The 55,745-nt window shown below is 67.0% G+C and carries 53 protein-coding genes (2 of these 53 cut by a window edge); 20 read left to right on the top strand and 33 right to left on the bottom strand.

Features of this window, described 5'->3' with window-relative positions:
- Window positions 1–790, top strand: partial view of a 2-amino-3,7-dideoxy-D-threo-hept-6-ulosonate synthase gene (locus BLR57_RS03950; RefSeq protein ID WP_089694346.1) — the 3' portion only. The gene continues 5 nt to the left of window position 1, outside the view; 790 of the gene's 795 nt are visible here — the last part of the coding sequence; its start codon lies beyond the left edge, outside the window; its stop codon occupies window positions 788–790.
- A 165-nt stretch (window positions 791–955) separates the two neighbouring features.
- Window positions 956–2,140: a 3-dehydroquinate synthase II gene (locus BLR57_RS03945; RefSeq protein WP_089694344.1), complete on the top strand. Its 1,185-nt coding sequence runs from the start codon at window positions 956–958 to the stop codon at window positions 2,138–2,140.
- 27 nt (window positions 2,141–2,167) lie between these two features.
- On the opposite strand, the gene BLR57_RS03940 is transcribed toward BLR57_RS03945, so the two are convergent.
- The 4 genes from BLR57_RS03940 to BLR57_RS03925 all read right to left on the bottom strand — a co-directional run bounded on the left by BLR57_RS03940 (window position 2,168) and on the right by BLR57_RS03925 (window position 5,635).
- Complete coding sequence (locus BLR57_RS03940; protein WP_089694343.1) at window positions 2,168–2,575, bottom strand: DUF7575 domain-containing protein; 408 nt, start codon at window positions 2,573–2,575, stop codon at window positions 2,168–2,170.
- A gap of 26 nt (window positions 2,576–2,601) precedes the next feature.
- A complete protein-coding gene (locus BLR57_RS03935) occupies window positions 2,602–3,315 on the bottom strand; it encodes a type I 3-dehydroquinate dehydratase (protein WP_089694341.1) in 714 nt (237 codons plus the stop codon).
- 113 nt (window positions 3,316–3,428) lie between these two features.
- On the bottom strand, window positions 3,429–4,550 hold the full coding sequence (locus BLR57_RS03930) for a DNA-methyltransferase (protein WP_089694339.1): 1,122 nt from the start codon (window positions 4,548–4,550) through the stop codon (window positions 3,429–3,431).
- 125 nt (window positions 4,551–4,675) lie between these two features.
- Complete coding sequence (locus tag BLR57_RS03925; protein ID WP_089694337.1) at window positions 4,676–5,635, bottom strand: transcription initiation factor IIB; 960 nt, start codon at window positions 5,633–5,635, stop codon at window positions 4,676–4,678.
- 221 nt (window positions 5,636–5,856) lie between these two features.
- Between BLR57_RS03925 and BLR57_RS03920 the strand changes: the two genes are divergently transcribed.
- From BLR57_RS03920 to BLR57_RS03910, 3 genes are all read left to right on the top strand, one after another.
- Window positions 5,857–6,627 carry a helical backbone metal receptor gene (locus BLR57_RS03920; protein WP_089694335.1) on the top strand — a complete coding sequence of 257 codons (771 nt, stop codon included), beginning with the start codon at window positions 5,857–5,859 and terminating at the stop codon, window positions 6,625–6,627.
- A gap of 4 nt (window positions 6,628–6,631) precedes the next feature.
- On the top strand, window positions 6,632–7,144 hold the full coding sequence (gene yjjX / locus BLR57_RS03915; protein WP_089694333.1) for an inosine/xanthosine triphosphatase: 513 nt from the start codon (window positions 6,632–6,634) through the stop codon (window positions 7,142–7,144).
- A gap of 75 nt (window positions 7,145–7,219) precedes the next feature.
- Window positions 7,220–7,639, top strand: coding sequence for a DUF8059 family membrane protein (locus BLR57_RS03910; protein WP_089694331.1), 420 nt, complete (start codon window positions 7,220–7,222; stop codon window positions 7,637–7,639).
- A 38-nt stretch (window positions 7,640–7,677) separates the two neighbouring features.
- Here BLR57_RS03910 and BLR57_RS03905 read toward each other — a convergent pair whose 3' ends face one another.
- Window positions 7,678–9,525, bottom strand: a complete 1,848-nt coding sequence (locus BLR57_RS03905) for a flippase-like domain-containing protein (RefSeq protein ID WP_089694328.1) — start codon at window positions 9,523–9,525, stop codon at window positions 7,678–7,680.
- Between the two features lie 246 nt (window positions 9,526–9,771).
- On the opposite strand from BLR57_RS03905, the gene BLR57_RS03900 reads away from it, so the two are divergent.
- A complete protein-coding gene (locus tag BLR57_RS03900) occupies window positions 9,772–10,008 on the top strand; it encodes a DUF7123 family protein (RefSeq protein ID WP_089694326.1) in 237 nt (78 codons plus the stop codon).
- A gap of 130 nt (window positions 10,009–10,138) precedes the next feature.
- Here the strand turns inward: BLR57_RS03900 and BLR57_RS03895 are convergent, their stop codons facing one another.
- From BLR57_RS03895 to pyk, 5 genes are all read right to left on the bottom strand, one after another.
- Entirely contained in the window at window positions 10,139–10,747 is a 609-nt protein-coding gene (locus BLR57_RS03895) for a winged helix-turn-helix transcriptional regulator (RefSeq protein ID WP_089694324.1), read from the bottom strand.
- Between the two features lie 51 nt (window positions 10,748–10,798).
- A complete protein-coding gene (locus BLR57_RS03890) occupies window positions 10,799–12,007 on the bottom strand; it encodes an SPFH domain-containing protein (RefSeq protein WP_089694322.1) in 1,209 nt (402 codons plus the stop codon).
- A 118-nt stretch (window positions 12,008–12,125) separates the two neighbouring features.
- The gene (locus BLR57_RS03885) at window positions 12,126–12,743 is read right to left on the bottom strand and encodes an NfeD family protein (RefSeq protein WP_089694320.1); all 618 of its coding nucleotides are present in this window, start codon (window positions 12,741–12,743) and stop codon (window positions 12,126–12,128) included.
- Between the two features lie 35 nt (window positions 12,744–12,778).
- Complete coding sequence (locus tag BLR57_RS03880; RefSeq protein ID WP_089694318.1) at window positions 12,779–13,015, bottom strand: DUF7312 domain-containing protein; 237 nt, start codon at window positions 13,013–13,015, stop codon at window positions 12,779–12,781.
- 91 nt (window positions 13,016–13,106) lie between these two features.
- The gene (gene pyk, locus BLR57_RS03875) at window positions 13,107–14,861 is read right to left on the bottom strand and encodes a pyruvate kinase (protein ID WP_089694316.1); all 1,755 of its coding nucleotides are present in this window, start codon (window positions 14,859–14,861) and stop codon (window positions 13,107–13,109) included.
- A 134-nt stretch (window positions 14,862–14,995) separates the two neighbouring features.
- On the opposite strand from pyk, the gene BLR57_RS03870 reads away from it, so the two are divergent.
- Window positions 14,996–15,817, top strand: a complete 822-nt coding sequence (locus BLR57_RS03870; RefSeq protein ID WP_089694315.1) for a cytochrome b family protein — start codon at window positions 14,996–14,998, stop codon at window positions 15,815–15,817.
- 11 nt (window positions 15,818–15,828) lie between these two features.
- On the opposite strand, the gene metG is transcribed toward BLR57_RS03870, so the two are convergent.
- From metG to BLR57_RS03830, 8 genes are all read right to left on the bottom strand, one after another.
- A complete protein-coding gene (gene metG / locus BLR57_RS03865; protein ID WP_089694313.1) occupies window positions 15,829–17,928 on the bottom strand; it encodes a methionine--tRNA ligase in 2,100 nt (699 codons plus the stop codon).
- Window positions 17,929–18,174: 246 nt separating this feature from the next.
- Window positions 18,175–18,852, bottom strand: a complete 678-nt coding sequence (locus BLR57_RS03860) for a LiaF transmembrane domain-containing protein (RefSeq protein WP_089694311.1) — start codon at window positions 18,850–18,852, stop codon at window positions 18,175–18,177.
- 93 nt (window positions 18,853–18,945) lie between these two features.
- The gene (locus BLR57_RS03855) at window positions 18,946–19,509 is read right to left on the bottom strand and encodes a YqaA family protein (RefSeq protein WP_089694309.1); all 564 of its coding nucleotides are present in this window, start codon (window positions 19,507–19,509) and stop codon (window positions 18,946–18,948) included.
- Between the two features lie 83 nt (window positions 19,510–19,592).
- Window positions 19,593–20,681, bottom strand: coding sequence for a tyrosine decarboxylase MfnA (gene mfnA / locus BLR57_RS03850; protein ID WP_089694307.1), 1,089 nt, complete (start codon window positions 20,679–20,681; stop codon window positions 19,593–19,595).
- 99 nt (window positions 20,682–20,780) lie between these two features.
- Window positions 20,781–21,530, bottom strand: a complete 750-nt coding sequence (locus BLR57_RS03845) for a CPBP family intramembrane glutamic endopeptidase (RefSeq protein WP_089694305.1) — start codon at window positions 21,528–21,530, stop codon at window positions 20,781–20,783.
- Window positions 21,531–21,619: 89 nt separating this feature from the next.
- Complete coding sequence (gene ppsA / locus BLR57_RS03840; RefSeq protein ID WP_089694303.1) at window positions 21,620–23,908, bottom strand: phosphoenolpyruvate synthase; 2,289 nt, start codon at window positions 23,906–23,908, stop codon at window positions 21,620–21,622.
- Between the two features lie 146 nt (window positions 23,909–24,054).
- Entirely contained in the window at window positions 24,055–24,963 is a 909-nt protein-coding gene (locus tag BLR57_RS03835) for a PhzF family phenazine biosynthesis protein (protein WP_089694301.1), read from the bottom strand.
- Between the two features lie 42 nt (window positions 24,964–25,005).
- A complete protein-coding gene (locus BLR57_RS03830) occupies window positions 25,006–25,473 on the bottom strand; it encodes a nucleoside deaminase (RefSeq protein ID WP_089694300.1) in 468 nt (155 codons plus the stop codon).
- A 180-nt stretch (window positions 25,474–25,653) separates the two neighbouring features.
- Between BLR57_RS03830 and BLR57_RS03825 the strand changes: the two genes are divergently transcribed.
- The 3 genes from BLR57_RS03825 to BLR57_RS03815 all read left to right on the top strand — a co-directional run bounded on the left by BLR57_RS03825 (window position 25,654) and on the right by BLR57_RS03815 (window position 28,853).
- The gene (locus tag BLR57_RS03825; RefSeq protein ID WP_089694298.1) at window positions 25,654–27,057 is read left to right on the top strand and encodes a S8 family peptidase; all 1,404 of its coding nucleotides are present in this window, start codon (window positions 25,654–25,656) and stop codon (window positions 27,055–27,057) included.
- Window positions 27,058–27,131: 74 nt separating this feature from the next.
- The gene (locus BLR57_RS03820) at window positions 27,132–27,845 is read left to right on the top strand and encodes a phosphoribosyltransferase (protein ID WP_089694296.1); all 714 of its coding nucleotides are present in this window, start codon (window positions 27,132–27,134) and stop codon (window positions 27,843–27,845) included.
- A gap of 51 nt (window positions 27,846–27,896) precedes the next feature.
- Entirely contained in the window at window positions 27,897–28,853 is a 957-nt protein-coding gene (locus BLR57_RS03815; RefSeq protein ID WP_089694293.1) for an AEC family transporter, read from the top strand.
- On the opposite strand, the gene BLR57_RS03810 is transcribed toward BLR57_RS03815, so the two are convergent.
- Both BLR57_RS03810 and BLR57_RS03805 read right to left on the bottom strand, forming a co-directional pair.
- Window positions 28,850–29,035, bottom strand: coding sequence for an AN1-type zinc finger domain-containing protein (locus tag BLR57_RS03810; RefSeq protein WP_089694291.1), 186 nt, complete (start codon window positions 29,033–29,035; stop codon window positions 28,850–28,852). The two genes, BLR57_RS03815 and BLR57_RS03810, sit on opposite strands and share 4 nt — an antisense overlap.
- A gap of 115 nt (window positions 29,036–29,150) precedes the next feature.
- The gene (locus BLR57_RS03805; protein WP_089694289.1) at window positions 29,151–30,518 is read right to left on the bottom strand and encodes an MATE family efflux transporter; all 1,368 of its coding nucleotides are present in this window, start codon (window positions 30,516–30,518) and stop codon (window positions 29,151–29,153) included.
- A gap of 180 nt (window positions 30,519–30,698) precedes the next feature.
- On the opposite strand from BLR57_RS03805, the gene mtnP reads away from it, so the two are divergent.
- Together mtnP and BLR57_RS03795 are read left to right on the top strand one after the other, a co-directional pair.
- Complete coding sequence (gene mtnP / locus BLR57_RS03800) at window positions 30,699–31,562, top strand: S-methyl-5'-thioadenosine phosphorylase (RefSeq protein WP_089694287.1); 864 nt, start codon at window positions 30,699–30,701, stop codon at window positions 31,560–31,562.
- 94 nt (window positions 31,563–31,656) lie between these two features.
- Entirely contained in the window at window positions 31,657–32,367 is a 711-nt protein-coding gene (locus BLR57_RS03795; protein ID WP_089694285.1) for a DUF7504 family protein, read from the top strand.
- Here BLR57_RS03795 and BLR57_RS03790 read toward each other — a convergent pair.
- From BLR57_RS03790 to BLR57_RS03770, 5 genes are all read right to left on the bottom strand, one after another.
- Window positions 32,364–33,275, bottom strand: coding sequence for a segregation/condensation protein A (locus tag BLR57_RS03790; protein WP_394327565.1), 912 nt, complete (start codon window positions 33,273–33,275; stop codon window positions 32,364–32,366). The genes BLR57_RS03795 and BLR57_RS03790 overlap by 4 nt on opposite strands.
- On the bottom strand, window positions 33,229–36,816 hold the full coding sequence (gene smc / locus BLR57_RS03785) for a chromosome segregation protein SMC (protein WP_089694280.1): 3,588 nt from the start codon (window positions 36,814–36,816) through the stop codon (window positions 33,229–33,231). Before smc ends, BLR57_RS03790 begins: the two co-directional genes overlap by 47 nt.
- Window positions 36,817–36,893: 77 nt before the next feature.
- On the bottom strand, window positions 36,894–37,187 hold the full coding sequence (locus BLR57_RS03780) for a DUF7518 family protein (RefSeq protein ID WP_089694278.1): 294 nt from the start codon (window positions 37,185–37,187) through the stop codon (window positions 36,894–36,896).
- Between the two features lie 127 nt (window positions 37,188–37,314).
- Window positions 37,315–37,920: a VIT1/CCC1 transporter family protein gene (locus tag BLR57_RS03775; protein ID WP_089694276.1), complete on the bottom strand. Its 606-nt coding sequence runs from the start codon at window positions 37,918–37,920 to the stop codon at window positions 37,315–37,317.
- Window positions 37,920–38,207, bottom strand: coding sequence for a DUF211 domain-containing protein (locus BLR57_RS03770; RefSeq protein ID WP_089694273.1), 288 nt, complete (start codon window positions 38,205–38,207; stop codon window positions 37,920–37,922). The genes BLR57_RS03775 and BLR57_RS03770 overlap by 1 nt, the downstream gene beginning before the upstream one ends.
- A 135-nt stretch (window positions 38,208–38,342) precedes the next feature.
- On the opposite strand from BLR57_RS03770, the gene gatB reads away from it, so the two are divergent.
- Complete coding sequence (gene gatB, locus BLR57_RS03765) at window positions 38,343–39,833, top strand: Asp-tRNA(Asn)/Glu-tRNA(Gln) amidotransferase subunit GatB (protein WP_089694271.1); 1,491 nt, start codon at window positions 38,343–38,345, stop codon at window positions 39,831–39,833.
- Between the two features lie 37 nt (window positions 39,834–39,870).
- On the opposite strand, the gene BLR57_RS03760 is transcribed toward gatB, so the two are convergent.
- Entirely contained in the window at window positions 39,871–40,566 is a 696-nt protein-coding gene (locus BLR57_RS03760; protein ID WP_089694269.1) for a DUF8127 domain-containing protein, read from the bottom strand.
- Between the two features lie 78 nt (window positions 40,567–40,644).
- Window positions 40,645–42,066 (bottom strand): MATE family efflux transporter, encoded by a 1,422-nt coding sequence (locus BLR57_RS03755; protein ID WP_089695498.1) that lies wholly within the window; start codon window positions 42,064–42,066, stop codon window positions 40,645–40,647.
- A gap of 257 nt (window positions 42,067–42,323) precedes the next feature.
- On the opposite strand from BLR57_RS03755, the gene BLR57_RS03750 reads away from it, so the two are divergent.
- The 6 genes from BLR57_RS03750 (at window position 42,324) to BLR57_RS03725 (ending at window position 49,787) form a co-directional block, all read left to right on the top strand.
- Entirely contained in the window at window positions 42,324–44,831 is a 2,508-nt protein-coding gene (locus BLR57_RS03750; protein WP_089694267.1) for a DNA topoisomerase I, read from the top strand.
- Between the two features lie 61 nt (window positions 44,832–44,892).
- Window positions 44,893–45,633 carry a phosphoglycerol geranylgeranyltransferase gene (locus tag BLR57_RS03745; protein ID WP_089694265.1) on the top strand — a complete coding sequence of 247 codons (741 nt, stop codon included), beginning with the start codon at window positions 44,893–44,895 and terminating at the stop codon, window positions 45,631–45,633.
- 177 nt (window positions 45,634–45,810) lie between these two features.
- Complete coding sequence (aspS, locus tag BLR57_RS03740) at window positions 45,811–47,115, top strand: aspartate--tRNA(Asn) ligase (protein WP_089694263.1); 1,305 nt, start codon at window positions 45,811–45,813, stop codon at window positions 47,113–47,115.
- Between the two features lie 409 nt (window positions 47,116–47,524).
- Complete coding sequence (locus tag BLR57_RS03735) at window positions 47,525–47,974, top strand: SHOCT domain-containing protein (RefSeq protein ID WP_089694261.1); 450 nt, start codon at window positions 47,525–47,527, stop codon at window positions 47,972–47,974.
- Window positions 47,975–48,119: 145 nt separating this feature from the next.
- Window positions 48,120–48,953, top strand: a complete 834-nt coding sequence (locus BLR57_RS03730; protein WP_089694259.1) for a pantoate kinase — start codon at window positions 48,120–48,122, stop codon at window positions 48,951–48,953.
- An 84-nt stretch (window positions 48,954–49,037) separates the two neighbouring features.
- Window positions 49,038–49,787: a 4-phosphopantoate--beta-alanine ligase gene (locus BLR57_RS03725; RefSeq protein WP_089694257.1), complete on the top strand. Its 750-nt coding sequence runs from the start codon at window positions 49,038–49,040 to the stop codon at window positions 49,785–49,787.
- 10 nt (window positions 49,788–49,797) lie between these two features.
- Here the strand turns inward: BLR57_RS03725 and BLR57_RS03720 are convergent, their stop codons facing one another.
- A complete protein-coding gene (locus BLR57_RS03720) occupies window positions 49,798–50,901 on the bottom strand; it encodes a molybdopterin-dependent oxidoreductase (RefSeq protein WP_089694255.1) in 1,104 nt (367 codons plus the stop codon).
- A 72-nt stretch (window positions 50,902–50,973) separates the two neighbouring features.
- Window positions 50,974–51,954, bottom strand: coding sequence for a glutathione S-transferase family protein (locus BLR57_RS03715; RefSeq protein ID WP_089694253.1), 981 nt, complete (start codon window positions 51,952–51,954; stop codon window positions 50,974–50,976).
- Between the two features lie 163 nt (window positions 51,955–52,117).
- On the opposite strand from BLR57_RS03715, the gene BLR57_RS03710 reads away from it, so the two are divergent.
- Window positions 52,118–53,044 (top strand): sulfide-dependent adenosine diphosphate thiazole synthase, encoded by a 927-nt coding sequence (locus BLR57_RS03710; RefSeq protein ID WP_089694251.1) that lies wholly within the window; start codon window positions 52,118–52,120, stop codon window positions 53,042–53,044.
- Here the strand turns inward: BLR57_RS03710 and BLR57_RS03705 are convergent.
- From BLR57_RS03705 to dcd, 4 genes are all read right to left on the bottom strand, one after another.
- The gene (locus tag BLR57_RS03705; protein ID WP_089694249.1) at window positions 53,041–53,925 is read right to left on the bottom strand and encodes an SDR family oxidoreductase; all 885 of its coding nucleotides are present in this window, start codon (window positions 53,923–53,925) and stop codon (window positions 53,041–53,043) included. The two genes, BLR57_RS03710 and BLR57_RS03705, sit on opposite strands and share 4 nt — an antisense overlap.
- Window positions 53,926–53,987: 62 nt before the next feature.
- A complete protein-coding gene (locus BLR57_RS03700) occupies window positions 53,988–54,704 on the bottom strand; it encodes a class I SAM-dependent methyltransferase (RefSeq protein WP_089694247.1) in 717 nt (238 codons plus the stop codon).
- Window positions 54,705–55,607, bottom strand: a complete 903-nt coding sequence (locus BLR57_RS03695) for a thiamine-phosphate synthase family protein (protein ID WP_089694245.1) — start codon at window positions 55,605–55,607, stop codon at window positions 54,705–54,707.
- Window positions 55,604–55,745, bottom strand: the final stretch of a protein-coding gene (gene dcd, locus BLR57_RS03690) for a dCTP deaminase (RefSeq protein ID WP_089694243.1). The gene runs 464 nt beyond the window's last position; only the last 142 of its 606 coding nucleotides appear in the window; its start codon lies off the right edge, out of view; its stop codon occupies window positions 55,604–55,606. The genes BLR57_RS03695 and dcd overlap by 4 nt, the downstream gene beginning before the upstream one ends.

The raw sequence follows: 55,745 nt of genomic DNA, 5'->3' as shown, positions 1-55,745 counted from the left end.
CGCAGGACTCCGCTCTCGACTCGACCGCATCTCGACAGACGACCGCTACCTCATCGTCCCGATGGACCACGGGATCACACTCGGCCCGGTCAAGGGCCTGAAAGACCTCGAATCGACCGTCGACGCCATCACGCGCGGCGGGGCCGACGCCGTCCTCACGCACAAAGGCACGGCGAAACGCGTCCATCCGCACAAGAACGGCAAGGGCTACATCGTCCACCTCAACGCGTCGACGGTCATCGGTCCCGACGAGAACGACAAGCGGCTGACCGGAAGCGTGGAAGAGGCCATCCGCGTCGGTGCCGACGCCGTCTCCTTCCACATCAACGTCGGCAGCGACTACGAGCCGAAGCAGATGACCCAGCTCGGCGAGCTGACCGAGACGGCCCACCGCTTCGGCATTCCCGTCCTCGCGATGGCCTACGCTCGCGGTCCTGGTATAGACGAACAGGACCCCGAGAGCCTCGGTCACGCCGTCCGCCTCGCCGAAGAACTCGGAGCCGACGTCGTCAAGACCGCCTACAGCGGCGACGCCGAGAGCTTCCGCCACGTCGTCGACTCGACGACGCTCCCGGTCGTCATCGCCGGCGGCAGCAAGGGAACGAACCGACACACCGTCGAGATGGTCCGCGGCACGATGGACGCCGGGGCCGCCGGAGTCTCGATGGGCCGCAGCATCTTCCAGCACGACGACCCCGAGGCCATCGCCCGCGCCGTCTCGGCGGTCATCCACGACGACCTGAGTGCCGAGGAGGCACTGGACGTCGCGGAACTCGCCCCCGACGAGTAATCCGTCGACACCACGTCGCCCGCCCCTTCCTTCGCTCGGTGGTCCCACCGATGCTCGTTTTCCATCTGACCGTCGCCTCGACAGCGCGCCGTCGGCCCGAATCACCCCCGGCGACGACTGTCCCATCCGCCACGTTCAAGCCACCGTCACGGAAAGAGTGCGGTAATGACACGCAGCGTCTGGCTGAAGGCCGACAGCACCGTCGGCGACTGGGAGACACGAAAGAAGCGAATCACGGCCGGTCTCGAATCCGGCGTCGACTGGGTCCTCGTCGACGAGGACGACGTCGGCCGCGTCCGCGACCTCGGCGACGTGAAGGTCGCCGCCTTCCTGCAGGACGCCGAGGCGTTCGTCCTCGACGCCGAAGAGCAGGCCGGTGAGGGCGAGCCGGTCGCCCGCGCGGACGCCTACATCGTCGGCAAGGACGGCGAAGGCGACGGCACGGTCGACCTCCCCTCGGACTTCTCCGGCTCTGCGGACCTGACGACGCTCCGCCGCAACGACGACCGCGCACAGGGTGCCTACGTCCGCATCTTCGACCAGGACTACGAGTCCTTCGCCGAGGAGGCCGCCCACGACGCCGAGTTCACGCTCGTCGTCGGCGAGAACTGGCAGATCATCCCGCTGGAGAACCTCATCGCCCGCATCGGCGACGAGACGGACCTCATCACTGGCGTGACGACGGCCGAGGAGGCCAAGACCGCGTTCGAGACGCTCGAACTCGGTGCCGACGGCGTCCTGCTGGACTCCGACAGCCCCGACGAGATCCGCAAGACGGTCGAGGTCCGCGACGCCGCCGAGCGCGAGACGCTAGAGCTGACGTGGGCCGAAGTGACCGCCGTCGAACGAACCGGCATGGCCGACCGCGTCTGCGTCGACACCGGGAACCTCCTCGAACACGACGAGGGGATGCTCGTCGGCTCGATGGGTCGCGGCCTCTTCTTCGTCCACGCCGAGACCGCCGAGTCGCCCTACGTCGCCTCGCGCCCGTTCCGCGTCAACGCGGGTGCCGTCCACGCCTACGTCCGGACGCCCGGCGGCGAGACGAAGTATCTCTCGGAACTCAAGAGCGGCGACGAGGTGCAGGTCGTCAACACGGACGGACAGACCCGCGAGGCCATCGTCGGCCGCGTGAAGATCGAGAAGCGGCCGATGTTCCGCGTCGAGGCCGACGTCGGCGGCGACCGCATCGAGACGCTGCTGCAGAACGCCGAGACCATCAAGGTCCCCACGAGCGAGGGTCGGAAGGCTGTCACCGACCTCCAAGAGGGCGACGAGATGCTCGTCTACTACGAGGACACGGCGCGACACTTCGGCGAGGCCGTCGAAGAGAGCATCATCGAGAAATAGCAGCAAGTCGCCGTTCGGAGGCTCTTTCTACGTGTCGACGTCGGCCGACTGCTCGGTCGCGAGCGGCTGCGTACACCAGTGACAGAAGTCGAGCGTCGGGTCGAGCGCGCCGCCGCAGTGCGGACAGGTCGGCACGTCCGCGTCCGACCCGCCGACGGCCTGTCGCTGCCCGAGCGAGTAGGCGTCGTAGACGCTCAACGAGACCAACACGAGTACCGGCAGCGTCACCGTGAGCGGCAACGACTCCGGCGTCGCGTCGAGCGGGTCGGCGAAGATCGACGTGAGGACGAGCCCGGTCCCGAGGACGAGCGCGAACCAGGCAAAAGCACGTCGCCACTCCCGCAAGTAGACGTGGCCTGCGCCCACGAGACCGACGGTCAGCCCGACGACGCTGACGAGGACCGCAACGAGTGCGCGCCGGTCGGTGGGAGCCATGCCCACAACGTCTGAGCCGCGAGGCTTTAACTCTCGGGTGCGTCGAGCGCGGCCACGAGCCCCGCGAGCGTCGCCAGGTCGTACTGCCCCGGTGCGGTCGCGTTCTCGGGGTCGACCGGCGCGTAGCCGAGTTTCGAGCCGTAGACCGGCGCGACCGCGCGGGTGTGACGGCCCGCCTCGCCCATCGCCATCGTCGCCACGCGCTCGCCCGCTGCCGTCGCCTCGTGGGTCGCCGAGAGGAGCGCGAGCGTGTCGCTGCGGTCGTGGGCCGTCACCGCGAGCTTGCCGACGTCGCCCTCGCTCGCGGCCGTGTCGAGCAGGTCGCGGAGCCGCTCGGCGGGCGGGGTCGCCTCGAAGTCGTGGACCGAGGCGACGACCGTCACGTCACGCTCGCGGGCGAGGTCACGGAGGGCCGTCGCGTGCGACGTATCCGTCACTGCGTCGGAGTCACCGGTGAGTGCTCGGAGTTCGACGTCAACGGCGGCGACGGCGTCGTACTCGGTGGCCGCCGCCAAGGTGTCGAACCGGCCGGCTTCGTCGGGTTCGGCGGCCTCCCCACCCTCCCACGTCGCGCGGTTGGTCACCAGGAGCGGTAGCTCGCCGTCGTAGGCGTCGAGTGCCGCGAGCGGGTCGCTCGCGAGGTCCATCCGGAACTCGACGATATCGGCGTGCTCGCGGGCGGCCGGTTCCTCGGCGAGGTCGGCCGTGCTCGCCGCGAGCGTGAACGAATCGAAGTCCATAGTCGACCCACCGCTCGGAGGGGTAAAACCGTGGCCGTTGGTGCAGGTCCCGCGGTGGTCTCTGGCCCGTCAACCGTCCGTGTCGCAGTCGTCTGTGTCAGTCGTCGTCTACGTCAGTCGTCGTCGGCGACGGCCGCTCCGAGGTCGACGAGATCCTCGATGGGCGTGTGCTCGACGCGGTAGCCGACGGTTCCGTCGTCGCCGTCGACCGGGTCGTCGTCAGCCGAGTCGCTGTCAGTCGAGTCGACGTCGGCGACGCCGTAGAGTCGGATCTGCCGTTCCTGTTTCGTCACGACCGGCACGTCGTAGTGGGCCGCCTCGTAACTCGTATCGCGGTCGGCGATGGCGGCGCGGTGGCGGTCGAGTCGCTCGCGCGTCCGTTGTTGTGAGACCGCTGGGAGGTCCGTCAGCCGGTCGCCGAAGCCGCGGACGAGGTCGGCGTCGAGTTCGTAGCCGACCGAGTCGCGACCGGCGTGCATCGCCGCGAGCGTCGTCGTTCCCGTGCCCGCGAAGGGGTCGAGGACCGTATCGCCGTAGGTCGAGTACATCCGAATCAGTCTGAGCGGGAGTTCCAGCGGGAACGCCGCCGACCGACCGCGGCCCTCGTCGTCGGCCGTGCGGCCACTGGCCGTGAGGCTCTGGTCCGTGCCGGTGAACGACCAGAGGTCCGAGAACCACTCGTTGCGCTCCTCCCAGAAGAAGGCACTCTCGTAGCGTTCGGGGTCGCCGCGGGGGAACTCGCGGGCGTCGCCGTTTCGGAAGACGAGAATATACTCGTGTTCGAGCGCGACGTAGGCACTCGGCGGCAACATCCCCGACCCCATGAACTTCGTCAGACGGTTGGTGGGCTTGCGCCAGAGGATGTCGGGCAGCGAGTGGAGGCCGCGCTCGGTCAAGGCGTCGATGACGCGGGCGTGGTTGGGAAACTGCTGGAAGCGGCCGGCCAGCGAGCGGACGGCGTCGCCGACGTTGATGCAGGCGATGCCGCCGGGTGCGAGGACGCGGGCGACCTCGTCCCAGACGGCGTCGAGTTGGGCGTGCATCCGCTCGAACGCCGCGTCGCCGTCGCCCGCCTCGAGGGCCTCGCGGACCTCCGAGTCACGCTCTGTGAAGAGGTCGTCCCACATTTCGATCATCGGATAGGGTGGGGAGGTGACGACCAAGTCGACCGAGCGGTCGGCGACGGCCGTCATGTCCGCCGCGTCGCTCGCTCGGAGGACGTGGGTTGAGTGCACTTCCGAACTGTTCTCCAAGCGAGAAGTTGTAGTTTGGGGTCAGCGTAGCCCCAGCGCGGCCACGGACCGGGGACGTGGTCACTCGTCGGCGGGTAAAATCGGAGAAAGTGATAGAACTCTGTCGACTACGCGACGCCGAGACCTTCCTCGGCTTCGAGCAGTTCGTGGTAGCGGTTGCGGATGGTGACCTCGCTGATGTCGGCCACGTCGCTGACGGCCGCCTGCGTCGTCTTCTCGTTGGTGAGGAGGGCAGCGGCGTAGACGGCGGCGGCGGCGAGACCGACCGGCGACTTCCCGCTGTGGACGCCCTTCTCTTTGGCGTTCCGCAGGAGTTGGCGGGCGCGCCGTTCGGTCTCCTCGGAGAGGCCGAGCGAGGAGGCGAACCGGGGGACGTAGCTCTCGGGGTCGGCGGGGCGGACTTCGAGTTTGAGTTCGCGGACGACGTAGCGGTAGGTCCGGGCGACCTCGCTCTTCTCGACGCGGGAGACGCCCGTGATCTCGTCGAGCGAGCGGGGGACACCGGCCATCCTCGCGGCGGCGTAGACACACGAGGTGGCGACGCCCTCGATGGAGCGGCCGGGGAGGAGGTCCTCGTTGAGCGCGCGGCGGTAGATGACAGACGCGGTCTCGCGGACGGCCTGCGGCAGGCCGAGCGCGCTCGCCATGCGGTCGATCTCGCCGAGTGCCTGCTTGAGGTTGCGTTCTTTGGAATCTCTCGTGCGGAAGCGTTCGTTCCACTTGCGGAGCCGTTGCATCTTCTGGCGTTGTCTGGAGCCCAGCGAGTTGCCGTAGGCGTCCTTGTTGCGCCAGTCGATGTTGGTCGACAGGCCGCGGTCGTGCATCGTGTGGGTCGTCGGCGCGCCGACGCGCGACTTCTGGTCTTTCTCCGAAGAGTTGAACGCGCGCCACTCCGGCCCGCGGTCGACGGAGTCCTCGGAGACGACGAGTCCACAGTCCGCACAGACTGTCTCACCGTGGCCCTCGTCGGTAACGACGTTACCATCACATTCGGGACATCGAAGCGTCTCGGTACCCGGTTGCGTTCGCTCCGTTGCGTGCGTCCGGGTCTGCGTCTTTTCACTCATAGATGGGACGGAAGGCACTCTCGGGGGGCGTGATGCCGGTAAAAATCCCGTGAGCTGTCCTTACCTGAACCAAGGATAGAACGTATAAGTATGTGTCGGTGTAGTGCGAGTGAATCGCCTACATTCGGCCTCAGACGGCTGTTTGGGTCGCTTATATACAAACTATTAAATACTAATATTCCAGCAGTGGATATTTGCGGGTTCGATGCCGACAGGCCACCATGTCCGACGGACCTCGCGTCGTCTCGCTCGCGCCGAGCGCGACGGCGACCCTCTCGGCGATGGGTGCGGCCGACTGCCTCGTGGGCGTCACCGCCCACTGTGATCTCGACCGCCCCGTCGTCGGCGGCTGGCTCAATCCGAACGTCGACCGACTAGCCGACCTCGACCCGGACCTTCTCTTGACCTGTGACGACCTCCAGGCCGACATCCGTGACGACCTGCGCGAGTCGGGGTTCACCGTCCACCACACCGCGCCGACGACACTGGACGACGCACTCGCGTCGTTCGAGGAGATCGGTGCGACGGTCGGCCGCCCCGAGGCAGGACGCCAACTCGCCGCGGACTGTCGTCGCCGACTCGACCGCGTCGCCGACAGGGTCGACCACATCCCCGCGGACGAGCGGCCCGTCGTCTACTGCGAGGAGTGGTCCGACCCGCCGATGGCCGCCGGAAACTGGGTCCCCGAGGCCGTCGCCGCGGCGGGTGGCCGCTATCCCTTCGTCGAGCCGGGCGACCGCTCGCGGGAGGTTTCGGAGTCTACGGTCGTCGCCGCCGACCCCGACCACGTCGTCCTCCACGTCTGCGGCCATGGCGACGGCGTCAGCCCGGAGCGCGTCGAGGGTCGCGGCTGGGACCTCGACGCGCCGGTCCACGTCCTCGACGACGCGCTGCTCAACCAACCCAGCCCCCGGCTCGTCGACGGTATCGAACGGCTCGCCGACATCATCCACGCGACTCCGACAGCCCGAAACGTCACCGCTGCGGAGTGAGCCTATGCACATCGGAGTCGGCAGCGGCAACCCCGTCAAGCGACGCGCGGTCGAACAGGTCTTTTCCGACGCAGCGGTCGAGTCCGTCGCCGTCGCCTCGGGCGTGAGCGAACAGCCGACCGGCCACGCCGAGACCGTCGCGGGCGCGGAAAACCGCGCACGGGCGGTGCTCGACGCCGGCGACTACGACTACGGCGTCGGTCTCGAAGGCGGCGTCGCGGAGTTCGAAGGAACTGACGACCTCTATCTCGTCATGTGGGCCGCCGTCACCGACGGCGAACGCGTCGGCCGCGGCTCGGGGCCGAGTCTCGCACTCCCCGGCCACGTCGCCGACCGCCTCCGTGCCGGCGAGGAACTCGGTCCCGTGATGGACGACGTGCTCGGCACTGACGACATCGCGAAACAGGAGGGTGCCGCGGGCGCGCTCTCCGGGGGTCGCATCGACCGCGCCACCGCGCTCGGCGCGGCCGTCGCGGGCGCGTTCGGCCCGTTCGTGACGGATCACTACGACCGATAGTCCCGTCGAACGTCCAGGTAACGGGGTGAGCCGAGGACCAGATTTATATCAAATAATCAATCACATTCGGGTGTCATGTCTCGCGCACTCAAGACCTCGGGCTTTCTCGGCCTGACGACGATGATGGGCGTCGGAATGTACCAGCACAGCCTCGCAGCCGCGGGCCAGCCGGTCCCGTCGTGGCTCGTCGGCGGCCACGCCCACCTCGGCGTGCTGTCGATTCTCGCGGTCGTCATGGGCTTTGCCGTCGACGCGTTCGGTCTCACCGGCACGCTCAGAAACGCCGTCTCGGGACTCTACATCGTCGGCCAGTGGCTCCTCCCGGTCTCCGTCTGGGTCGGTGTCGGCTTCGGCGTCACCATCCTCCTCCCGGCGGTGTTCCTCTGGGGGCTGTGTCTGATCGCTGCGATGCTGATCATGGCCTGGCAGGCAGCGACGACGACGACCCAGAGCTTCGGCGGCGGCGCGCGCGGCGTCTCACCGGCCGACGACTGAAGTGACCGAGGGGCTGTCGGCACGCCGTACAGTCGCCGTCAGTCCTGTGCGATCTCGGTGCTGTCGTGCTCGCGAACGTCGGCGGACTCCTCGACGGCGGTCGTCAGCGAGACGTTGAGCGACGCCATCGAGACGATGCCGCCGATGGCGGTGACGATGTTCTTCACCGCGTGGTCGAGGAAGGCCGCCCCGAGCGCCGCCGCCGCCGGAATCGGGGTCAAGGCGACGACGAGGACGGTGAACGCTGCCTCGTAGAGACCGATGCCGCCGGGAGAGAGCGGCAGGACCTTCGCGAGGTTGCCCACGCTGACCGCGAAGAAGGAGACGGCGACGAGCGAGACCATCCCGACCGCGCTCGCGCCCGAGCCGACACCCAGTGCGAGCAGCACGAGGAAGGCCGTGGCGACGTCGAGCGTCCAGATGAGGAGACTCGACAGCCCGACCGTCGCGAACGCCTTGCGCGTGCCTGCGGCGCGCTGGAGGTCGCTCACGAACCGCTCGACGACGCCCGCGACGAGGTCGGCGTAGGAGTCGTTGCTGACGCGGCCGATAGCACGGCGGATGAACTGGCTGTCCGAGCGGGCGCTGGCGACGATGGCTCCGACGGCGACGATGGCTCCGAGTCCGACGACGGCAGCGACGGCCGTCGCGATGCGGGCTGTACTCCGGTCGACGGTACCCACGGAGCCGCTGCCCGTGATTCCAGCGATCAAGTCTGCGGTTCCGCCGGTCAGCGTCAACCCGACGAGGACGCTCCCCGCGAGCACGACGAGCGACAGCAGGTCGAAGACCCGCTCGGCCGCGAGCGACGCGAAGCCGGAGGGATACGGGACGCCACGGCGGGCCTTCACGACGTACGCGCGGACCCCGTCACCGAGGCGTGCCGGGAAGACGAGGTTGCCGGTCTGGCTGATGAAGATGGCTCCAGTCAGGAACTTCCAACTGCTCGGATAGCCCAACTCGTCGAGGATGTCGCGGTAGCGGGTCCCGCGCAGTGGCCACGAGAGGAGGTAGACCGCGGCGGCCGCGCCGACGAGTACCGGGTCGGCCTGTGCCATCTGCCGCAGCACCTCCCCGAAGTCGATGTAGACGGTCATCAGAGCGATGGCGACGAGCGTCATCAGGACGCCGACGGCCATCGAGACTTTCCGGTCGATGCGCGGTTCGACCGACAGCTCCCACCACGTCCGGATGATCTGGCTGCCCATCCCGAAGACGTCGCGGACGAGGTCGACCTTCGTGTCGCCCTTCGGCGTCCAGTCGACCGGGAACTCCGCGACGCGGAGTCCGGCGCGCTGGGCGCGGACGAGCATCTCCGTGTCCCAGAACCAGTGGTTGTCCTTCACGTCGTCACGGAGCGTCTCGAACGCCTCGCGGCTGAACGCCTTGAAGCCACACTGGTGGTCCCGGAGGTCCGAGCGGAGGAAGAGCCGGACGAAGAGGTTGTAGAAGCGGCTGGGGACGCCGCGCTTGGCGGGCCGTTTCGCCACGTTCTCGCGCATCCAGCGCGAGCCGGTGGCGACGTCGTACTCGCCGGAGCGGACCCGTTCGACCAGCTCTTCGAGATGCTTCATGTCGGTCGCGAGGTCCGTGTCGAAGTAGACGAGCACGTCGCCGTCGGCGGCCTCGAACGCCCGGTTGAGCGCGCCGCCGCGACCCAGTCGTTCGTCGCTGTGGAAATGTCGGACCCGGGGGTCCTCGGCGGCCATGCGGTCTGCGATTTCGGGCGTCCGGTCGTCACAGCCGTCCTCGGCAACGAGGACCTCGTAGCTGTCGTCGGGGAGGAACGACGAGAGGGTCGACAGTGTCGTCCGGACGGTCCCCTCGATGGTGTTCGCTTCGTTGTAAGCGGGGAGGACGACGCTTACTTCGACCGACCTGTTCATTGCCGATACATCCTGTCGTGACGGGTAAGAACTTTCTGTCTTAGCGGCTGGAAAAGACTGTTTCAGCACACTATCCGGACTGTTAGCTGACTGTACCGACGGCTCGTCCGGACTGTTAGCCAACCGTACCCACGGGGACGCCGGGGGGCTGTCTTCCCCCACGTTCGACAGCGAAAACCGCACGACAGCGGCGTGTTAACCGCGTGTACCAAATCCCCTATTACCGGAACGCTCTTTGGTACTGATATGAGCGCCACTGCCGCGGGAACCGACCTCACCGACAAACAACAGCGCATCCTCCAGTATCTCCGCGAGGAGGGACAGACGAAGACCTACTTCAAATCGCGGCTCATCGCCGAGGACCTCGGCTTCACCGCGAAGGAAGTGGGGGCCAATATGCGCGCCATCCTCGGCGGCGAGTACGACGTCGCCGTCGAGAAGTGGGGCTACTCCTCGGGCACGACCTGGAAGGTCAGCGTCTGAGCGGGCCACTCGCGGGTTCTCCACCCGACCGCGCCGTCACCCTCGTTCCCCTTCTCACTCGCGGTTTGACTCCCTGAGCGACCGCGTCGCTCGCCGTGTGGAGTACGGAGACGAAACGTCGAAACGGCTCTCAGGGGTCGAACCGGATGAACCGGTCGGCGTCGGAGGCGAACGTCGCGGCGTCCTCGCCGAAGGAGTCCGCGTAGCGAAGCAAGAGCGTGATGACCGTCTCGGGCGACTCGACGCGGTAGCCGTCCTCGCGTGAGAGCAGTCCGGCGGCGTCGAGGTCCTTCGCGTAGTTGCTCACCGTCGCCCGCGACACGTCGAGCGCGGCCGCGAGGTCGCTGCCCGTCGCATCAGGATTTCGGAGCAGTTCGATGAGCATCCCGCGCGGCGTCCGGCGGCGGAGATAGCCGAGCGCGGTCTGTTCGAACTCGCCGAAGCGACCGGCGGGGAAGAACCGTCGGTAGTCGCCGTCGCGACGTGACTCGACGACGCCGTCCGAGAGTAGCCGCTTCAGATGGTGTTGGGTCTCGCCCGTCCCGAGCTTGAGGTCGTCGCGGACCTTCGAGAAGTGCGCGCCCGGCGTCGCCGCGAGATAGCCGACGATGGCGTCGCGGGCGTCGCTCGTGGACTCATGCTCGTCACCGCGAAGGCTGCCGACGAACGGCGTCGCCGCACCGAGGGCTGCGAACCGTCGGAGCGTCGCCCGCTTCTCCTCGTCGACCCTGTCTGACATCTGTTACACCGTAGGGGAGTTAAGAAATAAAACTCTTTGCTTGGCCGGGCGTTACTTCTCGAGTTCGACTTCGTCGTCGGTGGCGTCGGTATCGTCACCGTCCGCCGCCGAGTCGGCCTCGTCGACGACTTCGTCTGCACTCTTGATCGTGTCCTGCTTGTTGGCCTCTTCGATGATCTCGTCGGCCGACTTCAGGTCGACGCCTTCACCGGCCTTGATGGCCTCGGCCTCCTGTTCGAGCTGCTGGACGTCCATCTCGGCCGCGCTGTCGATCTGGCCCAGGATCTCTTCGATGTCGTCCAGCCCGATGAGTTCGCGGGTCTCCTCGTCGAAGTCCATCGAACTCAGCCCTTCGTTCTCCTGGACGTCGCTGCCGGTCAGCTGCTTGCCGTAGCGGCCGACGAGCGAGGTGAGTTCCTGCGGGAGGATGAACGTCGTCGACTCGCCCTGACCGATCTTCTCCAGGGTCTCCATCCCCTTGTCGATGATGGCGCGCTCGCCCATCGACTCGGCGGATTTGGCGCGGAGGACCGTCGAGATGGCGTCACCCTGTGCTTCGAGGATCTGCGACTGCTTCTTCCCCTGGGCGCGGATGATGTTCGACTGCTTCTCACCCTCTGCCTGCTCGACCGCAGAGCGCCGTTCACCCTGCGCTTCGAGGATCATCGCCCGGCGGCGACGCTCGGCGGAGGTCTGCTGTTCCATCGCCTGCTGGACGTCGGCACTCGGGTTGACCTCACGGACCTCGACGGACTCGACGCGAATCCCCCACTCGTCGGTGGGTTCGTCGAGTTCCCGACGGATGCGGGCGTTGATCTCCTGGCGCTTGTTCAGCGTGTCGTCGAGTTCCATGTCGCCGAGAACTGCCCGAAGCGTCGTCTGGGCGAGGTTGGAGACGGCGGTCTTGTAGTCCTCGACTTCGAGGAAGGCCTTCTTCGCGTCCATCACCTTGATGTAGACGACGGCGTCGGCGGTGACCGGCGAGTTGTCTTTCGTGATGGCCTCCTGGCGAGGCACGTCCAGCGTCTGCGTCCGCATATCGAACGCGTATGTTCGAGAGACGAACGGCGGGACGAAGTTGATACCGGGTTCGAGGAGCTTGCGGTACTCGCCGAAGACCGTCAGTGCGCGCTTCTCGTACGCGTTGACGATCTCCACCATGGAGTAAACCACGACGATGGCGAGCAGCAACAGGAGGAGGCCGACGAACAGGACGGCGGCACCTCCGAGCAAGCCCGTCTGGAGCAATACGGGGTCCATACCCCTGGCTTGGGATGTTAGTTAAATAAGACTTCCCCCGAACCCGACGACGGCGTGACAGTCTCGGCTGTCAGTATCGCCGACGGTGACGGTCGCCCGCCCGGCGACGGCCGACCGCTCAGGCCCGTTCTGTCTCCTCTTCGCGGTCAGCTTCCTCGACCTCGCTTCCGTTCCGTGCCTCACGCTCGCGACGTTCGCGGCCACGCCGGAGTTCGCGGTCGATCTCGTCCTCCTCGATGCCGTCGAGTCGCTCGACGGTGACGACGTTGCCGCCGCCGGGGTCGATGACCATCACTTCCGCCCCTTCGGGAATCTCGCCGTGGAGCGTCCGGGCGGCGTAGTAGGGGTTGAAGCCGCCACTGTCGAGTTTGATCTCACCCTCGGTCTCGGTGACGCGCGTCGTCACCCGGCCGGTCTTGCCCTTCAGTGAGTCGGAGTCGGAGGTCTGCTGCATCCCTTTCCCGCCGTAGATGTCGAGTTCGCGGTAGCCGTAGAGCGCGAGCGCGCCGAACAGGAAGACGAGGAGCGCGAGGACGATGGGGCCGGCGAAGAACGGCCCGAGGAGGAGGCCAACGAGTCCCGCCGCGAGCAGAGCCACCCCGAGGACGATGAAGTGCGCCCCCGGTGCGAGCGCCTCCGCCAGCGACAGGCCGATGCCCGCAACCACGAGTATCAGGGGGAGGAGCGCCGGGTCGAAGAGGAAGTCGAACTGCAGTGCTACGAGCGGGAATCCCATAGCGAGGCCTAGGGAACCGCCCGGATTAAACGTTCTCACACCGAGAGGAACACGAGCAACGTCCCGACGACGCCGAGGAGGACGAACAGCGCGTTCTCCAGCGAGGGGCTGCCCGGTTCGATGGGCGGGAGTTCACGCGGCTCGTCGGGGGTGACGTCGGCGGCGTCCTCGCCGACGTCGTCGACGCTGAACCGCCACTCGTCGGACTGGTCGTCGCTGTCGTCGCCGACGCTGGCGTCGTCGACGGGCGAATCGCGGGGTGAGTCGGCCATAGTCGGAGATAGGGGAGGAGGCGTAAAAGGGCTACCGCCACGGGGAGACCGCCCCCGGCGACGGGGGCGACGAGACGCCGTCGCCGACAGTCTACCGCTGGGTCTGGTGTTTGATGATGTCGCCCTCGTAGACGACACCCCGCTCGGCGTAGAGCGTCACGACCTCGCCGTCGGCCAGCGTGTCCGGCAGCGGCGCGCCCGAGATCATCGGGATGTCGAGTTCGCGGGCGACGAGCGCCGGGTAGCCCGTCATCCCGGCACGGGCGTCGATGATACCGGCGAGTTTCGTCACGTCGCCGGTGAACTCGCCCTCGAACGTCGCCGGGATGGCGAGTAGCGCACCCTTCGGCACGTCGCTGAGGTCGCCGTCCGTCGCGCGGTAGATCGGCCCGGAGACGCGGCCCGCGACGATCTTGCGGCCCGTCGCCACCGACTCGGCGGCGATGTGGACCTTGAGCATGTTCGTCGTGTTCGTCCCCTCTAACTCGGTCATCATCCCCGAGAGGACGACGACCGTGTCGCCGCTCTCGGCGGCACCCGAGTCGAGCGCGGCGGAGACACCGTTCTCGATGATGGAGTCGACGCCCTCGCTGTACTCGGTGTACTCGGCGTTGACGCCCCACGACAGGGCGAGCTGTCGGCGGACGCGGTCGTTCGGTGTCGTCGCCACGACCGGGACGCCCGGCCGGAACTTCGCGGTCTTGCGGGCGGTGTAGCCGGACTCGGAGGCCGCGACGACGGCAGCGGCGTCGATGTCGCGGGCGAGATAGCGCGCCGAGCGGGCCAACGCCTCGGTTCGGGAGTCCTCTCCCGCGGTCGGGACGCGCTGTTCCTGACTCTCTTTGTACTCGTTGCTGGATTCGACCTGTCGGACGATGCGGTCCATCGTCTCGACGACGCGGACCGGATTGTCGCCGATGGCGGTCTCCCCGGAGAGCATCACGGCGTCGGTGCCGTCGAGGACGGCGTTGGCGACGTCGGAGGCTTCCGCGCGGGTGGGCCGCCGGGAGTGAATCATCGAGTCGAGCATCTCCGTCGCCGTGATGACGGGGACGCCCGCGTCGATGCAGGTCCGGATGATACGCTTCTGGATCATCGGGACGTCCTCGAGCGGACACTCCACGCCGAGGTCGCCGCGGGCGACCATCACACCGTAGGACGCTTCGACGATCTCTTCGAGGTTGTCGACGGCACCGGCGCGTTCGATCTTCGCGACGATGGGGATGTCCGCGCCGAGTTCCTCCAGCGCGTTGCTGATGGCGTAGATGTCGTCGGCAGAGCGGACGAAGCTGGCCGCGACGAAGTCGGCGTTCTTCTCGGCGGCGACCTCCAACTCCTTGCGGTCGCCCTCGGTGATGAGGTCGATGTCCAGGTTGACGCCGGGGAGGTTGACCCCCTTGCGGCCGCCGAGTTTGCCGCCCGAGTCGATGTGGGCGGTGACGACGCCGTCGGCGACGTCGATGACGGTCGCCTCGATGCGGCCGTCGTCAAGCAGGATGGTGTCGCCCGCCTCGGCGGCGGCGATGGAGTAGGACAGGCCGACCTCCTCGGGAGTCGCCTCGTCGCCCTCGACGAAGCGGACCTCGGAGCCGGTTTCGATGGAGATGGGGTCGTCGAGCGGGGCGGTGCGCACTTCGGGACCTTGCAGGTCGACCATGGCAGCGACGGGCGTCTTCGTGGCCTCGTCGACGGCGCGGATGCGGTCGATGACCTCCGCGCGGTGTTCGGGACTTCCGTGGCTGGCGTTCAGTCGCGCCACGGACATTCCCGCGTCCACGAGGTCGCGAATCGTCGTCCGGTCGTCTGAGGCCGGGCCGAGCGTACAGACGATTTTCGCATTTCTCATGGCCTCGGCTACGACGCTCGGCTTGAAAAAGCCCGCCGAAACAACTGAATTGCGAGTAACAATCCCATCAAATCGGTACGGAGCCGTATAGAGCCGGACGCGAGGGTTATCTCCGCTCGGGCCTACCCACTAGCATGACAGCGGACGAGCAGCGGCCACCCGCGTCAGACCGGGAGGTGAACGAACCAGTGGACGGCGGCCCGTCATCCGAGACGGTTGCCGACGGCGGCCTGCCGGTCGGACCGGTCCCGCCGGACGACGAGACGCCCACGTGGTACGACCGCAAAGCGCGGTCGACGGGACTCGCACGGCTCACCTACGAGTATTTCGAGCGTGCCCGCTACGAGGACCAGACGCTTCGGCAACAGTCGGACTACGTCGAGCGCGACGTGCTCGGCTTCCCCACCTGGCCCCACGAGACGGTCCGAAACGCCTCTATCGCGTGTTTCTTCGTCGGGATGATCTTCTTCCTCTCGGCGACGATGCCGCCACACATCGGCGAACCGGCGAACCCGAGTCAGACGCCGTCCATCATCCTGCCCGACTGGTATCTCTACTGGTCGTTCGGCCTGCTGAAGCTCGAGGCACTCAACCCCGAGTTGGCCATCCTCGGTGGCGAGAAGTTGATGGCCGACCGCACCTACGGCGTGCTCGCGAACGTCGTCGTCGTGAGTGTCATCGCCATCGTGCCGTTCCTCAACAAGGGGTCGGCACGGCGGCCGGTCGAGCAGCCGTTCTGGGCCGCTGTCGGCGTCTTCGGCGTCGTCTTCGCGTTCACCATCAGCCTGCTCGCGATCAAGAACCTGATGCCGATGAACGTCGACCTGCTGTTCGACCTGACGTTCCTGCTTCCGGTCGTCGCGGGCATCCTGACCTACGCGGTGCTCAAGACGATGCGGGAGGGGTATATGTACGACCTCAACCGGCGGTACTACCGGCTCAGACCGCCGAAATAGAAGACGAGAGTTTACTGGACCTTCGTGCCCGGCTCGGCGTCGCCGTGGGTCGTCAGGATGTCCGCCTGGTCGCCCGCGGCGAGCAGCATCCCGTTGGACTCGACGCCGAACAGCTCGGCCTTCTCCAGGTTGGCGACGATGATGACACGCTTTCCGGTCAGGTCGTCGAGGTCGTGGAGCTGTTTGATGCCCGCGACGATCTGCCGTTCTTCGACGCCGATGTCGACGGTGAGCTTCGCGAGCTTGTCCGCGCCCTCGATACCTTCGGCGGCGAGAATCTCGCCGACGCGGAGGTCGAGTGCCTGGAAGTCGTCGAAGCTGATACGGTCGTCTGCGAGGGGTTCGAGTTCGGTCATGGTGTCGTCGGTGTCGGTGTCGGTGTCTGTAGAGTCGTCGTCTGCGCCCGATTCGTCGTCTGCGTCGTCAGCGGTCGCCTCGGCGACGCGCTGTTCGAGTTTCTCGTTGAGTTCTTCGACGCGCTCGTCTTCGATCTTCTCGAACAGCTCCGTCGGCTCGTCGAACGAGGCCGACGGCTCTTCGAGGGCGGCGTCGATGCCGACGTCGGCCACCTGGCCGTCCTCGTTGAGACCGCGCCAGAGCCGCTGGCACTTCTCGGGCGCGACCGGCTCGAACAGGACCGCGATGGCCTTCGCGATCTGGACGCAGTCGCGGATGACCTGCGCGGCCTGCTCCGGGTCCTCGTCCGTAAGCTTCCACGGCTCGTTGCGCTGGATGTACTCGTTACCGAACTGCGCCAGTCGAACGGCTGCGTTGCCCGCCTCGCGGATGTTGTAGTCGTTGACGGCCTCGCCGAACTCCGACTGGGCCTGTTCGATACGCTCGCGGACCTCGTCCGACAGGGGGGCGTCGGGCGTCCCCTCGTAGTTCCGGTACGCGAAGAGCAGCGACCGGTAGAGGAAGTTGCCGACGGTGCCGACGAGTTCCGAGTTCACGCGGTCGCGGAACTTCTCCCACGAGAAGTCGACGTCCTGCTGGAAGCCGCCGTTGGTGGCGATGTAGTAGCGCAGGAGGTCGGGGTGGAAGCCCTCGGCGAGATACTCGTCGGCCCAGACAGCGCGGTTCCGACTCGTCGAGAAGCCCTTGCCGCCGAGCGTGACGAAGCCGCTGGCCATGACGGCCCGCGGTTCGGTGTAGCCCGCACCCTTCAGCATCGCCGGCCAGAAGACCGTGTGGTGCTGGATGATGTCCCGGCCGATGATGTGGACGATCTCGCCACCCTCCTTCCAGGTCTGCTCCCAGTCGTAGACGTCGCTGCCGACGCGCTCGGTGTACTGCTTCGTCGAGGAGATGTACTCGATGGGCGCGTCGACCCAGACGTAGAGTACGAGGTCCTCGGCAGTCTCGTCGTCGGGGTAGTCGATACCCCAGTCCATGTCGCGGGTGATACACCAGTCCTGCAGTTCGCCCTCGATCCACTCCCGCGGCTGGTTCTTCGCGTTCGAGGTTCCCTCCAACCTGTCGATGAACTCCTGGAGGTAGTCCTGGAACTCGGAGACGCGGAAGAACTTGTGCGTCCGCTCGCGGTACTCGGCGGCGTTGCCGGTCAGCGTCGACACCGGGTCTTCGATTTCGCCGGGCTCGAGGTGGCGCTGACAGCCCTCGTCACACTCGTCGCCGCGGGCGTGCGCGCCGCAGTACGGGCAGGTGCCCTCGACGTAGCGGTCGGGGAGCCACTGGTCCGCTTCGGGGTCGTAGCCGACCATGACCTCGTCCTCGTAGACGTGGCCGTTCTCGTCCAGCGCGCGGACGATGTCCTGGGTCAGCTCGGTGTTGGTCTCGTCGTGGGTGTGGCCGTAGTTGTCGAACTCGACGTTGAACTTGGGGAACGTCGCCTCGTACTTCTCGTGCCACTCCAGGGCGAACTCCTCGGGCGTGACGCCCTCCTTCGCGGCGTTGACCGCGACGGGCGTGCCGTGCATATCGGAGCCGGAGACGAACGCGGTCTCTTGCCCCAGCTTTCGCAGGGAGCGAGCGAACACGTCGCCGCCGACGTAGGTTCGGAGATGGCCGACGTGCAGGTCGCCGTTGGCGTAGGGCAACCCACAGGTGACCACCGCCGGGTTCTCGGTGGGGAAGTCCTCGTGACTCATCTTGTCTCGTATATCTCGGAAACGGGCCTAAAGCCCGCTGGTTTCGGTCGGTTGGCAAGCGGTCCCGACGTCGGTGCCTGGCGGGGTTCGCCATCTGCGGCCGCCGGTCGTGTTACCGACCGGCCCGCCGCGCGAGGGGTCCACCCGTGGCTAGAAGAGCCCCATCCGCATCCGCATCGAGGTCGGGTGGACCGAAGTCACAACGACAGGAAGACGCTGGCCGGACTTAACGCTCACGGGGCCGCGTCAGTTCGTGACAGTCACCCCACCGAAGGCACAGAAGCCGGTGACGACGAGGTCGACCCCGTCGTGTTCGGCCTCGCGGCGCGGGCGGTCGTCTTCGGCCGCTCCGAAGACCGGGAGCACGTCGAGTCGGACGTTCCAGTCGCGGGGGACGACGACGTCGACGCCACCGAACAACGCGACGACGTTCACGCGGGCCGGCGGGGCGGGGACGAGGGTGTCCCGGAGGTCGAGTTCGCCGCCACCGAACGCGACGGTCACGTTACCGCCGGTGAATGTCTTCGACGTGGCCCGGCGGTCGAGTCCGCCGAAGGCGGCGACGAGGTCGAAGCGGTCGTCGTCGACCTCGGCGACCGACGGTCTGACGCGGCCGAGCGCGATGGAGAGACCGACGAGGACGATGAGCAGCGGCCAGAACCGCAGTATCCGGCCGACGGTGACGACGTCGAGCGCGACCAGCTGCCACGCGCTCGCGACCGTCACGAGTACGAGCGGCCCGCCGACGTTGCGGAAGTCGCTGCTCACGAGGGCGTAGAGACCGACGAGGACGAACAACGACGGCACGTAGGTGAGCAGGAACCCGGTGTCGTACAGTCCGGTGGTGTCGACGAGGAGGACGACACCGACGAGGACGATCAGTACCCCGACGAGAGACTGGTTCGAGAGGCGTCTGTAGGCCATACAGTAGATACGCGCTCCGGCGAGATAATTCGGCTATTGAGTCTCAGCCGGTGGGAATCGACGTCGGGAGAACTCGCGGGCGGTCGAAAGCGGTCAGAAGAACGCGAGGATGGCGCGGCCACCGGCGAGCCAGAGCACGAGCCGTCCCGCGCTGCCGACGAACGTCGCGATAGCGAACTTGACGTAGTCCTCCTCGAGGACGGAGAAGGCGTAGATGGAGAGCGTGTCGGGGAAGCCGGGGACACAGAGTGCCGCGGCCAGCCCGACGTAGCCCCACTTCTGGGCGATTTTGACGGTCTGGCGTTCGGACCACTCCAGGATGTCGAAGCGCGACTGCCGGAGTTTCTTCGTGAGCCAGCCGGAGTCTTTCGCCTCCTGACCGATGTGGAAGGCGAAGACGCTCCCGGCGGCCTTCCCGAAGGCACTGACGAGGATGATGAGTGCCGTCGTCGCCGTGTCGCCGAGACCGAGGTCCAGCGGCGCGATGAGGACGACCTCGCTCACGCCGGGCAGCGCGAAGGCGATGAGAAACGAGTAGACCCAGATGATGACGAGGCCGACCCAGCCGGTCGCGGTCTCGACGAGCCGTTCGAGCCAGCTGAACTCGACGGCTCCGGCGGCAAGTACGAGATCCGGGAGGGCGAGGCCGAGTGTCACGGGTGAATCTCACGCGGATGCCGTTGTAAACTTTGAGGTTTCGGAGTACCAGCGAAATCTCGACTGTCCGCGCAGACCGACTGTCAGGCCCGTAGCGCGTCGACGTCGGCGACGAACGCTTGGAGCGTCTCGCGGGTGACGTGCGGCATACAGACCACGCGGAGTTCGCCCGAGGCGGTCCGAGAGACGCGCCATCCGGCGTCGCGGAGGTTCGAAAACAGGTCGTCGGGCAGGCGGGCAGCGACGAGCGGCAGTTCGGGGTCGACGACGTCGAAGCCGCGGTCTTCCAGCGCGTCGGCCAGCCACTCGGCGTCGGCCATCGACGTCTCGAACTGCTCGCGGTAGCCGTCGGGCCACAGTTCGTCGAGGGCCGCGGCCGCGCTGGCGACGCCTGCGCCGCTTCTTGTCCCTGTCAGCGTCGCCTGCGACGTCGATTCGAGGTAGGGCGTGTCGACGGCGAGCGCGTCCAGCGTCGAGCGGTCACGGGCGAGCAGGCCACCGGCGGGCACGACGGCCTGGCCCATCTTGTGGGGGTCGATGGTCATCGTGTCGACGGCGGCGTGCGCGAAGTTCCACGCGTGGTCGGTGAAGGGGAGACAGAAGCCGCCCCACGCGGCGTCGACGTGGAGGAGCGCGCCGTGGTCGTGGGCGATGGCGGCGAGTTCGGGAATCGGGTCGACCCGGCCGTATTCGGTCGTCCCCGCGACGCCGACGACGAGCACCGTGTCGTCGTCGACGGCGGCCTCGACCGCGCCGAGGTCCGCGCGGTAGTCGTCGTCGACGGGAACCGTCCGCAGCTCGACGTCGAGCACGTCGGCGGCCTTCTGGAAGCTGAAGTGGACGCTCTCGGGGGCGACAACCGTCGGAGCATCGGTCTTCGTCGGAACCCCACCCGCGTCGCGAGCGAGGTTGCGTGCGGCCCGGACGGCCTGGATGTTCGCCTCGGTTCCACCGCTGGCGACGTAGCCTTCCGGCTCGCTCAGCCCGGCGATGTCGCCCAGTCCCTCGACTGCGCGTTCTTCCAAGGCGGCGATCTCCTGGTAGGTGCCGGGGTCGCCGGGGTTCGTCGCGAGAAACCGGACGGCGGCCTCCCTCGCGGCGGGGTGTGGCTCCGTACACATCGAGGAGAGGACGCGGTCGAAATCCTGCGGTTCCGGGGCGACACGCTGCATATCCGCCCTTTTACCCCCGGCCGGGTATATCGGTTCCGCTCTGTGGCGGACTGTCACGACGAGTGGACAGTCACTCGCCGCGTGGCTGTCGCTGACGGCTCAAACCCCGCCGAGCGAGAGGAACGAGACCAGAAACAGCGTCGTGTTGTACGCGCCGTGGACGAGAATCGGGACCGCGAGGTTGCCGGTCCGCTCGTAGGCTACCCCGAGGACGAGCGCGACGACGAAGATGACGCCGACCATCACGACCGCGCCGGAGCCGACCGTGACGAGGTTCAGCAGGTGAATCGACGCGAAGAGCAGGCTCGCCACGCCGACGGCGACCGGCGCGCCGAACGTCCGTCGGAGCCGACCCTGCACGACGCCGCGAAAGAGCAGTTCCTCTGCGGGCGCGACGAGGACGATGGAGAGCCCCGCGAGCACGAGGAGGAGCGTCGGATTCGCGAGAATCGGTGCTTCGATGACGCTCTCGACCGGTTCGACGCCGAGGGCGTTCGAGAGGGCAAGCAGCCCGAACGCGGCGACGACGGTGGCGACGACGCCGCCGCCGACCCACTTCAGCTCGCGCGTCGTCGGCACCGAGAGCGAGACGTCCCACTCACGTCGCCGGAGGTAGAGCAGGGCGACGACGACGAACGAGACTTGGGTGGCGAACAACGACGCGACGAGGACGGTTCCCGAGGTCGGCTCGAACCCCCCGCCGAGAATCAGCGGCAGGGCGACGCCGACGCCGACGAGCGTGCTCACGAGGAGCGCGCCGAGCACGAGACCGAGCGCGACGAGGACCGCACGGAGCTGGGCACGGCGGCCGGGGCGGGCCGGAGACGGTGTTGCGACTGCTTGGGCCATGCATAGAGAGACGTCAGCCGAGAGTATCAATCCGTGCCGTCAGCGTAGGACGGTGAACGCGGCGGCCGAGAACGGAGCGACAGACTCGGTTACCGCACCGAGTCGAGGATGAGCTTCTGTTCGACGCGCTTGACCTCGTGTTGGACATCGCGGACGGCGTCGATGTTGGCGGAGATCGAGGTCACGCCCTCGTCGACCAGGAACCGGACCATCTTGGGTTTCGAGCCGGCCTGGCCGCAGATACTCGTCTTGACGCCGAGTTCGCGGCAGGTCTCGATGGTCGACCCGATGAGTTCGAGGACGGCGGGGTGGAGTTCGTCGAAGCGGTCGGCGACGTTCTCGTTGTTGCGGTCCACAGCGAGCGTGTACTGCGTGAGGTCGTTCGTGCCGAAGGAGGCGAAGTCGATGCCCGCCTCCGCGAGGTTGCGGATGCCGAGGGCACTGGCGGGCGTCTCGATCATGACACCCCAGTCGCGTTTCTCGGGGTCGACCCCGGCCGACCGCATCAGCTCTTTCACTCTGTAGATCTCCTCGGCGTCGTTGACGAGCGGGAACATCATCTCGACGTTGTCGTAGCCCATGTCGAACAGGCGGCGGAAGGCCTCCAGCTCGTGACGGAAGATGTCGGGCTTGTCGAGGCTCCGTCGAATCCCGCGGTAGCCGAGCATCGGATTGTGCTCTTTCGGCTCGTCCTCGCCGCCGGGGAGCTGGCGGAACTCGTCGGTCGGCGCGTCGAGCGTGCGGACGCGGACCGGCCGCGGGTAGAACTCCTCGGCGACGGTGCGGACGCCCTCGACGATCTCGTCGACGTAGGCGCGCTCGCCGTTCTCTTTGATGTACTTCTCGGGGGTCATGCCGAGCGAGAGCACCATGTGTTCGATCCGCAGGAGACCGACGCCGTCGGCACCGGTCGCTGCAGCGCGTTCGGCGGCCTCGGGGATGGAGACGTTGACCTTCACTTCGGTCGCGGTCATCGGCTTGACCGGCGTCTTCGGCCGCATATCCTCGACCGGTTCGCGCTCTTTGACGTCGTTCGTCTCCTTGCCCTCGCGGATGGTCCCCTTGTCACCGTCGATGGTGATGATTTGGCCGTCCGTGAGTTCACGGGTGGCACTGCCACAGCCGACGACGGCCGGGACGCCAAGCTCCCGAGAGACGATGGCGGCGTGGGAGGTCATCCCGCCCTCGTCGGTGACGATACCGGCGGCGCGCTTCATCGCGGGCACCATGTCCGGCATCGTCATCTCGGTGACGATGACGTCGCCCTCGGCGACCTTGTCGAGCTGGTCGAGTTTCGTGACGATGCGGACCGACCCGGAGACGATTCCGGGGCTCGCGCCGAGTCCACGGAGGAGCACGTCGCCCGACCCCTGTGCCTGCTCGCTCCCGCCGTTTGCGGCGGCCTCGCTCGCGGCCGCGTCGACGGCGTTGTCCGAGATGGTCGTGATGGGACGGGACTGGAGCATGAATATCTCTCCGTCGACCGTGGCCCATTCGACGTCTTGGGGCGTCTCGTAGTGGTCTTCGACCTGTTCGCCCAGCTCGACGAGCGCGCCGATCTCCTCGTCGGAGAGCACGCGCTCCTCGCGTTTCTCTTCGGGGACCTCGACTTCGACCGTCTCGCCGGTCGCCTCGTCTTTGACGTGCATCAGCTTCTTGTCGGCGACGGTGACGTCGACGACCTCACCGGTCTTGCGGTCGACGACGTAGTTGTCGGGGGAGACAGCACCGGAGACGACCGCCTCGCCGAGTCCCCACGCGGCCTCGATGATGACCCGTGGCTCGCCCGTCGAGGGGTGAGACGTGAACATGACGCCGGACTTCTCGGCGTCGACCATCTGTTGGACGACGACGGCGATGTCGACCTCGTGGTGGGGGAAGCCCTTCTGGTTGCGGTAGTAGATGGCCCGCTGGGAGAACAGCGAGGCCCAACACTCCTTGACGCGGTCCAGAAGTGCCTCCTCGCGGACGTTGAGGAAGGTCTCCTGCTGGCCCGCGAAGGAGGCGTCCGGGAGGTCCTCGGCCGTCGCGGAGGAGCGGACGGCCACGAAGGCCTCCTCGTCGCCGCCGATGGCGCGGTAGGTTTCCAGAATCTCTTCGCGGACCTCCTCGGGCATCGGTGTGCCCATGATGAGTTCGTAGGCCCGTTCTTGCGCTCCCGCGAGCGCTTTGGAGTCCTCGGAGTCGATGTCCATGGCCGCGAACAGTTCGTCGTCGATGCCGGCACCCTCGATGAAGTCACGGTAGGTGCCCGCAGTCACGACGAACCCCGGCGGAACAGGGAGACCTGCCGCCGTCAACTCTCCCAGTGAGGCCCCCTTGCCACCGACCGTTTCGAGGTCCGTAGCCCTGATGTCGTCCAACCAAGTTACTGCCATTGCGCACTCGAAACGACACCAGTCCCAGTAAAGAACTTTCCGACCCGCACAACGGCGAATATTACTGACTCAGACCTGAGTAAGCCTTTTCCTGAACGATGCGAGCCGTCAAAATCTGCCGCAGTCGGCGGTCGTTTCCCGGGCTATCAGGCCTCGATGATGTCGTCTTCCTCGTCGTCGTCGGGGACGACGAGCGAGCCGTCGAAGGCCGTCACGGCGTGACCCCCGACGCGGACCGCGTCGCCGACGCGGACCCGGACCAGTCCGGGGCGGTCGACGTAGTGGCCCTGTTCGAACCGCATCTCCTCGGGGAACTCGTCGTCGAACGCGCCGAAGTGGTCCAGATACGCGCCGCAGGCCCCGCTCGCGGTTCCGGTCACGGGGTCTTCGGGAATCCCGGCACCGGGGGCGAACATCCGGCCGTGGAGCGTCGAGTCGGCGTCGAGCGCGTCGAAGGTGAACGCGTAGATTCCGGCGGCGTCGTACTCGTCGGTCAGTGTCTCGACGGCGGCCATGTCCGGGTCGGCGTTGCCGAGATGTTCGAGGAAGTTGACCGGCACCATCAGAAACGGGAGGCCCGTCGTGGCAACGGCCATCGGGAGGTCCGCACCGACGTCACGCAACGCGGCCACGTCGATGTCGAGCGCGTCGGCCACCCGCGCCTCGTCGATGTCGATGTGGCGGACCTCCGGGTCGGCCTGCGTCATCCAGACGGTTCCGTCGTCGGCGATGTCGACATCGAGGGTGCCGACGTTCGTCTCCATCGCGTGGGTCCCGGCGTCGAGGTCGCCCTCCGCGTGGAGATGCGCGTGGAGCGCGACCGTCGCGTGGCCACAGAGGTCGACCTCCTGCGTGGGTGTGAAATACCGGACGCGGTAGTCGCCGTCGGCCGCGGGGTCCTGCACGAAGACCGTCTCACTGACTGCGAGTTCGCGGGCGATGGCCTGCATCTGCGCGTCCGAGAGACCGTCGCCGTCGGGGACGATACCGGCGGCGTTCCCGGTGAGCGGCTCGGCGGTGAAGGCGTCGACGAGCAGGGCGCGTCGGGTGTCCATAGCCACGTCGTCGCTTCGATGCCCCATAAATCCGGGAGAAAGTCACCAGAACGACTCGTGGACCGCCCGCCCCTCGCTTTCGAGGACCGGGCCGACCGTCTCGACCGACTCGGCACCGCGGGCGAAGACCTCCGACGAGGGCATCACGAGTCCCGCGCCCGCAATCTCGCCGACGGTCTCGGCTGACGTGCTGAAGACGACCCGCCGGAGTCCCGCGTGGTACATCGCCCCCGCACACATCGGACAGGGTTCAGTGCTCGTGTACATCGTCGTCTCGGCCAGTTCGCCAGCATCGAGTTCCCGTGCGGCCCACCGCGCGAGCTTCAACTCCGGGTGGGCGGTCACGTCGTCGTCGGTGTGGATGGTGTTGCACGACTCGGCGACGATCTCGCCGTCGCGGACGAGGAGCGAACCGAACGGTTCGTCGCCAGCGTCGGCGGCCTCACGAGCGAGAGCGAGCGCGCGGCGGAGATGGGATTCGTCGACGTCGGCGGCTGTGTCGTGGCTCATCGTGACACCGTTGCCCTCCGAGGGTCCAGAGCGTTCGGGTCGCGGCGACCGCAGCGGCAGTCCCGCGGACAGCTCACCTCTCGGAATCCGATTCTGACCGTGTTCAATCAACCAAATCAGAGATTCATTTATTCAAGTTTACCAAAAATTTATGTTTGCCTCTTCCTCAGTACGGGTACAATGTCGAAGTTCAATCGACGGACGTTTCTCCAGCTCACGGGTTCGGCAGTCGGCGCGGCGACCCTGGGTGCTGGGCAGGTCGCTGCACAGGAGTCCGAATCGCGGTTCTTCATCAACCTCCGAGACGTCGACCGCTCGGCGATTCCGGACGACATCGAAATCATCCACGACCTCTCGCAGGCGGACGTGCTGGTCGCCCGCGGCGACCAGAGCAGTGTCGACGGCACGACCGTCAGCGACATCACCATCGACCTGAGCGACGACACCACCGGCGCGGTCGCCTCACGGGACGGCCCGAGCGCGGCCGGAGGGAGTGCGAGCCACAACCACGACGGCGCGCCCTCGAACACGGAGTACCAGTGGGACAAGCGCGTCCAGGACCTCACCAACGACCTCACGGACAAGCCCGGCGGAGGCAAGTCGGTCCACGACACCACAACCGGCGAGGGGACCCGCATCGCCGTCGTCGACAGCGGCGTCGACGACAGCCACCCCGACCTCGCGGATGTCGTCAACGACGACCTCTCGGAGAACGTCTCCGAGGACAGCTACGACTGGCGACCCAACGGTGCCGGCGACCACGGCACCCACGTCGCCGGCATCATCGCGGCGACGAACAGCAACGACGCTCCCGGCGGCGGCGTCCTCGGCACCGCACCCGACACCGAGATCGTCTCCTACCGGATGTTCTCCGGCGAGACGGGCAAGCAGGGCGACGGCTACGCCGCCTGGGTGAAGGCGGCCGAAGCGGGCTGTGACGCCATCAACTACAGCGTCGGCATCCCCGCTCCGTACGTCTACCCCGACCAGTTCCCGGTGTTGCTCGAAGAGCTTCGTATCGCCGAGCAGATCGCGGCGTACGTCCGCTCGCAGGGAACGGTCATCGTCAACTCCGCCGGAAACGACGGACTGGACATGAGCCCGGAGACGACGCTCAGCCTCCCGACGGAGGCAGAGGGCGTCTTCGGCGTCAGCGCGACCGGTCCCATCGGCTACGGCTGGGGCGGCAAGCACAGCGACAACGAGGCGAAGTGGCTCACGGGCAACCGACTGGAGGAGCCGACGACCCAGCCCGCGTTCTACACGAACTACGGCAGTCCGGTCGACGTGAGTGCCGCGGGCGGCAACGCCGACCTGGAGGCGTTCAACGACGGCGTCGAGGGGGCCGCGAACGACCTCGTCTACTCGACGGTGCAGGGCGGCTACGGCTGGAAGGCGGGCACCTCGATGGCGGCCCCGCAGGTCTCGGGTGCCGTCGCGCTGGTCCGCTCGCTCCGCCCCGACGCCTCCGTCGAGGAGGTCGAGACACTCATCCAAGAGACCGCCAGTATGCCCGAGTCGGGCGAGACCTACCACGGTGCCGGCCATCTCGACCTGGAGGCACTGGTCGCGGCCGCGAAGTAACTCCTCAGCGAATCAATCCCTTCGAGACAGCCTGTAAACCCTTATGTGCCGCGGCACTCCACCCACAGGACGGAATGAGTGACCTCCCGGACGAGTTCAAATGTACGATTACCAACTGGGACTACATCTACGATCTCTGTCGGGATGTCAGTAACCAGGTCAAACAGGACGACTTCGAGCCGGACGTGGTCGTCGCACTCGCCCGCGGTGGCTGGTTCGCCGGGCGGTGTATCTGCGACTTCCTCGGGATGGACGACCTGACGAGCCTGAAGATGGAACATTACGTCGGGACGGCCCAGAAGTCCAGCGAGCCGGAGGTTCGCTACCCGATGCCCGAGGGGAGCGTCAAGGGCAAGGACGTCCTCATCATCGACGACATCGCCGACACCGGCGGCTCCATCAAGCGCGCCGACGAGTACGTCAACGAGCGCGAGGCCGGTGAGGTCCGCACCGCGACGCTCCAACTGCTCCAGACGAGCGAGTTCGAGCCGGACTACGTCGGCGAACGGCTCGAAGAGTGGGCGTGGGTCGTCTATCCGTGGAACTTCATCGAGGACATGATCGACCTCATCGGCGGCGTGATGGAGAAGGCCGACGAGGAGACCTTCGAGGCCGACGACGTCAGACACTTCCTCTCGGAGTTCCACGACGTCGACCGCATCGAGATGGAGATCGCCCAGCCCGGCCGCCTGCCCGAGGTCATGAGCGAGATGGAGCGGCGCGGCTTCGTCGAGTCGACCGGCGACGGCGCGTGGCGGCTCGTCGAGAACGAAGGCGTCGGCGCGTAACCCGCGTGTGACAGCCCGCGGCCGCCGCTCGGGACGGTCGGAGGTGACGCTGTGAGCCTCCTCGCTATCTTCGCCTCGGCCATCCTCCCCATCGTCGCGCTGGCGGGCGTCGGATTCCTCCTCGGCCGCACCAAGAGCGTCGACCCCGGCCCGTTGAACACCGTCGTCGTCTACGTTCTCGCCCCCGCACTCGTCTTTCACAGCCTCGCGACGACCGACCTCGGCGGAGGGACGCTGGTCCGCGTCGTCGCGGGCGTCACCGTCTACACTGTCGTCATGATTCTGATCGCCGAGGGCGTCGGCCGCCTGTTCGGCCGCTCGGACCCCCTGCTCTCGGCACTCGTCCTCGTCAGTGCCTTCCCCAACTCCGGCAACTACGGGATTCCCGTCTCGGAGTTCGCCTTCGGCGCGACCGGTCGCAGTACGGCCGTCCTCTATCTGGCGACACAGAGCGTCCTCGTCTACACGGTGGGCGTCTACATCGCCTCCCGCGGCGGCGGGACGAGCGGTCTCGCCGGTGTCGGCCGTGCGTTCAAGATTCCGCTGGTCTACGCCGTCCTCGCCGCGCTCGCCGCGCGGTGGCTCGGCATCGTTCCCCCGGAGACGGCGACGGCGATGGCGACGCTGAAACTCGTCGGCGACGCCTCTATCCCGGTGATGCTCCTGATTCTCGGTCTCCAACTGGCCCGTACTGACTACGGGGCGGCACTCCGACAGGCCGGGACGGCGAACGTGCTGAAGATGGTCGTCGCGCCCGTCGTCGGCATCGGCGTCGCGCTCGCGCTTGGCTTCGAGGACCCGACGGTAGCGAAGGTGTTCGCGCTGGAGTGTGCCATGCCCGCGGCGGTGACGCCGCTCATCCTCGTCGCGGAGTTCGCCGGTGGCGAGCAGGTCGGCGGCGTCGACGTCGCCGAATACGTCAGCACGGTCGTCCTGACGACGACGCTCGTGAGCGTCCCGCTCCTGACGGTCTTCATCGCCCTGCTCGACGCCGGGGTCGTGTTCTAATCTTCGGCGGACATGGAGTCGTCGAAGCCGCTGTCGAAGTGTCCACCCGTGTCCCGCCACTCGTCGAGTCCCGCACAGTCGTGTGACTCCGGAAGCCGGTGGTCGGCACAGAACTGCGACCCACAGTAGCTACAGGGCCGCGGCTCGGTGAGTGTCTCTCCACATCGCTCACAGGTCACCATGACTAACGTTGACTGTCGACACACATAAATACCGGCAACAGTTGCTGGAAGGCTCCCGGTCCGTCGTCGCTACTCAGTCGTCACCGCTCAGTCCTCGTCACTCAGTCGTCGCCGCTCAATCGTCGGCGGGCTGGTGACCCGACGACCCCTCGTCGACGATGGACTCCTTCCACGTCCCGCGGGAGAGCCACGCGACGGCGGCAATACACCCGATCACGTCGCCGATGGCGACGGCGATCCAGATGCCCGTCGGTCCCCAGCCCTCGACGAAGACGAGATAGTAGGTCGCGGGCACGCGGCCGACCCAGAGCGTCACGAGCGAGAACACCAGTGCCGTCCGGGTGTTGCCCGCGCCGCGGAACGTTCCGAGTGCGACCTGGAGGACGCCCATGAAGACGAACATCACGGCGACGATACGGAGATAGTCGCTGGCGTGGCCGATGGTGGCCGCGGCCTGCGCCGTGTCCGTGCTGAGGAAGACGCCGACGATGGGTTCGGAGAACACCCACGCGACGAGGGCGAGGACGAACATCACGACGGCGACGAGTTGCATCGAGAGATACGACGCCCGCTGGGCGCGGTCGGGCTTGCCCGCACCGAGGTTCTGGCCGACGACGGTGTCGATGGCCTGGCCCATCCCCATCGCGGGCAGAAAGGCCAGCGAGACGAGGCGGTTGCCGAGACCGTACGCCGCGACGACGGCGGGCGGGAACGTCGCGACCATCCCGGTCAGGATGATCATCGCCATCGAACTCGACGACTGTTCGAGCGCGCTCGGGACGCCGAGACGGACGATGTCGCGGACGTCGTCGAGCTGGGGTCGGAGGTCGGGCAGGAGGATCTCCGGGCCGACGTTCGTCCCGAAGAGGACGTAGAGACCGAGCGCGCTCGCGACGACCCGCGAGAAGACCGTCGCGATGGCTGCCCCCTCGATCCCCATCGCGGGGAAGATCCACCAGCCGAAGATGAGGAAGGGGTCGAGAACGACGTTGATGACGACGCTGACGACCATCACGACCAGCGGCGTCCGGGTGTTGCCGTAGCCGCGCATGAGCGACGTGAAGATGAAGAAGCCTGCCAGTGCGGGCATCCCGAGGAAGAACAGCTCCATGTAGTCGCCCGCGAGCGGGACGATCTGGGCGGCCGTCGCCTCGTCGGCCGGGATGAGACCGAGCATCTGCCGCGTCAGGAAGAAGCCGGCCAGTGCGATGACGGTCGCGACGATGGTGACGAACGAGAGCGTCTGTCCGGCGATGTGGCCTGCCTTCCGGTCGTTGTCCGCACCCATATACTGGGCGACGAGGATGGTCCCGGCGGTGGTGAAGCCCCCAGCGACGGAGATGAGCAGAAAGATGATGGGGAAGGCGAGGCTCAGCGCGCCGACGGCGTCGGCCGAGAGCGCGCCCAGCCAGAAGGTGTCGGCGATGTTGTAGGCGACCTGCAACAGTTGGATGGCGACCATCGGCCACGCGAGTGCAAGCATCGGGCGAACGAGGTCCCCCTCCGTGAGGCCGGATGAAGCGGAAGAGGAAGTCACTACGAACCGAAACACGGCCGGGGTACTTGAACTCTCCCGACGTGTGGTATCATCAAACACGACAGCGACTCGCGCGTCAGCCCCGGAAGCGGACGATTTAGGTGGCTGCTGTCCGCAGTTCGGGCCATGACGATCGGCTTCATCGGCGGCAGCGGCATCTACGAATCGCTGCCCCTCTCGAACACCCGCGAAGAGGAAGTCACCACGCCCTACGGCGAACCCAGCGCGCCGGTCACCATCGGCGAGTTCGGCGACACGGGCAAGGAGGTCGCCTTTCTCCCGCGCCACGGCTCCGACCACGGCCGCTCGCCGACGAACCTCCCGTACCGCGCGAACATCTACGCGTTCAAGAAACTGGGCGTTACCCACATCTTCGCCAGCAACGCCGTCGGCAGCCTGAAAGAGGAACTGCCGCCGGGGACGCTCGTCGTCCCGGACCAGATCTTCGACCGCACGAAGCACAGAAAATCGACGTTCTTCGGCGACGGCATCGTCGTCCACCAGCCCATCACGGAACCCTACGCCCCTGAGTTGGTCGAGCATCTCGCCGAAGCCGCCGAGACGGCGACGGACGCCGAGGTCCAACAGGACGGCACCTACGTCTGTATCGAAGGACCGCAGTACTCCACGCGCGCAGAGAGCGAGTTCTACCGCGAACAGGGCTGGGACGTCGTCGGCATGACTGCCGTCCCCGAAGCCAAACTCGCCCGTGAGGCCGAAATCGCCTACGCGACCGTGACGGGCGTAACCGACTACGACGTCTGGAAGCAGGACCACGAGGTCACCCTCGAAGAGGTGCTGGAGAACGCCGCGAAGAACCAGGAGGCCATCAAGCGGACCGTCGAGGAGGCCATCCGGACGCTCCCCGAGGACCACGAGTGTGCGGCGCACTCGGCACTGGAGGGCACCATCAACACGCCCGTCGAGGCCATCCCCGAGGAGACCCGCGAGCGCGTCGATCTGTTCGTCGGCGACTATCTCGACGAGTGAGGTAGGCAGTCCCCTCGGTGGGGGAAATCGCTCTTGTTCTCACCGCTCAGGTGCTCCGAAGTTCTATATAGTGGGCCGCAGAACCTGTCCCCAAATGGAGGGGAACCCGACGGCGCTCGAACGACAGCTCCAGTCACTCAAGCGACGCGGGTCGAATCTCCTCGTCCTCGCCGACCCGGCTGCCGACCGCGCTTGTCAGCGTCTGCTCGGGTCCGACGCGGAGCTTCGCCGCCGCCTGCTCGTCACGACACACGGCAACGAGGTCGTCTCGGGGTCCCGAGACCCGGCCACGTTCGGACTCTGTGAGGTCGCCGGAAGCGGGACGCGGACGACACTTGCCGACACTGCCGAGACCGAGTCGCTCGCCGACGGAGCCGTCGAACCGCGACAGTCGGTGGTGACGACGGCCGAGGCCGACGCCACTCCCGACTGGTTCAGCCGGACGCCGACCGACCCCAGCCTGGCGACGGTAGCGCGACATCTCCACAACCATCTCTCACGGTTCGAGGCAGCCGACCCCGACGCGGGCGAGGTCCGGGTCTGCTTCGACTCGCTCGACCCCCTCGTCGACGACGTGTCTCCGGCACAGCTCGCACGGTTCCTCAGAGTCGTCACCGCTCGGATCAAAGTCACAAACGCCATCGGTCACTTCCATCTCGCGGCCAGCGTCGACGAGGAGATTCGCGAGAAACTCGGACCGCTGTTCGACGCGACCATCGAGACACGGCCCGGTCGGACCGGGCCACAACAGCGGTGGACACTCCACCGGACGGGACTACAGACCGACTGGCTCCAGTTGGACTAGTCGGCGATCGCTTCGACTTCCTCTTTCTCCGCGACCGACGCGTCCTGCACCCAGAGGTCGCCGAACAGTTCGTCCTGTTCGAGCCGGACCGCGCCGCGGTGTGCCAAAAAGAGCAGCGCGAGATAGGTCTGGAAGGTACGGCCACCGGCCGAACGGATCTCCGCGAACAGCACCTCTTTGCGCCCCTCGCCGTAGTGTGTCGACAGCGCGGCCTGGACCTCCTCGATGGTGGCTTCGATGTCCTCGTCGTGGGTCGTTCCCGTCACGTCCTCCTCGCCGGGTTCCCCCTCGCGCCGGAAGTCGTCGGCCGCGTGGTAGTCGAGCGTCTGCGTCCCGCGGCTGAAGCCCTTCGGCGACGCGGAGGTATCGTACTCGCGGGACTGCTTCCACCACGAGCCGCGCTCGACCTCTCGGAGTTCGCGGACGAGTTCGTCCAGCGTCTCCGGAGAGCCACGGGCACGTTTGCGTTCGAGACGGCGGTCCATCTCCGCTTCCAGGGCGTCGACCGGATCGAAGCCGCCGTCGGCGTCGTCGAACTCCTCCTCGCGACCCTCCATCGCCAGCTCCCACGGTTCGAGCTCCGGCTCCTCGGGTTCGTCCGTCGAGAGCAGCTCGTCGCCCTTCATCCGGAGCAGGACGCTCGCGTAGAACAGTGCCCGCCCGGAGGTCCGCAGGTCCGTCGCGTCGAGCCGGTCAAGGAAGGCGTCGGTGACGGCGACGATGTCGATGTCCCACGGCTCGATCTCGCCGTCCTCGGCCAACTGGACGAGCAGTTCGACCGGCTCGACCTCGTCGTCGTCGGTCTCGGGGACGTCGTCCGGAAGCGCGTCGTCGGGAAGCCCCTCCTCGGAGACAGGCCCCTCAGTCATCCGCCGGGACCTCCAACTCCTCCTCCTCGTCGTCGTCACCGAACTGGATGCCGGTGACCGCGCTGACGTTGTCCTCCTGCATCGTCACGCCGATGGCGCGCTCGGAGCGTTCCAAGAGCGCGGAGCGGTGCGAGACGACGACGAACTGCGCGTCGCCCGCGAGGTCGTCGACCATCTGGCCGACGCGCTCGGCGTTGACCGCGTCGAGGAAGGCGTCGACCTCGTCGAGCGCGTAGAACGGCGCGGGGTTGTGCCGCTGGATGGCGAAGATAAATGCCAAGGCCGTCAGCGACTTCTCGCCGCCGGACATCGCATCGAGCCGCTGGACCGGCTTGTCGCCCGGCTGGGCCTTCATCGTCAGACCGTCCTCGAAGGGGTCCTCGGGGTTCTCGAGGACGAGTTCGCCCGTCCCGGCCGAGAGCCGCTCGAAGATGTCCTGGAAGTGGTCGTTGATGGCGTCGAACGCCGTCATGAACGTCTCGCGCTTCTGTGACTCGTAGGCATCGATGCGTTCTCGGATGCCGTCGCGCTCCTCGGCGAGTGTGTCCCGGCCTGCCTGGAGCGTGTCGAGTTCTTCGCGGACCTCGTCGTACTCGTCGATAGCGAGCATGTTGACCGGTTCGAGCGCCTCCATCTTCCCGGTCAGCCGGTCGATGGTGGACGCGACCTCCTCGTGGGACGGAATCGCCTCGGGGTCGTAGTCGCCGACCTGTGACTCGAGTTCGTCGATCTCCCACGCGAGGCGTTCAGCGGCACTCTCGAGGGAGTCGAGACGCGACTGGACCGACGAGACCTCCTCTTTCGCCGCGTCGCGCTCGTCTTTGGCCGCCTTCAGCCGGTCTTTCAGCTCCGAACGCTCCTCTTTGAGTTCGGCGAGCTCCTCTTCGAGCTCCGAGACCGCCTCGCGCTTCTCGTCGAGGACGCTCTCTTTCTCCTCGATCTTCGCCTCGAACTCCTCGATGTCTTCCTCGGCACTGGCCTTCCGGTTCTGGGCCGTCTCGACCGTGTCGTGGAGGTCGTCGACGGCCTCCTCGGCGTACTGCTTTTCGAGCTGTAACTCGTTCAGCCGCCCGTCGAGGTCGTCCATCCGGTCCTCCAGCTCGCTGATGTCGGCCCGGATGTCGTCGGCCTGCTGGGTGAGTTCGGGGATCTTCGAGTCCTTCAGCTCCTGCTCCAGTTCCGAAATGTCGCTCTCGACGTCGGCGATCTCGCTCGCTTTCGCCGAGATGTCGTCGTCGAGCGACTGCATCTTCGCGTCGACGCTCTCGCGTTCGTCCTGCAACTCCTCGAGGCGGTCTTCGAGGGATTCGATCTCGTCTTCTGCACTTTCGAGTTCGCCCTCGACGCGGTCGATGTCGCTCTGAATCGAGCGGACCTTCTCGGTCGCGTCGGCCTGTCGGTCACGGACGTCGTCGATGCGGTCCTCGATGTCGTCGACCTCCGACTGGAGCCGCTGGCGGTCGTCTTCGAGGTCCGAAATCTCGCTGGCGATGCGTTCGAGCTGGCCCGTGCCGGACGCCGAGAAGGAGTACCGGGAGCCACCGCCCGACCCGCCGGTCATCGCGCCGGAGCGTTCGACGAGGTCGCCGTCGAGCGTGACCATCCGGTAGTCACCCATCAGGCTGCGGGCCGTGTCCATGTCCTCGACGACGAGCGTCGAGCCCAGCACGTAGGAGAAGACGCTCGCGTACTGGCTGTCGAAGTCGACGAGGTTGTACGCGAAGTCGACGACGCCGGGGTTGTTCGGCTTGCGCGGCAGGCTCCGGTTGTCCATCTTCGTGATGGGCAGGAAGGTCGCCCGACCCGCGTTGCGCCGCTTCAGATAGTCGATACACGAGGAGCCGACGCCGTCGTCGTCGACGACGACGTTCGCCAGTCGGCCGCCCGCGGCCGTCTCACAGGCCGTGGCGTACTCGCCGGCGACGCTGCCGAGTTGGCCGACCGCGCCGTGAACGCCGCTCATTCCGGCGTTCATGATGGTGTTGACCGCGCGCGGCCAGGAGTTGCCGCCGTCGTTCGACCGGGATTCGAGTTCGGCGTACTGGCTCTGTTTGCGCCTGATCTCCTCTTCGACCTCCGAGAGCTCGTCCTTGGCCTCTTTGCGCTCGTCGCGGAGGTCGTTGACGATGCCCTGGACCTTCGCCTTGTTCTTCTCGGCCTTGTCGAGTTCGCTGTGCAGCTCCGAGAGCTTGGCCTTCAGCTCGGGGATGCGTTCGCGGGCCGTCTCGATGTCGTCGCGCGCCTCGCTGATCTCGTTCGAGCGGCGACGCGCGTCGTCGAGCAGGCGGTCTTTCTCGCGCTGGAGGTCGTTCTTCTCGGTCTTCAGCTCTTCCAGCGTCTCTTTCCGCTCACTCAGTTCGTCCTTGAGTTCGTCGAACTCGGTGTCGACGCTCTCGATCTCGCCCTGCACTTCGGCGAGTTCGACCTGTTTCGACTGGATGTCGCTCTTGATGGAGGCTTTCTCCACCTTGACAGAGCGGATCTCGTCTTCGTACTCCTCGACCTGCTCCTGTTTGCGGTCGATACCGACGAAGGCCTGTCGACGCTCGTTTTCGGCCTCTTCGATCTTCTCTTCGGCCGTCTCGATCTTCCCTTCCAGACGACTGATCTCGCCTTTGACCTCCTCGATCTCCGACTTGATACGGAGCTGTTCGTCCTCGCCCTTCCGCTCGATGTCGCGGTTGAGTTCCTCCAGTTCGTCGTCGAGGCGAGTGACGCGACCCTGCTTCTCGTCGAGGACCGACTGGAGTTCTTCCAGTTCGCTCTCTTTCTTCGACAGCTTCGTCTTCGTCTTATCGAGGTCGGCGCGCTTGTCTTCGAGTTCGGCGGCCTTCAGATAGCCTTCGTACTCCTCTTTCTCCTCGCGGAGCGACTTGTACTTGAGAGCAGTTTCGCGTTCGTCTTCGAGCTGTTCGAGTCGGTCTTCCTTCTCTCCGATGCGGAGGTCGGCCTCGCCGATTCGCTCTTTGACCGTCTCCAGTTCGCCGAAGGCGTCCTCCTTCTTCGCGTCGAACTCGGCGACACCGGCGATCTCGTCGATGATGCCCCGCCGCTGGTAGGGCGTCATGTTGATGATCTCGGTCACGTCGCCCTGCATGACGACGTTGTAGCCCTCGGGGGCGACGCCCGCCTGCGCGAGCAGGTCCTGGATGTCCGAGAGGTTGACGGAGCGTTCGTTCAGATAGTAGTACGAGTAGTAGTTGTCCTCGGTCTCTTTGACCCGGCGTTTGATGGTGATCTCGTCGACGTCACCGATATTGTCGGTCCCGGCGGCGTTGACCACCTGCGACCGGTCGAGCTTGCCGTCGCTGTTGTCGAGGACGACGGTGACGCTCGCCTCCTTCGTCCCCGGCGGCTCTTCGCCGTCGTCGTAGCCGGGGTTGTAGATGAGGTCGGTCAGCTTCTCGGCGCGGATGCCGCGGGTGCGGGCCAGGCCGAGCGCGAAGAGGACGCCGTCGATGATGTTCGACTTGCCGGAGCCGTTCGGTCCGGTGACCACCGTGAAGTCCTCGTAGAACGGGATTCGCGTCTTGCGGCCGAAGCTCTTGAAATCGTCGAGGACGAGTTCTTTGATATGCATTGGGTTGTCTTCACGTTCCTACGTGAACGGCTCGATGGACGGGGTCCACCGCCGCTCGCGATGGAGAAGTCGCGAGCTTACGCGACGATGATGTCGCTTTCGCCGGACTGCTCCTCGTTGTCGTCTTCCTTCGCCTCGTCCGTTTTAGCGTCTTCGGCCTCGTCCGCGGCGTCGGCGGCCTCGGCGGCGTCAGCGACCTCGGCAGCGTCGGCTTCGACCTGTCGGCTCCGGCGGGGGGCGACGTCGACTTCGACCTCGTCTTCGAGCTGTCGGACACGCTCTTTCGTCTCGACGAGTTCTTCGGTCAGTCCGTTGACCGCTGCCTGTAGCTCCTTCACTTTGGATTCGAGTTCCTCCACCCTGTTGCTCATGGCCCTACTGGCTGTCTCTGGCCGTATAAAGGTACGTCAGACATTAAGTAGGGGACCGCGTGGCGAAGCGCGGGTCGGAGCCGACAGTGGCGGTAGGAGGCTGTTCGAGCCAGCGACGGCGAGTGAATCACCCCGGCAGGAGGTAGTTGACCGCCGCGACGACGAGGCCCGCGAGTCCCATCCGTAGCCCGGCGACGTACCACCGTTGTCGCGAGATGGTACTCAGATACGCGCCGAAGGCGAAGAGGAGGGCGACGCCGATGAGGATACCCCCGACCGTCGCTCCCGCGAGCGACAACCCCCGTCCCTCGAACAGGAACGGGACGAGCGGCAGGACGACGCCGAGAATCGGGCCGATGCCGCTCATCACCGCGTGGACGAGTCGCGCGTTCGCCTTCTGTCGCTGGATGGCGGTGTCGTCGAGGTCGGTCAGCATCGCCCGTTCGAGCCGGAGGATGTCGGCCTGCGTCTCGGCGCGTTCGATCTCCCAGACGCTCCAGACGCCCGAGGTGCCGAGTCCGACCGCCGCGCCGAGACCGACGGCGAAGACCGTCGCGCCGTCGGCGACGCCCGAGAGGTAGGAGCCCACGCCGACGCCGATACTCGTCAGCGTCCCGTCGAAGCCGTTGGAGATGAAATACCGCCGGGAGATCGAGCGGACCTCCTCGTCGCGGAGGAGCTGTCGCAGCCCCGCGAGTCGCTCGCGGACGGCGGTCGGAAGCGACCGAACCATCAGTCCTGTGGGGTCGCGGTCTGCTCGACGAGCACCTCGCCACAGACCACCTCGTCGACCGAGTGGACGCTCGCACCGAGTTCCTCGATGGTCTCGTAGACGACGCGTTCGGGGACGTCGTCGCCGACGACCGTGAGCTTCAGCGTCTGGACGTCGCGGTCGGTTTCGACGAGAGCGGCGTTCACGCCACTCACCCCGTCGCAGTCGGCGACGTGGCGAGTGATACGGACGATGTCCGGGTCGTGGGGTTTCAACAGGTCGAGGACGAGTCGGCGGACGGGAGCCATACAGACGTATCGGCCGACGAGGGGAAAACGGTGTGGTCGCCAGCCCCACGGCCCGCCGCCCACGGACCCCGGCCGGAGCGTGGCCGCAATCGCGGTCCCGTTAGCCTTTAGCCACCCGCACGCAAATCCCGGATAATGACTGCTCAGGCGCTCGAACAGCGAGAACTCGCCTCCGTTATCGGGCTGGAAGTCCACGTCCAGCTGGAGACGGACACGAAGATCTTCTGTGGATGTTCCACGACAGCGGTCGACGACGAGGAGCCGAACACGCGGACCTGCCCCGTCTGTCTCGGCCTGCCCGGCGCGCTGCCCGTCCTCAACGAGGGCGCGGTGGAGGCGGCCGTCAAGATCGGCAAGGCCCTCAACGCCGACATCCCCGAGGAGACCACCTTCCACCGGAAGAACTACTACTACCCCGACCTGCCCAAGAACTTCCAGATCACCCAGTACGACGCCCCGATCTGTCAGGACGGCCATCTGGCGGTCGACATCCAGGACCGACGCCGCGTCATCAACATCCGACGGGCCCACCTCGAAGAGGACCCCGGCAGCCTCCAGCACAAGGGCGGCAGCATCGACACCGCCGACTACACGCTCGTCAATTACAACCGCGCGGGGACGCCGCTGATGGAGATCGTCACCGAGCCGGACTTCCGCAGCCCGAAGGAAGTGCGCAACTTCCTCGCGAAACTCGAAGAGGTGCTCGACTATCTCGGCGTCTTCGACTCCACGCGCGACGGCTCGCTCCGCATCGACGCCAACATCTCGATGGTCCCGTCCGACGAAGTGAGTGACGACGGCTCCATCGCCGTCGAGACACTGGAGGAGGCCAACCGCACGGAGGTCAAGAACATCTCCAGCCACAAAGGGGCCGAAAAGGCACTGGCCTACGAGGTCACCCGCCAGAAGAACGCCATCCAGCGTGGCCGCGCCATCGAGCAGGAGACCCGGCACTGGGACGAGTCTCGCGGGATTACGGTCTCGATGCGCTCGAAAGAGGAAGAGAAGGACTACCGGTACTTCCGCGAGGCTGACCTGCCCGCGCTCCAAGTTTCGGACTGGAAGCAGAAGATTCCGATTCCGGAGCTACCCGACGCCCGTCGCGACCGCTTCAGCGAGGAGTACGGGCTGGACGAGGAGTCCGCTTCGAAGCTCACCTCGACGAAGGAGGTCGCGGACTTCTACGAGGACGTCGCCGAGGAGTACGACCCGGACCTCGCCGCGACCTGGGTCGCCGACAACCTCCTCGGCGAACTGAACTACCGCGACATGGAGATCACGGACGTCTCCGACCGCCTCGACGAGTTCAAGCGGCTCGTCGCGCTCGTCGCCGACGACGAGATCACGACGAAGAACGCGGAGGAGATCGTCCTCCGGCGGATGCTCGACGACGGCGTCGACCCCGAGACCGTCATCGACGAGGAGGGCCTCGGCAAGGCCGACGACGACGCGATCGGCGGCTTCGTCGACGAAGCCATCGAGGAGAACCCCGACGCCGTCGACGACTACCACTCGGGCGAGGGCGGCGCGCTCAACTTCCTCGTCGGACAGGTCATGCAGAAGTCCAAGGGGAGTGCCGACCCCGGTACCGTGAACCAGTTGCTCCGCGAGCGACTGGACGACTAACACGAGTACCGCACGAGCCGACGACGCGCTTCCTTCGCTACTGCTCCGACCGGACTCGCGCGAGGACGGCGAGTCCGAACGCGACCGAGATACCTTCTAACAGGCGTTCGAGAAGCGGGTTCTCGGAGAGAGACGGCGAGTAGAACTGCACGGAGACGACGTAGTAGTCGCCCTCGTACTCGACGATGTGGGCTTCTCGGGAGTCGTCACCCCACAGCGGGCCGTCAGTAGTCGCGGTCCCCGTCCGTACCGCGTTCAACGCTGGTGTGGGAGCGTGTCGGGCGGGCGTCGCCACCTGGTCCAGTGCCTCCACGGCGTTCACTCGCTCGACGCCGAGCACGAACGCGCGCTCCGACCCGTTCCACTCGGCCGTGTAGTCGTAGACGCGGCCGTCGCCGTAGGCGAGATACGGCTCGTCGGTGTCGAGGAAGTCCGCGCCGGTCGCTTCCGTAATCGTCGGATGGGGAGCGACGACGGGGCCGTCGAGCGTCGCAGCCTCCAACGCACAAGAGCGGTCGGCCGGCGTGCCGTAGCAGTCGAAGCCGGAGAGACCGTAGTAGAGTCGTCGTGGCCGGTCGTCGACGAAGGTGAGTTCGTTGTCCTCGGCCGTTATCTCGGTCGCTTCGTAGTGGTAGTCGGTGCCGGTCACGTCGAGCGCGGGGGCGTAGAGCGGGACTGTAACGAGGAGGAGTCCGAGCACGAGGAGGGCACGCTGCGGCCACGAGCGGGTCATGTGGTGAGTGACAGACGGTCGAGTCAAGAGCGTGTCGCCCTCGTCGACCGCGGTCGCCGGGCAGGCTGGGTCCGCTCGTCAGTCGTCGCCCGCTGACGGCTGCTTGCGTGTATCGTCGCTCTCACCGTCCAACACGCCCTTCTGCCACCGGCCGAGGCTGAACCACGCGGCTCCGAGAACGAACGAGGCGAGGCTGCCGATCGACCACGCCCACCAGATGCCGGTCGGTCCCCAGCCGAGTCCGGCGACGGTGACGCCGAGCAGGGGGACGGTCCACACCCACTGGTAGGCCAAGAAGAGCGCGACGGGAATCCGCATGACCCACCGTGAGACGAGCGAGAGCACCATCGCGACGCGGGTGTCGCCCGCGCCGCGGAAGCCGCCCTGAATCACCATCAGCCCGCCGAAGAACGCGAGGAACGGGCCGATAATGCGGAGGAAGTCGGTGCCCTCGGCGACGACGGCGGGGTCGGCGATGAAGAAGCGTATCGCGGGTTCGGGGAAGGCGTAGAGCAGGCCGCCAACGGCGAAGAGGAGGACCAGGGTGCCGACCGTGGCCTTCCACGTCACCTCCGCGGCGCGGTCGGGCGTCTTCGCGCCGAGGTTCTGGCCGACGCCCGTCGCCGTCGCCTGGCCAACAGCCCCAGAAACGGTCCACGAGACGGACATGAGGCGGACGCCGACGCCGTAGGCCGCGGTCGGGATGGGGCCGAACCGGGCGACGAGCGCGGCCATGGCGACGGCCGCGAAACTGCGGGCCGCGCCGTCGAGAGTGGCCGGATAGCCGATGCCGACGAGTTTCTTCAAGACCGGCCAGTCGGGGCGGAGGTCCTCGGGGTGGAGCTGGACCCCCCAGTCGCCGCGGAGCAGGATGTAGACGCCGACGACGGCCGCGAAGACCCGGGCGATGAGCGTCGCGATGGCCGCCCCGCGGGTTCCCATGCCCACGATGGGACCGTAGCCGAGGATGAGAAGCGGGTCGAGGACGACGTTCAAGCCAGCCGAGAAGACGACGAGCCACATCGCCGTCCGGGTGTCGCCCGCGCCGCGCAGGACCGCCCGGAAGACGAAGAAGAGGAACGTGAACGGAATCGAGACGAACAGCACCTCGATGTAGGCCAACGCCTCGGTGTAGACCAGTCCCTGCGCGCCGATGAGGTCGAGTAAGGGACGCCGAAAGAGGTAGCCGATAGACGAGAGGACGACGCCGACGACGACCGTCAGGAGGGCGGTCTGGGCGACGACGGTGTCGGCCGCGCGGTCCTCGCCCGCGCCGACGTGCTGGGAGACGAGTGCGACGGAGGCGGCCGTGAGTCCCATCGCGATAGAGACGAAGAGCCACGCGGTCGGAAACATCAGGGAGACGGCGGCGACGGCCTCGGCACTGACGCGGCCGACCCAGTACATATCGGCCAGATTGTAGAACGTCTGGAGGAGGTTGCCCGCGACCAGCGGCCAGGAGAGCGAGAGGAGTTTCGGGGAGATGGCACCCGTCGTCATGTCGACGCGAGTGTCGGTTCGCTGCGGCACGGCCGTGAGGAGGGGAGAGGGGTGCAAAAACCCCGCGTGTTGTGGGCTCACGTGGGAAGACGGAGGACGGGCAGCCCGGTTAGGCGAGGCTGACACATCTCTCGCGTGTACGCGCATTATGCGCGCCCGCCACGCGCTCACCTGCGCGCCTTGGGTCGCCGCTGTCGTGCGGTTTTCTCGGTTGCGGCACGAAAGATTTAGGCCATCCCTGCGCCTATCGCTGCCCAATGAGTCGTGGCCCTGAACTGATAATCACGGAGAAAGACAACGCGGCGAGGCGCATCGCCGCGATCCTCAGCGGCGAGTCCGCGGAGGCCGAGCGGATGAACGGCGTCAACGTCTACAAGTGGGGCGGCAAGCGCTGTATCGGTCTCTCCGGACACGTCGTCGGCGTCGACTTCCCCCCGGAGTACAACGACTGGCGGGACGTCGAACCGGTCGAACTCATCGACGCACCCATCGACAAACACCCCACCCAGGAGAACATCGTCGCGGCCCTCCGACGGCTCGCCCGCAAAGCAGGCAACGTCGTCATCGCAACCGACTACGACCGCGAGGGCGAGTTGATCGGCAAGGAAGCCTACGAGCTCGTCCGCGAGGTCAACGAGGACGTCAACGTCGACCGCGTGCGCTTCTCCTCCATCACGAAGCGCGAGGTGACCGAGGCGTTCGAGAACCGCGACGACCTCGACTTCGACCTCGCGGCTGCGGGCGAGGCCCGACAGGTCATCGACCTCGTCTGGGGGGCGGCACTGACACGCTTCCTCTCGCTGTCGGCGCGCCAACTCGGCAACGACTTCATCTCGGTCGGCCGGGTGCAGGGACCGACCCTGAAGCTCATCGTCGACCGCGAGCGCGAGATCGACGCCTTCGACCCCGAGGACTACTGGGAACTCTTTGCCGACTTGGAGAAGGACGACGAATCCTTCGAGGCGCGGTTTTTCTACCTCGACGAGGACGACAACGAGGCCGAGCGCGTCTGGGACGAGGCGTCCGCGATGGAGGCCTTCGAGACGCTCCAGACGAAGTCGACGGCGACGGTCACCTCCGTCAACCGCCGGACCCGGACCGACACGCCCCCCGCGCCGTTCAACACCACGCAGTTCATCCGCGCGGCGGGGTCCATCGGCTACTCCGCCCAGCGCGCGATGAGCATCGCCGAGGACCTCTACACCGCTGGCTACATCACCTACCCGCGGACGGACAACACCCACTACCCCGAGGATCTCGACCCGCGGGAACTGCTCGATTCGTTCACCGGGACGCGCGACTTCGGTGACGACGCCGAGTCGCTGCTCGAACAGGAGGACATCGAGCCGACCGCGGGCGAGAAGGAGACGACGGACCACCCCCCGATTCATCCGACCGGCGAGCTGCCGTCGGCGTCGGACCTCTCGGAAGACGAGTACGAGGTCTACGAACTCGTCGTCCGGCGGTTCTTCGCGACCGTCGCCGAGGCCGCGAAGTGGGAACATCTGCGCGTCGTCGCCGACGTGGCGGGCCTCTCGCTGAAGGCCAATGGCAAGCGGCTCGTCAAGGAGGGCTACCACGCGGTCTACCCCTACTTCAGCAGTTCCGAGAGCTTCGTGCCGGACGTCGAAGAGGGCGAGGAACTGGCGGTGACGGATACGAGCATCGAGGCCAAGCAGACCCAGCCGCCGCGCCGCTACGGCCAGTCGCGGCTCATCGAGACGATGGAGCAGATGGGCATCGGGACGAAGGCGACGCGCCACGACGTCATCCAGAAGCTCTACGACCGCGGCTACATCGAGTCGGACCCGCCGAAGCCGACGCGGCTCGCGCGGGCGGTCGTCACGGCTGGTGAGGACTTCGCGGACCTCATCGTGAGCGAGGAGATGACTGCCCAATTGGAGGAGGATATGCTCGCTATCGCCGACGGGACGGCGAACTACGAGGACGTGACCAACGAGTCCCGCGAGATGCTCGAACAGGTCTTCGAGGGGCTGATGGAGCACTCCGACGAGCTGGGGTCGCAGCTCAAGAAGTCGCTGAAGGCGGACAAGACCCTCGGCCCGTGTCCCGACTGCGGCGAGGACCTCCTGATTCGGAAATCCCGCCACGGCTCGTACTTCGTCGGCTGCGACGGCTACCCCGACTGCACCTACACCCTGCCGCTACCGTCGACGGGCAAGCCGCTCATCCTCGACGAGGAGTGCGAGGAGCACGAACTCCACGAGGTCAAGATGCTCGCCGGGCGCAAGACCTTCACCCACGGCTGCCCGCAGTGCAAGGCCGACGAGGCCGACGAACAGGAGGACGAAGTCATCGGTGCCTGCCCGGACTGTGGCGAGGAGCACGGCGGCGAGTTGGCCATCAAACAGCTCCGTTCCGGCTCGCGACTCGTCGGCTGTACGCGCTATCCCGACTGTGACTACTCGCTGCCGCTGCCGCGGCGCGGGGAGATCGAGGTCACAGACGAGGAGTGCGAGGAACACGGCCTGCCGCATCTGGTCGTCACGAGCGGCGACGACGACGACGAACCCTGGGAGCTTGGCTGCCCGATCTGCAACTACCGCGAGTATCAGGCCCGGCAGGCTGGCGGCTCGGAACTGGAGTCGATTCAGGGCATCGGCGAGAAGACCGCTGAGAAACTGAAGGAAGCCGGCATCGAGGACGTGCCCGGACTGAAGGACTCGGACCCCGACGACATCGCGGCGAAGGTGAGCGGGGTCGGTGCGGATACGGTGCGGAAGTGGCAGGCCTCCGCAGACTAGTCCGAGCACCCGAACTCCACTTTCGTACCCTTTTTCACCCATAGACGCAGTATATCGTCCAATGACCGCGCCGTGGACAGACTGGGACCATATCACGAAGATCGACCCGGACAAAGACCTCGTCGAGGGTGAGACGTTCGAGGACGTCTGTGCGACCGGCACCGACGCGCTCGAAATCGGCGGCACGCTCGACATGACCGAGGAGAAGATGGAACGCGTCATCGACGCGTGTGCGAAGCACGACGTGCCCGTCTATCAGGAGCCGTCGAACCCCGGCGTCGTCATCGACGACGACGCGCTCGACGGCTACCTCATCCCGACCGTGTTCAACGCCAAGGACTCCTTCTGGGTCACCGGCGCGCACAAGGAGTGGGTCCGTATCGAGGACGGTCTCGACTGGGAGCGCACCCACACCGAGGCGTACATCGTGCTCAACCCCGACTCCTCCGTCGCGGAGTACACCGAGGCCGACACCGACCAGACGGCCGAGGACGTCGCCTCCTTCGCCCGCGTGGCGGAGAAGATGTTCGGCCAGAAGATCGTCTACGTCGAATACTCGGGCACCTACGGCGACACGGAGAAGGTCGCCGCCGCGCACGACGCGCTCGACGAGGCGACGCTGTTCTACGGCGGCGGCATCCACGACTACGACTCGGCGTACGGGATGGCGACGCACTCGGACGCCGTCGTCGTCGGCAACCTCCTGCACGACGAGGGCGTCGACGCGGTCCGCGAGACTGTCGAGGGTGCGAAGGACGCGAAAGCCGACCGCGACGCAGAGGCTGGCGCGCGGACGGCCTGAGACTGGGACGGAAGCGGGGCGTTCATCGCCGACTCGCGCGTTTGCAGTCGCCGCTCTTTCTCCTACCGGGATGGCCCCCCGAATCGTGCCGACAGCTATCGAGAGCGTGTGGCAACGAGACCCACTGTGCCGGTCGAAACGGCCGATTTTAAGACGCCGGACTGGAAACGAAGCGGTATGCAAGGCCGAACCTACACGGCAGACGCCGAACCCGGCGACCACGTCAAGGTCGCAGGCTGGGTCCACGAGATTCGTGACCTCGGCGGCATCGCCTTTCTGATCCTCCGGGACAAGTCCGGGAAGATTCAGGTCAAATTCGAGAAGGACGAGATGGACGAGGAGCTCGTCGAGACGGGCCTCGGCGTCCACCGCGAGAGCGTCGTGGTCGTCGAGGGTGCCGTCGAGGAGGAGCCCCGCGCACCGACGGGCGTCGAAGTCACGCCCGACTCCGTCGAGGTCCTCGCCGACGCCGACCCCGAACTGCCGCTCGACCCCTCCGGCAAGGTCGACGCCGAACTCTCGACGCGTCTCGACAACCGCACGCTCGACCTCCGCAAGGACGAGGTGAAGGCGGTCTTCGAGATCCGCGCCGAGGTCCTCCGCGCCGTCCGCGAGGAGTTCCGTGACTTCTACGCCACGGAGATCAACACGCCGAAGATCGTCGCCACGGGGACCGAGGGCGGTACCGAGCTGTTCCCCATCACGTACTTCGGCAAGGAGGCGTTCATGAACCAGTCGCCGCAGCTGTTCAAGCAGCTGATGGTCGGCTCCGGCCTCGAGCGCGTCTTCGAGATCGGTCCGATCTTCCGCGCCGAAGAGCACAACACGCCGCGCCACCTCAACGAGGCGACCTCCATCGACTTCGAGTCGGCCTTCATCGACCACAGCGAGGCGATGGACGTCTGTGAGGCCGTCGTCAAGGCCGCCTACGAGGCAGTCGAGGAGAACTGCCAGACGGAGCTCGAAGCGCTCGGTCTCGAAGACGAGTTCGAGGCTCCCGAGGGCGAGTTCCCGCGTCTGAGCTACGAGGAGGCCATCCAGCGCATCAACGCGACGGGCAAACTCGACGAGCAGCTCGTCTGGGGCGACGACCTCCCGACCGAGGGCGAGAAGGCACTCGGCGAGGACGTCGGTGAGCACTACTTCATCACCGACTGGCCCTCGGAGATCAAGCCGTTCTACATCAAGGACCACGACGACGACGAGCAGCTCTCGACGGGCTTCGACATGATGCACCCGAAGATGGAGCTCGTCTCCGGTGGCCAGCGTGAGCACCGCTACGAGCACCTCGTCGCCGGCTTCGAGCAGCAGGGTCTCGACCCCGAGTCGTTCGACTACTACACGAAGATGTTCAAATACGGGATGCCCCCGCACGCCGGCTTCGGTCTCGGCGGCGAGCGGCTCATCATGACGATGCTCGGCCTGGAGAACATCCGTGAGGCTGTGCTGTTCCCGCGAGACCGTCAGCGTCTGAGCCCGTAGGGCGAAGACCTGATTGTCAGCAAGACGAACAGCGTGAGTCTTGCAAGACCGTCAGCGTCTGTCGCCGTAAGGCGACGGCGCGGACACACGAGTGGGAACAACGAGCAAATCTTCGATTTGCGAGTGAGTTCCCGCGAGACCGTCAGCGTCTGAGTCCGTAGGACGAAGACCTGCCGAACATCGCGTTTCTGTCTTTTTCACCATCACCGTCGACGGCGACGGTGTCGAACGTCCGTGGTTAGTGAGTGTTCACTCAGTGGGTTTATCACGACCACAGTCCCACACCGTCTATGACCTGTCTCCGTCGCGAGCGACGGTCCCTCAGTCGTCCTCGGCGAGAGCCGGGCGTGATAGCCGTGTATCGCCAGCCCGCAGAGGGTTTATCCCCTCAACCGACGACAGGAGAGCCATGAACCGAGGCACGGGCGCGCTCCGGACCGACGGCGGCGAGGACGACGACACGCCCCTGCAAGAACTCGTCGCGGGCGTCGTCATCGCCGCCATCCTGCTCGTCGCCTTCGGGCTGCTCGCGCTGGACGTCGCGTTCTTCTGGGTGGCGTTCCCCGTCGGCTTCGCGGGCGTCCTCCCCGCCGCGCTCGCGTTGACCAAACTGTACGAACAGCGGCGGCAACGCCGCGAGCGGGAGGAGACGCCCGCCGACGCCGACGTGAGCGACGAGCGCGCCGACGCGCTGGCAGTGCTCCGTGGCCGCTACGCTCGCGGCGAACTGGACGAGGAGGAGTTCGAGCACCGCCTTGAGCGACTCTTGGAGACCGAACGCGTCGCCGACGCGAAGGCCCACGTCGAGCGCGAGAAGCGGCGAGCAGAGCGCGAGACGGAACGGGTCGAAGAGCGGTGAACGGTTTCCACAGCACATTATTGACACGCACGAAAGGCACCGCTGACCTTCTATCGCACGTCGCCGGAACGGTCCGCACCGGCTCGCCTCGTCGCCGTCGCCGGAGATAACAACCGTTAATCGGTCGCTGCTCTTTTTCCCGACGATGACCGACGAAGCCACGGCGTTCGTCCCCGGCCACGTCACCGGCTTCTTCAGCGCCCACTCCCACGACGACCCCCTGCAGGCGGGGTCGCGCGGAGCGGGGCTGACGCTCTCACACGGCGTCGAGGTGACGGTCGAGCCGAGCGACGGGACGGACAGCACCACCACACTCGACGGCGACCCCGTCGAGATGCCGCCCGTCGAGCGCGTGCTGGCGGGACTCGGCGTCGACGCCGCGGTCCGCGCCGAGACCGAACTGCCGCTCGGGGCGGGCTTCGGCGTCTCGGGGGCGATGGCACTCGGGACCGCCCTCGCGGCCAACACCGTCTTCGGCTGCGCCCGCTCGGAGAACGAACTGGTCGCGCTCGCCCACGCCGCGGAGGTCCGGTCGGGGACCGGTCTCGGCGACGTCGTCGCGCAGGCTCGCGGCGGGATGCCCGTCAGGCTGGACCCCGGCGCGCCCGACCACGGCCGACTGGACGGCGTTCCCGCCCGGCCCGACATCGAGTACGTCACCTTCGGCGAACTCTCGACCGAGGAGGTCCTCTCGGGCGACACCGACCGGCTCTCGGCCGCCGGTGAGGACGCGCTCGCGCTGCTCGCCGAGGAGCCGACGCCCGCACAGTTCATGTACGCCTCTCGCAGATTCGCCCGCGAGGCTGGTCTCCTGACCGACGAGGTGACGGAGACGATCCGCGCCGTCAGCGAGGCCGGTGGCGAGGCGTCGATGGCGATGCTCGGCCGGACCGTCTTCGCGCTCGGGACGGGGCTTTCGGACGCTGGCTACGACGCCGTCTCCTGTCGGACGCATCCGGCGGGCGCGACGCTTCGGTGACAGGTCGCCGAGACGTCGGCGACGGTTCGAGACGCCGACCCGGGTTCCTGCGTCTTTTTGAGCCGCGACGTCCGACTCCACGCCATGAGTGACATCGAGATTCCCGAGGACCATCCGCGCTACGAGTCCTTGCTGACCCGCCACCGGATCGAGGACGGGGTGGACAAGGGCATCACCAGCCGCCAGGGGCTCATCGCACAGGGCCGCGGCGAGGCCTTCGACTATCTCCTGGGCGAGCAGACCATCCCGAGTGCCGACGCCGCCGAACGCGCCGCGGCCGCCCACCTCCTCTTAGCCGACCATCCGGTACTCTCTGTCAACGGCAACGTCGCCGCGCTCGTCCCCGGCGAACTCGTCGAACTCGCGGAGGCGACGGGGGCGGACCTCGAAGTCAACCTGTTCAACCGCACCGAAGAGCGAATGGAAGCCATCGTCGACCACTTGCGCGAGCACGGGGCCGAGGAGGTCAAGGGACTCACGGCCGACGGCCGGATTCCCGGTCTCTCACACGAACGTGCGAAGGTCGACGCCGACGGCATTGGCGACGCCGACGTGGTGCTCGTCCCGCTCGAAGACGGCGACCGCGCGGAGGCGTTGGCCGCGATGGGCAAGACCGAACTCGTCGTCGACCTCAACCCGATGTCGCGGTCGGCGCAGTCGGCGACGGTCCCCATCGTCGACAACATCATCCGGGCCGTCCCGAACATCACCCGCCACGCCCGCGAGCTGCAGGACGCCTCGCGAGAGGAACTCCAACGAATCGTCGACGAATTCGACCGCGAAGAGGCACTGGCGGCCGCCGAGCGGGCGATTCGCGAGGGCGGAGACGAGTAAAGGAAGCGACTCAGTCGAAGCCGCTGACCATCACCGCGAGCCACTGCCCGACATCCTGGTTCTCGCGCACTTCGACGGATTCGACCCACTTGACCCACTGGAAGCCCCGTCGGTCGGGCGCGACCAGCCGCAGCGGCGCGCCGTGGCCGTGGCTCAGTCGCTCGCCGCCGACGTGCGTCGCGAGCAGCGCGTCGCGTGCTTCTTCGAGCGGGAGGCTCCAGCGGTAGCCCGTCACGGACGTAAAGCGGACCCACCGCCCCTCGTCGCTCGCGCCCGCCCTGTCCAGCAGGTCGCCGACGCGGACGCCCTGCCAGTCCTGGACGGTGTACCAGCCGCTCGTACAGTCGAGGAGGGCACGGAGTTCGTCGCGCCCATCGCCGACGTCGCCGGTGTCGCCGGTGTCGACGTCGCCCGCGGTCAGTTCCAGCGGCGTCTCGACCAGCCCGCCGACCCGGAGCCGCCACGTCTCGCGGTCGACCGGGTCGGGGTCGTCGGCGACCCAGCTCGTGACCGGGAAGTCGGAGCCCTCAACGGGTTTCGAGCCGGTGAACCGCCGGGTCGTCCCGGCGGTGTCGAGCGCGGCGTTGACGGTCTCTTGGAGGCGAAACAGGACCGCGCCGCCGACGAGCAACGCGGTGTACTGGACGGCCGTCCGGCGACCCTCGAAGTCGGCCGTTCGAGGCCGTCGAAAACGCGTCGTCATGTGGAGCAAGACGAGCGGCAAGAGCAGCAGCCCGAAGAGGATGTGGACGTTCATCAGTCCCCAGTAGAGGACGTCGACGTCGCCGCCGAGCACCCACGCGATGCCCGTCCCGAGCGCCGAGAGCGCGACGATGGCGAGGAGAACCGAGAGGGCCGTCGACCGGGTCCACAGCCGACTGTCGGTGACGCGCCGTCGGACGCGATAGAGCTTGAACACGAGGAGGAAGGTGAGGGTGAGTCCGGCGACGCTGTGGGCCCAGAAGACCCACCAGCCGCCCTCGGAGCCGGTGACGAGGCTGACCAGCCCGGAGAGCAGTTGGAGTACGACGAGCGCGAGGATGGACCAGTCGACGAGCCGTGGCCGTGGCTCCAGCGTCCGCCTGACCCAGCGAACCGCCCCTCGGAAGTCCATCTGTCTGCAAGAGACTAGCGCGTCGTCGGGCAAAAGCCCTCGTCTGTCGGTGGCGACGGCTCGTCGGGTCGACTACTCGTAGAGCGCTTCGGGCGGGCCGCCGGGGAGGCGGTCGCGGTCGTGGTCGTTCGAGAAGTCGATGTCCGGGCCGACGGGGACGAGCCGCTTCGGGTTGACGTCGCCGTGGCTGCCGTAGTAGTGCTCGACGATGTGCTCGATGTTCACCGTCTGGGCGATGCCGGGCAGCTGGTAGAGCTCCTTCGTGTAGTTCCAGAGGTTCGGATACTCGTGGATGGCCCGCTTGTTACACTTGAAATGGGTGTGGTAGACGTGGTCGAAGCGGACGAGCGTCGCGAACATCGCGAGGTCGGCCTCGGTGAGGCTGTCGCCCGCGAGATACCGCTGGTCGGCCAGGACGTCCTCGTAGTGGTCGAGCGCGTCGAAGAGGTCGGCGACGGCCTCGTCGTAGGCTTCCTGCGTCCCGGCGAAGCCCGCGCGGTAGACCCCGTTGTTGATGGGTTCGTAGATGTCGTCGATGAGCCGGTCGACTTCGTCCTGATGGCCCTCGGGGTAGAGGTCGACGTCGTGCTCGGCGAGGTCCTCGAAGGCGGTGTCGAGCATCCGCATGATCTCCTCGGACTCGTTGTTGACGATGGTCTCTTTCTTCTTGTCCCAGAGGACGGGGACCGTCACGCGGCCGGTGTAGTCGTCGTCGGCCTCGACGTAGACGTCGCGGAGGAACTCCTTCCCGTACAGCGGGTCGGGATACTGCTCGGAGAACTCCCAGCCGTCGTCGATGCGGACGGGTTCGACGAGCGACAGTGAGATGACGTGTTCGAGTCCCTTCAGCGCGCGCATCATCGCGGTCCGGTGTGCCCACGGGCAGGCGCGGCAGATGTAGAGGTGATACCGGCCGGCCTCGGCAGGGAACTCCGCGTCCGGGTCGGCTTCGACCCGGCTCCGGAAGGAGGTGGTCGACCGGTCGAACTCGCCGTCCTCGTTGGTACTCTCGTAGGCGTCGGTTCGCCACTCGCCGTCGACGAGCATGTTCATACTCGCACCCCGCGGCAGGCTGGTCGGCTGTCCATACACGGGGTTGGTGCCGAGACGGAAAAAGGGTTCCAGAACGTGCGTCGCCTGCCGGAACCTCCTCGATAGCGTCGCCCGCCGCGACCGGAAGCCAACCTTTAACTACCAAGTAATATCACTAGGTTGTATGTCGGCATTCACCGGCTTCAGCGACGCAGACGAGGCACAGGTCACCCGAGCGATCACGAAAGAGTGGAGCGAGGAGTTCCTCGACTTCTCGGAGAGCGACGTCATCGTCGTCGGCGGCGGTCCCTCGGGGCTGGTCGCCGCGAAGGAGCTCGCCGAGCGCGGCGTGAAGACGATGGTCGTCGAGAAGAACAACTATCTCGGCGGCGGCTTCTGGCTCGGCGGCTTCCTCATGAACACCGTGACGGTCCGCGAACCCGCGAACGAGGTGCTCGACGAACTCGGCGTCCCCTACGAGGAGAGCGACGAGGCCGAGGGTCTCTACACGGCGAAGGGACCGCACGCCTGCTCGGCACTCATCAACGCCGCCTGCGACGCGGGTGCGCGGATGCAGAACATGACCGAGTTCACCGACATCGTCGTCCGCGAGAACCACCGCGTCGCCGGCATCGTCATGAACTGGACGCCGGTCCACGCGCTGCCACGGGAACTGACCTGCGTCGACCCCATCGCCGTCGAGTCCGACCTCGTCGTCGACGCGACGGGCCACGACGCCGTCGTCGTCTCCAAGCTCCAAGAGCGCGGCGTCCTCGACGCACCCGGCATCGAACACGCCAACGAGCACAACACGGGGATGGATAAGACGGAAGACGGCGAGTACGGCGCGCCCGGCCACGACTCGCCCGGCCACGACTCGATGTGGGTCTCCGAGAGCGAGGACAAGGTCGTCGACTTCGCCGGAAAGATCCACGACGGGCTCGTCTCGACGGGGCTCGCGACGGCGACGACCCACGGTCTCCCCCGGATGGGGCCGACGTTCGGCGCGATGCTCCTCTCGGGCAAGCGCGCCGCACAGGTCGCGCTGGACGAGCTCGACGTCGACGCCGACCCCGTCGACCTGACGCGGCCCGTCCCGGCTGACGACTAGACGGCCCAGTCGGGTGAGACGCCCACGAGACCCGCACTGACGTCCCACAGTCGCCGTCTCGCTTCTTCGTCCTGCGATTCTTCCGAGGACGCCGTCACCTCGCCGTCGCTGAGATACACTCCCGTCACGTCGGCGAGGTCCGGGTCGGCGGCCGCCCGGATCAGCGTCTCCGCCCCTTCCTCCAGCCCCTTGGTGAACGGCAGCGGCAGCCGTGCGAACGCGCCGAGGAGCAGCCGGTTCCGGAGCGACGCGTCGCGGGCGAGTCCCGTCCCCGGGACGAAGCCCGGATTGACGGCGGTCGCCGTGACGGCCGTCTCCGCGAGGCGGTCGGCGAGTTCGTCGGTGAACAGGACGTTCGCGAGTTTCGAGCGGGCGTAGGCAGTCATCCCGTCGTAGCCACGTTCTCCTTGGAGGTTCGCGAAGTCCAGCGTCGCCCGCGTGTGGATGCCCGAGGAGACCGTGACAACCCGCGCCGAGGGGCTTGCGACGAGTAGGTCGAGCAGGCTGTGTGTCAGCAGATACGGCGCGAGATGGTTGATCGCGAACGTCGACTCGACGCCGTCGGCGGTGACGGTCCGCTCGGCGCGGAAGGTCCCGGCGTTGTTGACCAGCACGTCCAGTCGGTCGTGTCGCTCGCGGAACTCCGCGGCGAGCCGCCGAACGCTGGCCTGCGAGGCGAGGTCGGCGCGGTAGAACTCGGCGGTGCCGTCGGTGCGGGTAGCGAGGTCGGCGGCGGCGGTCTCGCCTCGGTCCCGGTCGCGGCCGACGACGGCGACTGAGGCACCGCGGTCGGCGAGCGTGCGGGCGGTCTCGGCACCGAGACCGCTCGTGCCGCCGGTGACGAGCGCGACGCGGCCGGTGAGGCTGTCGGAAGAAGTCATCGGGGAGACGACTCGCTGAGATGGCATAAACCTGCCAGCCACGGCGACTCGGTCGGCCGTCGCTACTTGACCGTCCCAGCAGCCAGCCGAGCGAACCCCAGCGCGTGCGTCGAGTAGGTGACGTCGCGACAGCGGTCGCGGAGGGCGCGCTGAGCGGCGACGACCCGAGCGTCGAGCGTCCGGGGAGCCGCTAGTGCGTCCGCGGGCCGTTTCGAGGGGAGTCCCGCGAAGACGAGACCAGCAAAGAGCGCGTTGACCGGCCGGCCGAGTGTCGAGGTCGACCGTGCGAGGTCGAGCAGGCCGACGCGGCCGCCCGGTCCGACGAGGTCGGCCCAGTCGTCGACGACGGTGGCCGGCTCCCCAAGCATCCCGGAGACGAACGAGGCGAAGACGGCGTCGGCGTCGGTGACGGGCGGCCGAGTAGCGTCACCGGCGACGACGTGGACGTTCGCCCAGCCCGCGCGGTTGATTCGGGCGCGGGCCGGGCCGAGCATCCCGGGTGTGAGGTCGACGCCGACGACAGCCCCCTCGGGGCCGACGCGCTCACGGAGATACGAGAAGTTCGCGCCCGTCCCACAGCCCATCTCGACGACGGTGTCGCCAGTCGATAGCTGCAGACGGTCGGCGGCGCGGGCGCGGAGACCGCCGATGCCGGGCGTGTGGCTGGCGAGGGCGTCGTACAGCTGCGCCCACCGCGAGTAGAAGCTCTGGGTCGCCGCGACGCCGTCGGCCGCGGCCGCGTCGGTCGCCTCTCGGTGGTCGCCCTCGCCGTCGGTCATCTACAGCAGGACCTCGCGGACGACCCGCGCGGCGGTCGGCGCGTCGGGTGCGAGGACGTAGGTGATGGCCTCGATGCCGTAGCCGCCGGTCTGATAGAGGACGAACGTGTCGTCGTCCGCGCCGTCCGCTAAGGCGGCGACGATGGGGTCGGTCGGTGCGTCGGGGTCGAACTCGACGGTCTCGTAGCCAGCGTCGGCGAACTGCTGGACGATGTCGTCGTCGTAGCGGATGTTGACCGCGGCGCGAACGTCCGTGCCGGCCTCGCGCGCCGAGAGCAGGACGCCAGCGACGTGCTCGCTGACGCCGAACTCGGGGTCGCTCGGGACCGTCGCGCGGCCCTTGATGTCGAAGATACGGCCCGGGATGGCCGCGACGTCCTCGATGCCCGCGGCGTCCGGCAGACACTCCACGAGATTCGAGCCGACGTTCGGGATGTAGCCCGCAAAGCCGCTCGCGCTCGTCAGGGTGCGGACGCCGCGACGGACCGACGAGAGCACCTGTTCCGTGGTTCGGACGTCGCTCTCGGGGTCGTGGATGGCGAAGTCGCCGTCGTACTCGGCGAGTTCGGGCATCGCCTCCTCGTGGAGCGTCGCGAGCAGATCACCCTGCTCCAGCCGCCGGATCAGGACCTCGGCCTCGACGAGCGCCTGCACGCTGGACATATCGCCCGCGGCCAGCCCCTCGGCGATACGGACGACGAGGTCTTGGACGCGCTCGTCGTCGAGGACGGCCTGACACTGGCTGACGCTGCCGTGGGCGTACTTCGAGACGGCACTCTGGCTGATGCCGAGTGCTTCGGCGACCTCGTGTTGGGTGAAGTCCCGCTCGCGCAACTCGGCGGCCAGCATCGACCGGAACGTCGGGAGGAACTCCTCGACGACGACCTCTTCGACGAACTTCATTGAGGGTCGTCTCCCGGCGTGTCGCCGCCGAACTCGGGGTCGTTACCGATTCGCGAGGCCTGTGGTCCCTTCTGGTCTTGGTATTTCGACCCGCGTTCCTCGCCGTAGGGGCGTGTCGCTGGCGACGTCAGTTCGGTG

Source organism: Halogranum gelatinilyticum (assembly GCF_900103715.1).
GTDB lineage: Archaea > Halobacteriota > Halobacteria > Halobacteriales > Haloferacaceae > Halogranum > Halogranum gelatinilyticum.
Note: the sequence above shows the minus strand (reverse complement) of the source record. Positions and strands in the feature narration are given on the sequence as shown.

Coding starts and splice junctions, on each gene's coding strand:
- BLR57_RS03920 (WP_089694335.1), top strand. CDS start 5,857: ATGTCCGACGGACCTCGCGTCGTCTCGCTCGCGCCGAGCGCGACGGCG.
- BLR57_RS03845 (WP_089694305.1), bottom strand. CDS start 21,530: ATGGCCCAAGCAGTCGCAACACCGTCTCCGGCCCGCCCCGGCCGCCGT.
- BLR57_RS03830 (WP_089694300.1), bottom strand. CDS start 25,473: ATGAGCCACGACACAGCCGCCGACGTCGACGAATCCCATCTCCGCCGC.
- BLR57_RS03895 (WP_089694324.1), bottom strand. CDS start 10,747: ATGTCAGACAGGGTCGACGAGGAGAAGCGGGCGACGCTCCGACGGTTC.
- BLR57_RS03695 (WP_089694245.1), bottom strand. CDS start 55,607: ATGAAGTTCGTCGAAGAGGTCGTCGTCGAGGAGTTCCTCCCGACGTTC.
- BLR57_RS03945 (WP_089694344.1), top strand. CDS start 956: ATGACACGCAGCGTCTGGCTGAAGGCCGACAGCACCGTCGGCGACTGG.
- BLR57_RS03885 (WP_089694320.1), bottom strand. CDS start 12,743: ATGGGATTCCCGCTCGTAGCACTGCAGTTCGACTTCCTCTTCGACCCG.
- BLR57_RS03890 (WP_089694322.1), bottom strand. CDS start 12,007: ATGGACCCCGTATTGCTCCAGACGGGCTTGCTCGGAGGTGCCGCCGTC.
- BLR57_RS03710 (WP_089694251.1), top strand. CDS start 52,118: ATGTCGGCATTCACCGGCTTCAGCGACGCAGACGAGGCACAGGTCACC.
- BLR57_RS03805 (WP_089694289.1), bottom strand. CDS start 30,518: ATGCTTGCACTCGCGTGGCCGATGGTCGCCATCCAACTGTTGCAGGTC.
- metG (WP_089694313.1), bottom strand. CDS start 17,928: ATGAGTCACGAGGACTTCCCCACCGAGAACCCGGCGGTGGTCACCTGT.
- BLR57_RS03940 (WP_089694343.1), bottom strand. CDS start 2,575: ATGGCTCCCACCGACCGGCGCGCACTCGTTGCGGTCCTCGTCAGCGTC.
- BLR57_RS03730 (WP_089694259.1), top strand. CDS start 48,120: ATGACCGACGAAGCCACGGCGTTCGTCCCCGGCCACGTCACCGGCTTC.
- BLR57_RS03810 (WP_089694291.1), bottom strand. CDS start 29,035: ATGGTGACCTGTGAGCGATGTGGAGAGACACTCACCGAGCCGCGGCCC.
- BLR57_RS03935 (WP_089694341.1), bottom strand. CDS start 3,315: ATGGACTTCGATTCGTTCACGCTCGCGGCGAGCACGGCCGACCTCGCC.
- BLR57_RS03780 (WP_089694278.1), bottom strand. CDS start 37,187: ATGAGCAACAGGGTGGAGGAACTCGAATCCAAAGTGAAGGAGCTACAG.
- gatB (WP_089694271.1), top strand. CDS start 38,343: ATGACTGCTCAGGCGCTCGAACAGCGAGAACTCGCCTCCGTTATCGGG.
- aspS (WP_089694263.1), top strand. CDS start 45,811: ATGCAAGGCCGAACCTACACGGCAGACGCCGAACCCGGCGACCACGTC.
- BLR57_RS03795 (WP_089694285.1), top strand. CDS start 31,657: ATGGAGGGGAACCCGACGGCGCTCGAACGACAGCTCCAGTCACTCAAG.
- BLR57_RS03760 (WP_089694269.1), bottom strand. CDS start 40,566: ATGACCCGCTCGTGGCCGCAGCGTGCCCTCCTCGTGCTCGGACTCCTC.
- mtnP (WP_089694287.1), top strand. CDS start 30,699: ATGACGATCGGCTTCATCGGCGGCAGCGGCATCTACGAATCGCTGCCC.
- BLR57_RS03835 (WP_089694301.1), bottom strand. CDS start 24,963: ATGGACACCCGACGCGCCCTGCTCGTCGACGCCTTCACCGCCGAGCCG.
- BLR57_RS03775 (WP_089694276.1), bottom strand. CDS start 37,920: ATGGTTCGGTCGCTTCCGACCGCCGTCCGCGAGCGACTCGCGGGGCTG.
- BLR57_RS03720 (WP_089694255.1), bottom strand. CDS start 50,901: ATGGACTTCCGAGGGGCGGTTCGCTGGGTCAGGCGGACGCTGGAGCCA.
- BLR57_RS03905 (WP_089694328.1), bottom strand. CDS start 9,525: ATGAACAGGTCGGTCGAAGTAAGCGTCGTCCTCCCCGCTTACAACGAA.
- BLR57_RS03700 (WP_089694247.1), bottom strand. CDS start 54,704: ATGACCGACGGCGAGGGCGACCACCGAGAGGCGACCGACGCGGCCGCG.
- BLR57_RS03880 (WP_089694318.1), bottom strand. CDS start 13,015: ATGGCCGACTCACCCCGCGATTCGCCCGTCGACGACGCCAGCGTCGGC.
- BLR57_RS03715 (WP_089694253.1), bottom strand. CDS start 51,954: ATGAACATGCTCGTCGACGGCGAGTGGCGAACCGACGCCTACGAGAGT.
- BLR57_RS03750 (WP_089694267.1), top strand. CDS start 42,324: ATGAGTCGTGGCCCTGAACTGATAATCACGGAGAAAGACAACGCGGCG.
- BLR57_RS03755 (WP_089695498.1), bottom strand. CDS start 42,066: ATGACGACGGGTGCCATCTCCCCGAAACTCCTCTCGCTCTCCTGGCCG.
- BLR57_RS03910 (WP_089694331.1), top strand. CDS start 7,220: ATGTCTCGCGCACTCAAGACCTCGGGCTTTCTCGGCCTGACGACGATG.
- BLR57_RS03705 (WP_089694249.1), bottom strand. CDS start 53,925: ATGACTTCTTCCGACAGCCTCACCGGCCGCGTCGCGCTCGTCACCGGC.
- BLR57_RS03770 (WP_089694273.1), bottom strand. CDS start 38,207: ATGGCTCCCGTCCGCCGACTCGTCCTCGACCTGTTGAAACCCCACGAC.
- mfnA (WP_089694307.1), bottom strand. CDS start 20,681: ATGCAGCGTGTCGCCCCGGAACCGCAGGATTTCGACCGCGTCCTCTCC.
- BLR57_RS03745 (WP_089694265.1), top strand. CDS start 44,893: ATGACCGCGCCGTGGACAGACTGGGACCATATCACGAAGATCGACCCG.
- yjjX (WP_089694333.1), top strand. CDS start 6,632: ATGCACATCGGAGTCGGCAGCGGCAACCCCGTCAAGCGACGCGCGGTC.
- smc (WP_089694280.1), bottom strand. CDS start 36,816: ATGCATATCAAAGAACTCGTCCTCGACGATTTCAAGAGCTTCGGCCGC.
- BLR57_RS03900 (WP_089694326.1), top strand. CDS start 9,772: ATGAGCGCCACTGCCGCGGGAACCGACCTCACCGACAAACAACAGCGC.
- BLR57_RS03925 (WP_089694337.1), bottom strand. CDS start 5,635: ATGAGTGAAAAGACGCAGACCCGGACGCACGCAACGGAGCGAACGCAA.
- BLR57_RS03860 (WP_089694311.1), bottom strand. CDS start 18,852: ATGGCCTACAGACGCCTCTCGAACCAGTCTCTCGTCGGGGTACTGATC.
- BLR57_RS03735 (WP_089694261.1), top strand. CDS start 47,525: ATGAACCGAGGCACGGGCGCGCTCCGGACCGACGGCGGCGAGGACGAC.
- BLR57_RS03825 (WP_089694298.1), top strand. CDS start 25,654: ATGTCGAAGTTCAATCGACGGACGTTTCTCCAGCTCACGGGTTCGGCA.
- BLR57_RS03725 (WP_089694257.1), top strand. CDS start 49,038: ATGAGTGACATCGAGATTCCCGAGGACCATCCGCGCTACGAGTCCTTG.
- pyk (WP_089694316.1), bottom strand. CDS start 14,861: ATGAGAAATGCGAAAATCGTCTGTACGCTCGGCCCGGCCTCAGACGAC.
- BLR57_RS03870 (WP_089694315.1), top strand. CDS start 14,996: ATGACAGCGGACGAGCAGCGGCCACCCGCGTCAGACCGGGAGGTGAAC.
- ppsA (WP_089694303.1), bottom strand. CDS start 23,908: ATGGCAGTAACTTGGTTGGACGACATCAGGGCTACGGACCTCGAAACG.
- BLR57_RS03820 (WP_089694296.1), top strand. CDS start 27,132: ATGAGTGACCTCCCGGACGAGTTCAAATGTACGATTACCAACTGGGAC.